The following is a 52,670-nucleotide window of genomic DNA, read 5'->3' as shown; positions in this document are numbered from 1 at the left end:
TGTCGCTACGCGGGCTTTGCTGTCTTTAGATCCGATCCTGACGCCGTAGAACTGCGATCCGCTGAGCCCATAAGCGGCCGGCGCGTCATTGGCGCCAATTAGCGCAACGCCGTGGCGACCGTAAGCCGACCCACCGATCCATTGATTATAGTCTGGGTCGTCATCTCCGGACTTGCTGTGAACGACATAGCCGGCCTTCGAGAAATAGCCGAAGACAGTCACATCATCGAAAAGATTTTGCCTAGTGTCGTTGACCAATACGCCAACGTCGAAATCATCAGCAAGCGAAGCGGCAACCTCAGCGATATCGTTGTAGTTTCCGCTTGCGTCAAAGACATTCATGTCTTGCACGATGGCGAGACGGCGAATTGTGTTTTGCACCGACGAGACCGCAAGGCACGGCGTCACCGTCGCGTAATCGTCAGTGCGGTTCGTGAGTGAAAAGCTGGTTGGCGTGCCGCCGTTCTTGAAGATGAAAACGAGGCCGGGGATGTCATCTTTAAAGCCTGGGCGCAGGCTGTCGCCATCATCGCTCGTTCCGAACCAGATATGAGGAGCACCGACCGCACCCTCGATCGTCACCGGAGTGCCGGTGATTTCCACATTTCCGACGATGCCGTAAACGCCGCAGTCGCGCACAGGCACATCAAAGGTCTGCGCGTATTCAACCGCATCGAAAAAAGCCTGCCTGTTGTCGGACGCGTAAGTACGAGTCCCGCCCAGCATGCCGAGAGTAACAGCGGGCACGTCAATCTGCCACCACGCTCCATCAGCACTCTGCTTGTGCCAAGGTTTTGCAGGCGACGGCGTCGAGATGCGGATCTTGTCGTGCTTGTCGATTCCGATGCCGACCACTGCGCGCTGCAGCACAAGCGGGATGTTTGCTGCTTCAAATGCGCTCTCGCTGTCGAACAGGTATCCTGCGTTCGCTGCAGCCAATGCGGCTTCAGCTGCTGCCTCAGCTGCTGCAACACTTTCGCTTTCAGACGCCTTGTTCTCGAGCTCACCAGCACCGTTCCAACCTATCAGCTTATTTCCGTCTGGCGCCGGCAATGCGGGGCCGCTCGACCCGTAGCTTGCCAACACGGCGCGCCCCATATCTCGGCGAAGCTCCTGAACCTCAGACTCGACAGTATCGAGCGCAAGGTTCAGGTCTCTGACTGGCAGAGGGCCGCCATTGTTGAACCGGTTTGTTCGATGAGGTTCACGCGCCCCTACGACCTGGACGTGACCGGTGATGCCGACGGCAAACACCGCCTTGGCATCGGTCGAGACGCCCTCTGTGTAGGTCGCGGTAACCGCGAAGTCGTCACGCTCTACGCCATCGACGAAGACCTTGATATCGTCGTTGTCGAAGACCGGAAACTGTGCCGGAAACTCCGTCGTGGCGACGACGGGGTTATAGAAGCTGATGCGATCGTCAGGAGAGGTGATAGACATGCGCAGGATAATCCCCGCGCATGCCAAACCCTGCAAAGCACAGGGCTAGAAGCGGGCGACCGAGTTTATGAAGACTTCGAAGGCATCACCATCGGCCCCGAAATTGCGGCGACAGAGATTGTCCCGCTCAATGATGGCCTGGATGCAATCGGCCCTGATCTTGAAGGCTGAGACGCTCTTGTCTTGGTACGAGAGGAGAGCGTGTAATGCATCGGTCTCCCGTCGTCTTGCGCGGCGCCAGCACCTCTCACCTGCCGGGGCCGCCTCTACCTCGTTGCGGGCGTCTTCATATTCTTTGAACAGCGCCTCGACGTGCTCCATTTCCGACCGATCGTCAGATGCTGCACGCGCAACTTCTGGCGGCACAGCCGCCGCCAGAGACCCACTCAACACATTGCCGAGAAAACCTCGTCTGCCTGATACGAATAGAGGAGCATCGTCCACTTTCCGACTGTCCTTGATGATGTTTCGCGACCCTGTTTCACGCGCGCTTCGCCGGCCTATTGTTCAGAAATAGTTATAGCGGCCAGACGATCCATTTTTTCTTTAAGTGCCATGACGATCTCTGCATTCTGAGATCGCATGTTTTCTTGTGCCTGACGTGCAACCCAAGCTTTCACGTCTTCTGGCATGCGGAGTCCGAACGGCGGCTTTTTCGCCTTCACCTGCGTTCCCCCTTTAGCAACCATATAGTTACATAATGTAGCTAATTACACTTTGTAGTCATTGATGGCAACTGCATTTTGACTACAGAGTGCAGTCATGAAAACAGGCGGTGAAAAGATCGGAAATATTGCCCCATTCGGGCTCAGGATGTTGCCGCCACTACGGGCTCAACTCACGGCAGCAGCAGAGGAATCCGGTCGATCACTGAATGCAGAGATAGTGTCCCGTCTTGAAGCATCTTTCAAACACAGCGCTGTGGATGAGCGCATAGAAAGGCTGCTGGAAGCCTTCGAAAAACAACAGAAGGTCATCGATAAGCTGCTCGGTGAGCGCAAGCGCTAAGGCAGTCGCGGCCCGCGATCGGGTGCTACATCGCCCGGGCGCCACCAGAAGGCTTGCCCGAAGTCCTTCTTCATCCGCTGCTCGTATCGCGCGAACGACTGCCGGTAATTCGGATCGATCATGGCCTGGATTTGATCGAAGAGGAGACGGTCCGTTGCGATCTTCGAAAACCACAGCGACGAGCCGGGTGTCCACGCCTTGATATGCTGCGCCAGCATCTTACCGGTCATCTTCCCATCGCCAATGAGAGCCTGCGAGAGGTCGCCAGTTGCCGAGATGATGGTACCGGGCGCAGGACCGAGGATGTATTCCTTCAGCCCGTCGCCGCCGCGCGTGGAAGACGAATAGACGAGATCGCCGAGCATGCCGCCGCCACCGCCGCGGATGAAAGCCTGCGTCCAGAATTCCGGCGTGCTCATATCCTGCGGGTCGCGGCCTGCGACGAGGGACTGCATCTGTGAAGTGACCGCCCCGGCGATCGTCATCAGACCGACGAGCTTGGTGCCGGCAGCGATCTTGCCCCAGGCACCATCCTGAATCGCCGCGCGCATCATGTGCGTCATCATGAAGGTCATCGGGAAGGATTTGAACTGGGTGGCAGAGCGCGCGATTTCTCCCATGAACGTGCCGCGCTGCAGCCCCGCCGACATGGCGCCGCGAATGCGCGCGTCGGGCTCGATGACGGCAAAGCGACGCTCGTCGAGAATGGCAGACATCAGCCGATCGGCGAGCTCCTGATCCTCGACGCCGTTCACGTCGAAGAACTTGGCGCCATCTGCCTCGATCTGCGGGGTGGCGCGCAACTTGTCCCACTGCCTGGGCGTGAACCCATAGCGTTTTAGGAAGCCGCCGAATGCCGGATCAAGATCGCCAAAGGTGCGATCGGCCTGCCGGGCAATGAAGCCATTGAACTCCATCGCCCAGGCGCGTTTCAGCCCTTCGGTCCAAGCATTGATACCGGTGAGCCGCATCGTGGTATCAGCGACGCGGCCGGTGAAGCCTTGCCCCACCACCTCGTCAGCGAAGCGCCTCGAGCCCAAAGCGTGATCCATGATCGAGGCGGCAGTCAAATTGACCTGGCGCGCGATCGCCTCAGCTTCCTTGTCGTTGGCGAGATCGCGGACGAGACGGCCAAGAACGGCAGTTGCCGGAATGCCGTTGTGGTTTGCGGCCAGTGAAGCCGTGAAACTATCGCCGGGCAGGGCCGCGATCGTCGCCGACCCAAGGCGCGCCGCCGTCTGCAGGTTACGCAAGCCGCCACCGATTCCCGCGATCAGCTCGCTTTGCGCGACCCCGAGCTTTCCGGTCACCGCGTCATATGTCCGCTGCACCGCGGCCGGGCTGTTCATCGTCAGCGAGCGCTTGAGCTTGGCGCCGATCGCCTTGTTTCGAACCGCGTCATCCTCGCGGGCGACATCGAGGAGCCGGCGGAAATTGTCCTCGTAGTTTGGCCCGAGGATCTCGACGGTGGCGATCTCTCGCCCCATCCCGCCAAGGTGCCCCATCATCGTGTTGTAGAGCCCGCCGTCGCCGATCCCGTATTTCTGCATCAGGCGGATATAGGCGTCAGGGTTTTGGAACCGGAAGACGCGGAGCTGATTGGAGAAACCGCCGGCGCCGCTATTCGCCTTGCCGAGCGTGATATCCTTGTAGGCATTGGCGATGATACCGCCGACGGCAGCGCGCGGTGCCTCGCCCTGGCCCTGCTTGTCCATGACCTTCAGGTTTCCGGCCTCGAACTCGGTCATCAGGTCATGAACGAACTGCTGCTCCGAGAATTGCTTGACGCGGCTGCTGTCCCAGTTCTGCGGCAGGCGCCAGTCCTCAAGCACGGAGAGGGGTTTGCCGGCGCACTTCACCCTGGCAACGGCATATTCCGTCGTCTTTTTCCATCCTTCTGCGGCCGACCTTGCCGCATCGTCGCCGGTGTCCTCGCCGAACAGCTCGCGCACGACATTCCAGATGGATTCCGTGTCCTGTCTCAGACCGGCCAGCCGCGAGGCATATGGCTTCATCGCGCCATCCATCATGCCGAGGAGCCGCTTCGTCACGTTCTCGCTGTGGCCGTCGATGTGGATCGCGGTTCCCATGGCCGCGCCGCCTTCGAGATTGTCGCGGACGAGCATGCTCTGAAGGCCGACGGTCTTGCCGGAAGGGTGCTTCTCCATGCGGTCAATAGCGGACGCGTAGGCGATGGCCTGCTTCGCTGCCATCAGTTTGCGTTCCTGTGCCGCCTGCGCCATCACACGCGCCGCCTCAAGCGCGCTGGCGGCTTCCGCCGACGTTGGACCCATCGTTGGATACAAACGCCCCTGCAGTCCCTCGTGAAGGGCGAGAGCGTCATCGGCCTGCTTCTGAGTGATCTGCTTTGCAGCGACGAGTTTCGTCAGGCAGTTGGCAATGCTCATTGTGTCTGATCCCGTCCGATCGTGCAGGCTTCGATTTCAGCAGCGGCGGCAATCTCCTCGTCCGCCTCGTCGAGGATGTCGTCTAGCGAGCGCTCACCTAGACCGTCGCCCAAGTCGACCTTGATACCGGAACGCTCCGCACGCAAGCGTTGCGCGTCCATGATGGCCGCTTCCGCCGTCAACGGATCATCATCCAGCTTCTCCACCGCCTCAGGCGTCAGACGCTCCTCAGCGACCCGCAGCAGGTCATTGCGGCCGACGCGCTCAAGCGAGGACTTCAGGATATCGCCGGCGCCGAGCGCTTCGCCGAAGAGGCGCGGCCCGGCATCGTTCTTCATCGCCTCTTCCGCATAGTCGCGGAGGAATTCGGCGAGGCGTGCGCGGCCGACGGGGCGGCGGAGATCCATGTCGGAGAACATCGCTCGCGCCATGATCTTCGACAATTCGTCCGGACCGCCGAACATCTCAGCCTGATTGACCAGATCCTTGACCGTGCGGCCCTCGTCGCGTGCCTTCATGACCAGGCGGACCGCATTCAGCAGATCGTCGGTGATGTCCATTCCGGCGGGAATTTCACCGCGCGAGACGGCATCGCGCATCTTCGACCATGGCGCCGAGGAATCGGCAAGCGCACCGGCAATGCTCTTGATGTTGTTGTCGGTGTCCTCGAGCGCGCGGCCGAGCAAGACCGGCTCGCCATAGGCCCGGCCCATCAGCGCGGCGGTGATCCGTCGCTCACCGTCTTGCGACAGGAACCCATCCTTGTCGATCAGCGATCCTTGTTCCGAGCGCGGCAGCTTCGACATGAAACCGCGGGCGAAGGGCTGATTGCCGGCGGCTCGAATGTCCGACCCTTCGAGCATGTCGAGCAATGGACCATCAAGAAGCCTTGCATCGGAAAGCGCCTGTTCGGCTGCACCGAGGCGCATAGCCGTGGAGCGGTTCGCAGCGGTGACAAAGCCGACGCGGGCGGCATCTTCAAGATCCGTAACGCGCCGGGCGATGAGAACGGGATTATTCATCCCTTCGACATCGAAATTCTGGGAGCGTAGGAAGTTGCGGTAATTGTCGGCCGGCACGCCGCCCTGATTGTAGGCGCGGCGCAGCGCGAGCACCCGGCCATTGCCGCTTTCCACCAGCCCATCGGGACCGACGATCGGTGCACCGGACTCGGCCTGTGGCGAGAATCCGAGACGCTCGGGCTGCAGATTGGCGGCGATACCGGAAATCTGATCCTGCGACAGGGCGCGGGAACGATCGCGCGGCTGCAGTTCCGGCGGGAACGCGGGGTTCGGAGTGAGATCGTCGCCGTGAGAGGTGATGAGAGTTGACGCTTCCACCACCTCATAGCTGACACCGATGCTATTGCCGTCGGCATCATAGACACGGCCAGGGCGCGCGTTTGCCTGTGCGAAGGCTTCCGGCGGCAGCTCGACGGGACGGCTTGCCGTCAGATCGTCGATGGCCTTGGCAAGCGCTGCGCGGTGAGCGGACTCGCCCTGCACAGACTTGGAAAACCGGCTCTCTGGAATAGCCGCCTCGCGGGTCAGCACGTTTGCGGTGTCGCGCACGTGGCGGGGCCATTCGCCTGTCTTAGCGCGGTGCCACAGGTTGGCAAGCCCCTTGATACCGCCGCCGAGCACAGCACCACCGACGCCGGCTGCGCCAATCTCGAACAGAGCATCCCCGGCCGAGAACGTCGGATCAAGCCGCTGCTTCCGATCGATCGTCGCACCTTGAATGATGGATTCCGACGCCACGCCGATACCGGCCTCAGTCAATGCGGTGCGGAGAATGCCGGCGGATGCAGACGCTCCGAACCCGGCTGCAAGCAGGTTGATCGGATCCGTCATCGCCCCGCCGGCTGTACCGAGGAAGCCACCAATCGCCGAGGACCATCCTGTCGACCGCCTCTGCAAATCCTCTGAAGCGCCGCGCGCCTCGAGCGCTTTCGCATCGGCACGCGCGCGAAACTCTTCGGGTGTCGGAAAGGTCAGTTCGCTTTCGGGGTGGCTTCCCTTCCACGCGTCGAATTGCTTCTTCGCGACCTCCATCGCGTTGAAGTTCATGCTGTCGATCCAGCCGGGAAGGCGCTGCCCGCTTTCCTTGAAGAACCGGACCTGAAAATCGTTCTGCGCCGCAAGCGCGTTGCGGTGATCGGCGTTGGAATTCGAGAATTCCCGCATCGCGGTCCAGTCTGATTTCAGGCGCTCGACAAAGCCGGGATCAACGCCTTCGAACGGGCTGCGCGCCGCGACCTGCAGCGCGGACCGGATCTGCTGATCGTCAACAAGCATCGCCATCAGCGGTTCCTCAGATCCAGCACGAAGACCGACGGTTCAGTGTACGACCCCGGCGAAGGCTGGCGCATGACATAGGTGGGGTAGTCGGCATTCCCGAATTCGAGGATATATCGGCCGTCCGCAATCGCCCGTAGCCGGCCCTCATTCCTGAGATCGCTGGCGCGGACCGCCTGGCCGGAACTGGTGACCGCGCCCGCGAGATCCTGATCGGTGAGCGCGGTAAGCGTCTTGTCGAAATCGTCCTGTGTCTGGCCGTAGCGCGGCGCGATCACAGAATACCCGTTCATGTCGACAAGGCCGCCGGTCACTTCGGTGATTGCCTGCTGCATGCGCTCGTCGCTGAGCTGTCCGCTGGTGTCGCCGCTCTGATTGGAGAGATCAGCATAGCGAGCAGTGGCGGCTTCGAGGAGGGACTGCCGCGAGGCTTCCAGAGACGGAGCAAACGCCCTCGTCGGAAGAATGTCGTCGATTGCGGACAGATTAGCATCTGTCTTCGAAGGCGCGAGGCGCGGATTTTCCCGCAGCAGAGCAGTGCCGCGAAGGACACCTTCGGCGACTTCGGGGTTCTCCATCACCAGCGCGCCGGCCGCAGCCGTGGCCTTGCCATCGCCACTGGCAGCGATCTTGCTGAGCGTTGCCTGATAGGTGTCAGGGCTCAGACCTTGAGCCATGGCGCCGAGGAGCTGCACGGACTGCTGCGGCGTTGCCCCCGCGAGCGCTCGCTGCACCTGCGCCTGTATCTCTGGACGAAGCGCCGAGATGTTGCCTACCTCACCACGCGCGCGGAGCACGTCGACGCCGTTCTGATAGGCTTGGAACGACTGCGCCCAGGTATCGGGCTGCGACAGATCGAGCGGCGGGAGAGGGGGAACGATCCGGCGGTTCATGGCGTATCCGAGCGGATCGTCCTTGAGCGCCTGCGCGCGTGCCTTCTCGGCCTCTTCCATGCCCGTGATGATCTGCTGCTGCGCGATCGTCGCGCCGTCGGCGGCGTCCGAGCGAAGTGCGGATATCAGGTTTTCGACCTGTGCCGGCGCCATGCCGGCGATCGCCTCCGTTGCCGCCTGGCTGCTGAAATAGTCGGCAACCTGTTTCCGGAAATCCTGATCGTCGACGATGGCAAGTTGGCGCGTCAGAAGGTCGATGTCGCTCACGGCCGGCGTCAGGCCTTTGTCGTAGCCCGACTTGATGTCGTCGAAGAGAGCCTTGGAGTCGCGCGTCATCTCAGCACGGTATTCCTTGACCAGCTCGGGATCGACGGCGCCGGATTCGGCTGCGATCAGCTCACCGGACAGGCCCTCGAACTCAGCCGCCTTTGCCGCCATGGCGAGACGGTTATTCCAGCCATGTCCGCCCCGCGGATTACCTGGCGACCAGCCAGCCGGGCGTTCATAGCCGATCATGGCGGCGGTCGCTTCATCGACAGTGCGAGCAGCCTTCAACCGTTCGTAGGCAGCGCCCTCCGTCGTTTCCAGCTCGTGAAGAACGAAATCGAGCTGAGTAGAGAAGTCGTCGGGAGACGCGCCTCTCTTTGCAGCGAAAGCCTTGAGCGCTTTTGCGCGAGGACCGTTCCACTGGCCGAGGCCGATTGAGTCCGAACCGTCGGTTCCGTCGCCCGGATTGAGCGCCGACGTGTTCAAGCTCGACTCCTGCACGAGGTTGCCGATGATACCCGCCGCCATGACCGGGCTGCCCCCCCGGGCAATGTAGTGTTTCATCGCCTGCTGCATGCGGCCGGAAAGTTGAGGAGCGACAGAAACCGGACGGGACCGGCCAGGAGACGGGCGGTTGGCATTGCCAATCGCAGTTTCCGCCATCGCGACCTGCTGTTCGTTATCAGAGAGCTTGAAGGTCTGCAGCGTCCTTGCCATTGCCCGGGCGGAGTAGAGCTCCATTGCGCCGGCCATGTCCCCGCCGCGCGCCAGTTCCGCCGCGGTCAGATCGATATCGTCGTTATCGAGACCGACACCTTCTTTGAGGCGCTTCTGTATCGTCTTCGATCGATCCTGCGTCGGCTTCAGGTTGGCCTTTGCCTGGGCGGCGAAGCCGTTGATCCGCTCGTTGGCGAGCCCCGCATACTGGCGACGTTCGGCCGGCGTCAGGGCAAGCTTTTCGTCGGTGAGTATGGACCGCGAAATCTTCCTCGCTTCAGCGATTCCGCCGGTTGCAAGCGCGCGATCGACGGTGCTCAGCATGGACTCGGAGAGGTGCCGAGACTCCATGCGCTGAACAGCGATCTTGGCCTCTTTCTCGCCAACTACGAAATCAGGGTTGGTCGCGAGCTGATCCCATAGCGTATGAAGCTGCGATTGCTTCTGCTTATAGGCATCAGTTGACACGCCGCCGGCGCGCGCCAGCGCCGACATGTCGTCATCGAGGAGCTGGATTTCAGCTTTGATGTTGCCCTCGAATTCCTTCAGGTCCGCCGTTCGCTTCTGCTCGGACACTCCGAGAGCAAAGCGCGGCCCCTCGGTGTCGAGCATCGTCGTAACAGCGCCGCGGAAATCCTTCGGCACGGCGGTTAAGGTCTGGTCGCGGAACGCCTTCCACGAAGCGTTGAATGTGTCGACGTTGCCCTTCGCCTCGTTCTGCAGGGCGGTACCGCGAGCGCGGATGTCACCCGCCAGGCGGGCGGCATATCCCTGCTGCGCGGCGGCATTGTAGGCCCGGCCACGCGCCGAAATGTTCGACTGCAGATCGACCTTCAAATTCCCGTCGGCATCGCGATAGACCGCGTTCGCGCCGTCGTTGGAAGCGTCTGCCACATCCTTGCGCTCGAATACTTCTCCGGCCGCATCGAGCGCGTTGGCGATCTGCTGAAACGGGTTCGCGACTTCGGCAGGAGAGACCGAAGAGACGGGGCCGCGCGTGATAGCGCCGCGCGGCTGAATTTCAGGAAGTTTTGCCATCGATCAGCCTCCGAGAGCGTATGTGCTGCCGGAAAAACCACCGGACGAAGCAAACTTCGAAAGTCCGGTTGCCACACCGCCGAACAGCGCCATTCTTGCCGACGATCGGCGGAAGCGGGCATCATCCTCGTCCTGCCTCGCCTGCATGCGCTTCGAACCGACCTCGATCTTCCGGTCTCGATCGCTCGTTTTCTGCTGCTTTGCCTCGATCGCCATTTGCGTCGGCGAGTTGGCGCCGACCCCGGCGGAAGCGCGGATCGCCCGGATGTTTGAGATCGTCGAGTTCAGCTCGTCGCGATAGCTCGCATCAATCTGATCAGCCTGCACGCGGCCGACCTGCGCGGCGCGCTGCGATTGTGCCGCCGCTTGGTTGCCCGCCTGATATTGGCCGTAGGCGCTGACGAGACCGCCAGCGAGGCCGAGAACTGGTGCGATCGCTTGCATTAGACCGTCAACCTCGTTGTCAGTTCGATAAGCTTGAATTTGCAGGGGAACGTGGTGCCAAGATCAACGTCAGGATCGTAAGACCGACCGGTCTCGCGATACCGATATGTTGCGTCGCGCTCGGGAACCGGCTGTTCCATGTCCTCGCCACCGCGGTAGCTGCCGAAGATCCGGTTGCCGCAGCGAAACTCCTGCGTATCGCGCACCGTGATCAGCATCTTGGCAATCTTCCGCCGCTGCTCAGCCTGGCCGACCGGCTGACCGCCATCGAAATTGATGAACAGCGGGTGGAACGTCCAGTCAAACCGGAGACCGGCGATCACTTCGCCATACTGCGAGAAGCCGGAAATGATTCCTGTTTCAGGCACCGCGATTTCCCCGAAATAGAAACCGCCGGCGTATATATGGACCTCTTGACCTGCATAGAACTGCGTCACGTAGCCTTCGAGCGTCAGTTGGGAACCGTCATTCAGCGTGAGCGCGGAACCGTCATTGAGCTCGAGGAAGTCGGTCACGTCGCCGCCGTCAAACACGGTCGCGCAGTCGAACAGCAGGTCATAGTCAAGTTCTTCCGCAACGCCGGTCATCACGCCATTGATCGTGTACCGTGTCATGAAGACGACGCGGCCATATGTGCCGGTGATGCTCCGCACCTCGCCTTCACCATCCCATTTCAGCCAGCCGATATATTCGCTGTCGGAATTGAACTGGCCGACGACAACGGTTCCGTCAGCGTTCACCGCATAGATCTGCCGGGCCGGGAAGACGCTCGTCGCCGAGCTGACCGCGATCGACTTCACGCCCGAGAAAAGGTGGCGATGCAGGCGGTTCGCTTCCGTCGCGATGTATGGCCGCGCGGTCTGGCCTGTGGCGCTGATCGCATAAACCCCATTCAACGACTTATCGACGAAGATCACGCCTTCCGTCACCTGAATAGGCCTGATGTTGGCGATCTCGCTCGAGAAGATGATGCGGAACTCGACAGAGCCCGGCTGCAGCGGCGTGCCGACAGAAACCGGGATGTAATAGACGCCCTTGTCCGTGATGGCGAATTCGTCATAGCCGCCGACGATGTAATAGACCTGGCACTCTGCATCGATCGTCTCGAACATCGCGTCGTCGGGATCGCCGCCGACCTCGAAATCACGATTGTCGCCTGTCGCCGACCAGCAGACCGCATTCTTGAGTTGCGCGAAATTCGTGAAGATGAGCCGCTGGCGATCCTTCGAGACCGAGCGCGGCCACCCCCGATATGAGGAAATAAACTGCTCGTCCCATTGGACCGTCGCGCCCGGAGTCGTGGTCGAAAACGAACTGATCGTCGTCGTCGCCGTCGGGCCTACGAGCTTTTCTCCGTTCTGCGGAGTCGTGAGTTTTGTGATGGCAACCGCTGTCACCGATCCGGCGGCAACAGCAATCACTTCCGCCTTCACATTCGTGGTGTCTGTCTCGACGGTCTGGCCGACGGAAAAGCCATCGCTGCTCGGAACGTTGAAAATGAAAGTCGACGGCAGCTTTTCCAGAACCGTCGCCGTTCCGACCTTGGCATTCGTGACGCCGGTAATGCGAAGCTGCCGGCCGGCATAGCGGAAGATCGAGCCTACGTGCTGCGAGTTCAGGATGTCCTGCGAGAACGTGACCGTGATATTGCCGGTGAGCGCCGACGGCTTCAGCGTGATCCCGGAAGTCGCCGTGAACCGGAAGAACGGCGTCCGCACCGCGCCATCAATGCCGGTCGAAAAGCTGTAGTTGGCGATCGACCAGGCGCCCGTCGACGGTGACACGGAAATCACCTGCGTCTGTCCCGACCAGCACACGAAAATCTCGTTCTCGTCTGCTTCCCACACGAGCGAATCCAGATCTGCAGCAGCCCACGGCGCCGACAGGGAAGCAACGAGCGCGCCGTCCTCGGTCCGGACGCGAACGCCGCCGGCGACGAAAACGACGCGATAGGAGATATCGTCGAACGGCTTGAATTCGCCGATCACGCCATCCGCCTCGAAGAGGAATCGACGCCCCGGGCGTTGCGTCAGCCCGCCCGTATGCCTCGAAACCATGTTGCGGGCATAGCGCACCGCAGCGCGCAGCGCGTCGGTATCGTCACGCCTGATCGCGTCGGGGTCGATCTCTCCAGCGGAAAAATCACGCTGACGGATGACGATTTCCTCGAGGCTCATATCCGGCGAGTCCTTCGAGCTGCGGCGATCTTCGATTTGTAGATGTTGCGGGCCGGGTTCTGTTGGTCGATGTGCGGCCGCGCTTCCTCGAGCAGCAATTCAGCGCTCTGCTCACGCCGCGTCGCCTCCGAAAACTCCTCGTTCAGACCGCGCAGACAACCAGCTTCGACGTACCGTGTTAGCACCTCCTCAGCCATTGGGTGCCAATCCTGATCCGGCGGCATCTTCACGACGGCGGCATAGATCTCCGAATCGTAATTGCAGGAGAGCACGGTCCCGATGATCTCGTAATCGGTGAGGTTACGCGTATCCTTGAAGACCTCCTTCACATGCAGCGTGTTTTGCGGCAGGCGGAAGCCGTTCTTCGAGTAGCGCCGAGACTTGTTGTCGGCATCCGGGACGCGGACAAGCAATTCCGTCGTCATCGCAAATGGCCAGGAATGCCGCGCCGCGAGGAACCTGATCCACCGGTCGAATGCATCATTCGCCACACGGTATTCATCCGACGGATCGTTGAGCACGTTCACCGGATCATTGCCGGTGGCGATGAGGGCGTGATTGATGATCGTGAGCTTGTCCATGGCCGGGAGAGTGACGAAATCCGGATAGGCCAGCAAAGCACACAGAAAAACCGGGAGCGTTGCCACCCCCGGTTTCCTCAGCCAGCCGGTCGCGATGGTGAGCGACTGACCTCAGCCCTTCTTGTCTTCGCCCTTCGCCTTTTCGGCTGCTGCTTTTTCGGCGGCGGCTTTGTCCGCATCCGCCTTGGCCTTGGCGTCAGCAGCAGCCTTTTCGGCTGCTGCTTTGTCTTCCTTCGGCCAGGGCTTCGCGGCCCACTCGTTCGGGCACCGCTGCAACGCGGAGCGCGCGTCGATCGCAGCCATTTCGGCCGCGCCGTGTTCCTTGTGGTAGATCGTCTGCTTGTCGGGCATCGTTCTCGTTTCCAGTTGCGCCTAAAGGTGGACGAGAGCGCTTAGTAGCGCTCTGCGATCCAAGCCTTGAACGTGATAGACGGCGTGGTGCCGGCGACATCGACGTACAGCCGAACCCAGCTATACACGGTGTCGTGCTGTTCCGTCGTGAACGGGATTTCATACCGTCCGATCACGGAATCGATGGCGCCGCCCGGGCGAACTTCCGTTGCGCCGAGCGTGAGTTGCGCAAGGTTTTCGACCGTCGTGAACGCATCGTCGCCACTCGCGGCGCCCTGCAGGCACAGGTGATAGAGCTCGTCATTGCTAACGATGTCGATGGCCGAGACATCGACGATCAGAACGCCTTCAAAGCGACCCGGGCCGAGCTTCTTCTCGGCAGCGGCGCCGCCAACCTGGGATTGACCGTCTGCGGTGACAGCCGCAGCACCGTCGGCAAGGATCAGTTCGAGATCCTGATTGTAAACCCTCTGACCCATCGGTCATTCTCCTTCTCAAAACGAAAGGGCGAAGGCCCGCCGAAGCGGGCCCGATTGCCTTAGGCGACGATCGCGCCGTCAGCGACGGAGTCGAGGCGGGTGACGCAGAAGTCACCCTCGTCGACGAGACCGACATCCCACGAAACGTTGGTGCCGTAGTTCACCGCGTCTTCGAGGAGGCCCATGTCGCGGGCTTCGATGCTCTTGAGCTGAATGCCCTTGAGACCGCCATCCATGAAGGACACGACGAAGATCGAGGTGGTGACAGCAGAACCGCCGCCGGAAGCAACCTCGTTGAACGGCAGCAGCAGGGAGTGCCTGTCCTTCGGATAGCCGGTGAGGATCGGCAGGTCCGCATAGGAGAGGACCGGCTTTCCGACACCGTCGCGGGTCTGAAGGATGTGGCCCGTCAGCGAGGTGTTGCGCATCGCTGCGATGAACCGGCGCTTCATGGCTCGCGACATGATGAGGTGCGTTGGGTTCGCGGTGTTGTCGATCGCCTCGTCGAGCGCGGCGAGCGAAAGAGCGGCGCCACCGGACGCGCCAGAATTGTGGATCAACCGGCCGGCGGAGTCCTTGGCGCGCGCCTTGAGCCCGTTGAATTCCTTCGGGTTCGAGGTGTTGTCGCCGTCGATGAAGGTGTCGGTGAAGAGCTGCGATTGGCGCTTCATCTGCATCGCTTCTTCCTTCGCGCGGCGGCTTTCGCCATGGCGGAGAAGAATGGCCTTGTCGACCTTCAGGATCGTGTCGATCGGGAAGCTCGTTTCCTGGAAGGGCGCGATCTTGCCCTTCGAGGAGCCAGCGGCCTCGTTGATCGCACGGAAGCCGGCGGTTCCGATGTCGGTCTCGCGGTAGCCCTCATAGGCAGCACCGGAGAAGCCATCGAAAGGCAGGGCCTGAACGATGTCGGAGTGCTCAGCAAAGGTTTCGATCAGCGGGCGCTCGATGCTGGTCTTTTCGAGACCCTTGGCATATTCAGGGAGCGTCATAATTTCGGGCATTTCGGGACTCCTTCAGGCCGTCACTTTTTGGAGTGCTCACGGGCGTAATTGATCCGCTGAGTCGGGGACATCTTCGCCCACTCGTCATCGGAAATTTCGGTTCTTCCAGCATCGCGACCGGCACCGGGGTTGCCCGGTACATCTCCCCTGTTGAGACGCATCAGCGCCTCAAAGGCTTGCACGCTCTTTGCCGTGTACATCAGCGGGGTCAGAGCGGCGGCAAGTTCCCCGCCAACCTTGGCGCCAAGCCAAGTCGTGACGGCATTGATGCGGTCCTGCGCCTTGCTGCCAAGCTGCGTCCGCTGCTCTTCTACAGCCTCGGAAAGCTTGGTCTGCTCAGCGATATCCGCCTGCGCGCCGAGCGCGATCAGGCCCTCGAATTGAGCCTGGCTGAACTTGTTGGCGTGGGCGTACTCGCGAGCCGCGGCAACGCGAGGGTCGCTCTCGTCGATGAAGGTTTCCTGACCTTCCGCCAGCTTGAAGCCTTCCGGCAGCTTGAAATCCTGCGGAAGTTTCACCTCGTACTTGTCGGCGCTATCCGGCACCTGCGCGAGGTTGGCGTCATGCTCCGCCTTGAAGGCGACGAGGGCGTTGAAATCGTCGGCTTTGAAGCCCGTTTCGGCATCCCACCAGTCTTCCGGGATATAGTCGGGACGGGCAGGCGGTTCGTTGCCGCCGTCGCCACCGTCAGCGCCCTGGCCGTTATCGCCGGCGCCGTCTCCGCCCGCACCTTCGCCACCGCCCTGACCGCCATCGGAACCGCCGCCAGATCCACCGCCGTCGCCGCCTTCCGGCGCCAGCGTGATCCTCGGTCCGATTCCTGAGAAAACGAAAGCGCCCGGGCTACGACCGGCCAGCGGGGCCGCGCCGTAACCGGCTCTGGCTTTTTCCTGGCTGATTTCCTCGTTTGGGCGCATGTGTCCTGTCGCTGTCCTGTCCATCGCGTTTTTCACTCTCTGCCATCGCAATCAGATTGGCAGCGAATTTGCGGCGCTCGTTATGAGCGTGCAAAGCACAGGTATCGACAGGGCCGATTTCGTCGACGATGGATTCGAGACAGGCAAAGAACGGAATGCTTTCGGGCTGGCGCGCAAACCAGCGCAGCGCGTGCCTCACCTCTTCGTCGGAAAGCTTCATTGCGGGCCACCTGTCGGGACAACGCCGGCATCCTGTGCCGCGCCGAGAACGGTCTGCAGGAGGTCGCTCGTCTGCTGCTGATTGCGCAGAACGACGACATCATCCTTTGCGAGTTTCTGGATATTCTCGATCGTGGCGCGCTCGTCGATAGCCGCGGCAGAGGTTTCCGGGAAGTAGCTTTTCGCGATTCCGAGCACCTGCACGCCGGTCTGAAGCTTCTGATTATCAGCCGCCTGCGTCGCCGGGTTGTTCGGGATCAGCGGAATGGACTGGCCGTCGAGGCTGACGTCCTGGATCTTGCCGTCCTTCTTCAGCAGCCATTCGAAGCGCCGGTATATCTCATAGGGCCCTTCGCGCCAGAACTTCTTGCCGGGCGTGCCGATGCGGCGCTGCGCCATGACCATCTCGTCGACCCACTGCGTCGCCGTCGGCGGCGTGTCGCCCTTCTGCTCCGGATAGTCGGCGAAGAACTTGCGCCGAATCCGACGCTCGAGATCGGTCGCGGTGTAGAAACCGAGATCAGGATCACCCTCGAAATAGAGCTTGGCGATATCGCGGCCGGAACCCGGCCGCGCCGGGTAGGCCTTGCCGGCCTCGATCCCGCCCTCGAAATCGAGCACGCCGTCATCGGGGTAGGTGATCGGAGGCGCGATCGCCACGTCGACACGATCCTGCGTCGCCGCGGTGATCACATCGAGGACGCGGAATTCCTGCAGCGACTTGATCGCCGGGCCGTACCCCCAGGAGAATTCCTTGTCCGGCGAGAACCGGGCGACGATCAGCGGCAAGCAGCCTTCGCCATCGAGCATCGACTGATGCACCGCCGTCTTGTCGACGAGAAGCACGTGCTTCCACTTGTCGTTTTCGGGATCGCTCCAATCGCGCCAGAAGCACCACACCACCTCGAGCTTCGTCATCGGAGACGAGGCAATTTTGCGCGTCACCTTTTCCGGCAGCGGGACATTGCCGATCACCGATCGAAGCTTCGAAGCACGGACGTGCCGAACGCGGAAGCGATCGCCGATCGAGCCGTCGCACTCGACGTTGATTTCGAGCTCGCGCACCGGGACGTGCTGCACGGAGATCGGCCGGGTGTTGTGCGGCTTGTCGATCCAGAAGCCGACCGTCCCGACCGAGGCATCAGGATCTAGAGCATCGCCCAACTCCGCCTCGAAGTTCGAAGCGCGGATAGCTGAGAAGATTTTCCCATCCCGCTCCTTCGCCTCGTTCTTCAGGTCCGCGACATCGGTCGGTTCGAGATCGACGACAGCCGACTCATCGAGCGTGGACTCCACCCAATTCGTGCCTTGAGGGAAAAACGCGGAAATAACCTCCGTCGCAAAATCCTCTGAAACTTCCGATCCAATCCCGGTCGCAAGGTCTTCCTGCTCGCTTTCGCGATCCCTGTTGCGCTTCGTCGAAGTCGTCGATTTCACGTCCCAGCACAGGCGCGGCCGGGTGAAAAAATATGCCTCCTGAAGATCCTTCTCCGCCTCGTTCTTCTGGGCGCGGGCGTCGGCTAGGCGCTGAAGCGCGTCTTTCGAGACAGCCTCGGAAGGAAACTGCGGCGCAATAGCCTGCTTCTTCGGATCTTTCGCCAAGTCTTATACCCTCAGCGCGTGAGCATGGAGCCGCGCGCGCCGGAAAGCGCGCGTCGGGCACCGAAATACCGGAGAGCCTGATCGGTCTCGGTACCGAGCCTGTCCTGAATGGCGTTGATCTTTTCCTGCTGTGCCGCCTGCTGCTGGCGCTGCAGCTCGGGATCAGCCTTCTGGCTCGGGGTCTTGACCTTCATTTCCGGCACCTTTCGGCTCGATAATTTCGCCACCTTGGGCGAGACATTGCCGAAAAAGGGCATCAGGTCGCAAAGCACACCCCCGCAGGCCGACGATATGGGCGACGGCCGGGACGCACCACCAGCCAGGCCGAAGATTGATCTCACCATCGCGCCCGATCGGGCGCGCCACGCGCACAACGGTGCCCTGGCTGCTGAAATGACCGATCGCGATGTCCGCCTCATGGTTGGCGACGACGTAAACGCGGGACCGGTCAAGGTTGAAGTCGTAGAAGACCCACGAATTCGCGCGAGGAACGACCCCGAACACGGAAACATGTTTGAACCGGCCGCGCGCGAGCCAGCGGATCCACCATTTCGGCGAATCCTCATGGAAAACGAGGAACCAATCCTTCGGCTCGCACTCGGAAAGCCGCAATCCGCCAAATGCCCGCTCAGAACCCACCGCGCCGCCTCGATTTCTTCTTGACCTTGATGTCGACGGGCTTTCCCCCGCCCTTGTGCTGCCCGCCGGTGACCACGCGGCCTTCACCAGCGCCGAGAACCATGTACTGGCAGGCGTCGGCGACGTCGGAATATCGATCCTTCTCAGGTTCTTCCTTGTGCCGGGACGTGCCCTTGATGCGGGCGAAGTGATAGCCACCGGCGCAGGCGACTTTCAGCGTCCGGCAGTTCGTGCCGCACACCAGAAACCGCGGATAGCCGTTCACCATCGTGATCATCGCGTATTCTACCGCGTTGATGCGGGTCTCGATGTGGTTGTTCTTGACCGGTGCGGGCCGGACCGGCATGCCGTGGCTACGATAGATGTCGTAAGCCGTCGTTTCGTCCGCCTGGGTGCCGTCCTCGCCCTTAGGATCACCGAAAAATTCGACCTGATAGGCATCTTGATCGCCGTGATTGTTCGCTGGCGTCCAGTAGCGAAGGCGCCTATCCAGCAACTGCTTCACCAGGGGTGCGAAAATCGACGCGCCCACACCGCGCGCCGTCAGTTCCGCGAAGATCCGCCAGCGATTGTTGACGAGCTGCCCCACGACGCATGCGGGATTTCGGCCGAAATCGAGGCCCACATAGACCGGCCAGCCGGGAATAGGCTCAAGAGGCGCGTCGGAAACGTGGATGTCCGAATTGAATTGCTGCCAGACGGGCTTGCCGTCGACGTAAACCGTGATCTTGTTGAGGACGCGACTGTCGATCCACTGCTTCGTCTTGCCCTTGATCTTTTCCGCGTAATAGCCGGGCTTCAGCCACCGCGTGTTTTCCGCCAGCGGGTTCATCTTGTACCCGATCAACGTGCCGGAAGCGTCCTTGATCTCGAGCATGGCCGGCGGTTGCACGTGATAGCCCCAGTTGTCTGGCTTCCGAAAGGCAAGCCGCTCCTCTTCCGTCCAATCGTCGGGAAGGGGCACCTCGCCCATCATCAGCGGAATGAAATGATCCTCGCGGGGCGCGTTCATGTCGGCAATCACGCCGTCCCACGTCGCGCCGCCGTCCTTCACCGCCGGATATCGGCCGGTTCGGCTTTCCGCCTCGTCGAGAATCGCCTTATCGATGAACTCGAGCTCGTTGAACCATATGCCGGTGAATTCGAACGACCGCAGCTTGCGAATGTCGTCTTCGCTATCGAGCGCCAGGAAGATCACTTCCATCTCGACGTCGCCGAGCCGGATGATGTGCTTATACGGCCGATCCCAATAGAACCGCCCGTACATCTCTTCGGGGAACCAATCGAGCCAGGACTTGACCGTCGTGTTCTTCAGATCAGGGAAGGTGTTGCGGCAGACCGCCCAACGCGTCTTCCTGACGCCATCGCCGTTCGGCCGCTGCTCGCACGAAATCATCCACATCTTCATGATGCAGGCCGTCGACGTGCCCGACCCGATCGAACCGCGGATCACCGAAACGTGCTTCCGGCAGCGCAGGAAATCCCGCAACACCGCCCCGTCAGGCTTGTAGATCTTCCGCCCCTGAGCATCGAGCTCGATCTTCGGCAGCTGCAGCGGGCGATCCGGTTCCTCGATCTGCAGCATCAGGCCACCAGCGCCCAGATTAGCCACGCGACGAGTGAGGCAATCAGCGAGAGCGCCATCATGAACGCGAACGCAAGGGCCTGACCGATCATGCCGTAATCGCCGTAAGGCTCGCTTTTACCCACTCGGACGAGGCTGAAGCCGAAAGACAGCAGCGTGACCGCTAAGGGAAGAAGCCACCATCCGAATGTCACCGTCAGTTCCATCGCTCGAACTCCTCAGAGGTTAAAAAAATTCCGACTGCCAATCTCCCAAAAGGGGAAATCGTGTGGGTGAGGGTGGACTGGGAGCAGAGCCACGATTTTTCCCCCCACCCCCTCCCAAGCGCGATTTCAGGGGAACAAAGGGGGTACGGGGGCCGCGTTCCCTAGTCCTCAAGGGGAACGTCCTCCGAAACTGCTAACTCTTCCAATGAGATAGCCTCTTCATGCGCCAGATGCTCTATCTGTTGTGCACCTGCAGCCTCGTTGAACTCGCCCGGCCTCAGGTCGATGACATAGCCAGGCGTCACGTTCACCGTGTTGGTGACCTGCACATTGACCTGTGTGGCGCCTACCGCATGGCTCGGCCTGTCCATACCGTCCAGATACTTAGCCGCCTCGAACTGGATGCGCTCGGTCTTGGCGTCGAGCAGATCGGCCATCTTACGCAAGGCACGTGGCCTCGCGCCCGTTCTCAACACCTCCATCTCCTCATTGAGATAAGCGAGCACTTGGGGATTTCGGAGAGCGAGGCGGGCTGTCTCGTCAGTGACGCCAGCGGCTTCAGCGGCTCGCTTGCGGTCCATACCCTCGTGGACCATGAAGTCGATGAGGGCGCGCTGCTTGTCGGTGAGACGGGGTTCTTTCTTCTCTTTCCGGAGGGCGGCGGCGGCCTTCTGTCCGGCGTGCCGGTAATCGGCTGTGGTCTTGGAAGGCATGCCCATCGCTTGCTCGTCTTGCTCTCTGTGTTCGCTCCGATCTTGTCCCGACCGAAGGGAGGAGAGGGCGGGAGCAAGGGGAGAAGGGGGAACCGCCGCGCGATATAAGCACCTGTGGAGAAAAGGACGCAAAGCACAGGTTTTTTATGCTGTATTGTCAATGGCTTAAAATTAGCATGATTTCCTTTAAACATTTCGTGGGGTGGTTAATACCCATAGTGTCTCATCGTGCATCATCCTGATAGGGTGGTTAATATCCCTAGTATGCCGCTTATCGGATATTAAACACCCCATGCTGTTGACAGATTGGGTGGCCTGTGGTTGTATCTGTCTGCCGGTTGCCAGCCGGTTTCACCAACTCACAGACAAGGACAATCACGATGAAAGCCCGCATTATTCAGATCGTCGACGGCCAATGGTTCACGCACGAGGTCGACGCCGAGAACCTCATCCCCTTCATGGAAATCCGCGGCTATGCCTTCACCCGGCTGAACGACAACCAGCATCAGCGCGAGGAGCTGCGCGGTCAGCCGAAATTCGCCGGCATAAACGGGCCGATGTGGGATGGTGACGCCATCCGCTACGAGTGCCCCGAAGCCTACGCACAGTTGAGCGTTTAAGGAGGTCGGGACCATGAAGAACGCTTTCATCATCACCGGCGACACCTACACGCACCGCCGCGTGCTGCGCACCAATGGCGCAATCTTCGACTACAGCGAAAAGGCCTACATCATCGCAGCCAACAAGGCGGAAGCGGTGACTGCCTATGCGCTCGAGCAGGGCTTGATCGTCGAGCCTTACGAGGCCCGCGAAGAGCAAATAACTGAGGCGGCAGGGGAGCGCCTGCGCGAGATCCGGCAGGCCCGCAAGGACAGGTACCGCGAGCGCCTGCTGAAACAGGCAGAGGCAGCGGATAAGCGCGCGCATAAGGCGCATGGCCGCATCGGCGATCACGAACGCGACTTCCTGCGCCTGGGCGAGCCGGTGAAGATCGGGCACCACTCCGAGCGCCGCCACCGCGCGTTGATCGACCGCTTTAACAAGGCGTTCGAAACAGAAATGACCGAGCGCACCGAGGCGAATAAGCTCCGCCAGAAAGCTAAATGGCTCGAGCCGGCGCGCGTGAAGGGCGATGCAGAGCGCCAGCGCGAAGAGGAGCGGCAGGCCCGCTCTAACATCGAGGTTGGCGACACTGTGAAGTCTTGCCTGTATGGCGTCGGCATTGTGACGAAGGTCAATACGAAGACCTTCGCAATCAACTTCACCGATCGCGGCTTCTGCCAGACCGTCGGCAAGCATCATGTCGATCTGGTCACGAAGGGAACCGGCAAGGCCGAGGTGCAGCACAAGTTCAAGGCAGGCGACAAGGTGATTGCCACGCGCCTGCTGATGAAGGTCGAGGGCGTCGTGAAGCGCCGCACCTCTTCCGGCTACAGCGTCGAGTACACCTCGTTTGGACGCGTGCAGCGCGACACGTTCCCGGAATATGCGCTCGAGGCGGTGACCGCCTGACACGAAAAAGGCGCGGGAGTTTTGCCAGCACCCGCGCCCCACCCCGAAGGGCTATCCTCACAGAAAGGATGCCCGCTTTTATCACGCCCCTGAGCTGTCGAGCAATCCAGATGGACACGGTAACCCGAAATATGCATGTTGCCGAGGACGCCAGCACCCAGGATCAGCAACGCATGGAACGACCGCCCGCCGACGCACCGGAGCACTTGAAGTGCAAATGGTGGCGCGAAGAGGTGATGGAGCTATCCCGGGAGCAACTGGCGCCGCTGATCGGCTTCAGCGCGGCGGCAATCAAGGACTTCGAGCGCCCGAACAAGGAAATCGATCCGATGGCGCGCCGGCGTTATACGATGGCCTGCGCCGCTGCCTCGATCGGTGTCGAATTCGATTGGCTGTCGACATCACTGGTGATCACGCGGCCGGTCAAGATCACGATGAAGGCTGATTGACGATCAGTCGTACCAGTCGGCATCAATGCCGAACTTCTCTTGCAGCTTACCAAGATAGCCATGTCGCTCTTGATGGTGGCCTATCCTTGAGACCGATTCCTCGATCATTCGCTCTAAATTGCGACTGCGTTGCGTTCTCGCCTTCCAACCAGGCGATACGGAAACAAGGCACGCCAGGTCAGGGTCAAGGCCGTATCTCCGCTCATAGTTAGCGCGCTGACTGATTTCGCGCATCTTCCAAGCCGGAATTCCTTGCTTCCGAATCCACCTTATCGCTTTTGAGATCGCACCGGCAGGCGGCGCAGGCGCAGGCATCAGAGCGGCGCCGGCCACCTCACCACCCATAGGGAACCCAGCCTGACGCAGGACAGGATCAGCAGCCTGCTTTGCCAGTGCTGGACCGGCGGCGGCAGCACCACCGAGGAAACCGAGAAAACCGCGCCGCTTCATGCTTGTTCTCCTACTGCCTGTTTCCTCTTCCGCGGCCTGCGTGGCAACTCGACGAGGACCAGGCCGAGCCTAAGCCCGCCGAGCCAGAGCGGGAATGTGTCGGGCCCCATGCCGCGCCCGTATTGCTTCCGCCAGTTTTCCAGCTTGTTCGCATAGCCCTCTTGCATGCCCGACAGAGCGTCGAGCTCGATGCAGGATAGGCCGAGATCCTTGCGGCGCTCTATCATCGCGGCAACCAGATCGTCATAGCTCTGGACCAGCCCGGAAACGATCGGCATGCCGAAGGCGATTTCGCCTTGCGGTTCAGCCTCGACGCCGCATTGCTCAACATCCCAAGCGTCGACCTGCGACAGCAGGAAATGACGCTTGCCTACGATCATGCGCGGAGCCGGGAAACCGCGCTTTTTGATCCAGCGATCGAGAGTGGAGCGCGAGATGTCGTAACGGTCCATGACATCGCGGGCCGAGACGTAAATTTCTGATCGCTTAAGCTGTGCCAAATGTCTCATCGTGCGTCATTCCCGCATCATCTCGTCTCACGTCACCACGGAATATCGTCGTCGTCCGGAGGCGGCTGCGCGGCGCTGGCGGAGCCGGGCGGTCCGTAAACCGCGCCGAGGATGGCCCTGTAGACCGAGCCCGTCGGCATTTCACGTCGACGGGAGAGCATGTCAGCATGCGACAACACCTTGAACAGCAGCGCGCGGCCTTCCGACGCCATCTCTCGCTCAGCGTCGGCAACGCGCTCGTGCAGCAGCTTTGCAGGCGCAGCGACAGGCCGCTTGTCCTCGAGCTGCATGCGCTCTTGCGCCAGGGCGATTTGTTTCTGAACGAATTCCATTTCCTCACGGATCGCCGTCGATAGTTCGGCTGGCGACGGAGCGAATGATTTCGAGAGCTGCGCCAGCTCTCCGCGGATCGCCTTCACCACCACCGTCTCGATCGCGTGCTTCGTGCACTTGTGGCAGGCGATCAGGTACGATTCCTCGAGCTCCCCGGGGCTCGCCTTGCGGGGCGGCAATGCCCGGAAGAGCTTGCCGAGAGCGGTCGAGATCTCCGCCGTGGTAGCTTCCCTCAATCGTCCGTCCGTCATCGTCGAAATCCCTCAGTTGCCTTGCACGCTCGTTGAACAAATCCGCCAGATCAGGCTCACGAGGCGGCGGCTGGCCTCGCGGCACCATCGCCGGCGCATCGCCCCATCGTTCCTGATTGAGCCAGGTCGCGGGATTGCACCACGGCCGGTCATCGGTTTTGGCGACGTACCGGCGCAGTCCCGCCATGATGGTTTCGAGGTCGGCTTTCGACCGGGCCTTGATGAACGCCTCAAGCGCTTTCGGCTTGCCGACCTTGTTCGGATAGATCGGCCAAAAATGGCTTTCGAATTCAGCCTTGAAATTGGGCTTGGGAGCGGGCGCGCGTTCCTCTGAACGAAGTGAAGAGGAATCTATTCTGGTATCTGGCTTCTGGTTAGCATTGCCCTCGCTATGCGTCGGCAATGCGTTTGCATCATTGGAATTGTTGTTTTCATTATCTTTTTTATTCCAGCGCGCACGAGCTGCCTTTGATCCTACCTCTGACTTTTCCGAGAGGTAGACTTGCTCTTTTTCGACACGATCGTTCCAAAGACCCCCGCCGACACGCGTGATTTTCCCCTCGTCAACGAGGGTATCGAGCGCCTTCTTGAAAGCCGAGTTCGAGGCACCGCAGAGTCGCGCTAGGCGCGCATGATCCTCCGGGATCGGTTCGCAGCGCTCGTACATGGTGGCGACGAGCGTGATGTAGACGCCAGTCTCGACAGCGCTCATGCCACGCGTTCCAGCGAGCCAATCGGACGGAAAGAAGCGGATCCACGGCATCTTGCTCAAGATCACACCTCTTCCAGCCGGCGGCTCTTGTGAGCCTTATATTTCTTCTTCCGGTAGGCCTGCATCGTCGGCGCCAGGACGGTAACCAAGCTGCCCTGGGTGACGACGTATATCGCCTCACGCGTGATCACCTTCGTCTTCTGAGAGCGCGAGCGCATGGCGCGCATTACGGGCTCCGTCAGCATCGAGAGGCGAACCGCATCCACCGGCAGGCCAGCACGCTCGCAGCAGTGCGCGGCCTTGATGTTCTCTCCGAGCGCCTCCTTGCCCTCAGCCATTCATCCACCGGCAGGCCTAGCACGCGCTCGAGGTAACGGATAACGGCGTGGTAGGAGACGCGCTCAAGCATTGGCGACCTCACGCCCAATGAAGCGCGGACCGCCGACGTGTTGAGCGTGGAAGCGGTACCAGGCGCAATTGTCCTTGCTGGTATGCGGAGAGCCGGGAATCCACTTGAGGCGCCCGACGCTGATGATGTGGCTGCACTGATCGAGATACAGTGCGGCCTGCTTGGTGTGAGCCCAATCGGCATCGAATAGGAGCCATGTCGGCGCCATCGCCTGAAAGCGCTCAATCATCATGTGCAGGATGTCGCGCCGCCACGGCACGTTGCTGATGATCACGTCGAAGACGGCTTCCTCGTCGAAAGGGTGGACGAGAGCATCGAGGCCGGTAGTGATGTCGCCTTCATAGGCGCAGATGAATCCATGCCGCTGCAGCTCGCCGACGAGATAGCCTTCACCAGCGCAGGGCTCGGCAAAGGACTTCACTCCGCGCAGGTGTGGGATCAGCTTGTCGACGGCGCGCGGATCGATGGTCTGATAGGCATCGCGCTCGAGGCGAACGAATGAGGAGCGTTTTCCCATCACGCCACCCGTTTGATCGGCATCGGCGCAACCTTGCGCTCGCTCTTCGTGCCTTCGCCCCGAGCCGCACGGCGGTGATACTCGCAGTAGGAGGATTCGCCCGAGACAGGGTGGCAGCAGAACCGGGTCTGTTCCTTCTCGCCTTCTACAGGCCAGCGGCATTCGTGCCGGCCATCCCAATCGGCATCCATGATGCGCTTTAGGACCGGAGATGGACGCGCGACGCTTTCAATATCTCTTGGCAGATCGCGCGGCGGAACGACGGGTGTTGCCTTCGCCTTGACCGGTACCGCCGCAGCCTTCCGCACCGGCATCTTGATAGCGCGAGGCTTTGCCGAGGCCCGCGGCTTAGCCATCGTAGGGAGTCGCAACCGATGAATCTTGCCGATCACCCCGTTGCGGCTAACACCGCCCATCATTGCAGCGATCTGCGAGGCGCTATGACCAGCCGCGTGAAGCTTCTTCAGTTGCTCGATGCGTTCTTCTGTCCATTCGCTCATTCGAAAACCTCGACATGCCAGCCACCCCCGTCCTTCTTCTTGCGAGGGACGGCAGCGATAAAACGGAAGGGATAGAGTTCAGCGGCGACCTTGATCTTCACCCTGGCATCGTCCTGCCAGAATCCTTTGACCTCGTGCATTTCCATGAGGCCGGTCGCGAGCATCACGGCGAAGTCAGGGGTGTAGAATGTGTTGTCGGCGAGGCGCAGCTTGACGCCCTCGAACCGATACCAGAGGACATCGCCGGCAATCCGCATGTCCTCAAGCATCGCCTCGTATTGCTGTTCGGTCTTGTTGCGTTCGCCAGTTTTCAGACGGCCGAGAGCAAGGCGACCCGAAGCCGCCTTGCCCTCCACGCTGTTGCGGGAGAAGCCCGCCATCAGGCTTCATCCTCAGCGGCCGGGACCATGCCGAGCGCCTGCAGATAGGTGTCGAGGATGGCCTCTTGCTCCATCCGCTCATCGCCGTCCATTTTGCGGATGCTGATGACTTGCTTCAGAATCTTCGTATCGAAGCCCATCGCTTTCGCTTCGCCGTACACATCCTTGATGTCGTCGGCGATCGTCTTCTTCTCTTCCTCAAGCCTTTCGATGCGCTCGATGAAGGCCCTCAGTTGATCCCGCGAGACCTGTTGTGCGTCTGTCATTTCCATCGCTCCTACGGTTGAACCGCCGGGCAGTGGATCGGATGAAAGGAAGGGCGCCCGGCGTTGCTTCGATTGCGTGCTGGCAATCGAGATCGGTTTGAGCCGGCGCATAGCCGCAGTCCTCGCAGACCAGGCCGGCGTTCAGAAACAGGCCGCAGTCACAGACCGGGCGAAATGACGTGAAAGCGTTCAATGCTTGCGGCCCTCGCCGAACTGCGCATCGAGCGCAGCGAACATCAGGCCGATCAGCAGTGCGAGGACGAGCATGGTCAGGAGGAGGCCGATCATCGCGAAGCCCCCCGATTGCGACGGCCGAACGTCAGAACCCACAGGGCAGCGTCCTTGGTCCAGACAGAGAGAGTATGAAGCCCGCTGGAAAGCCAAAGCAGGCGATCGGCTACGAATCCGCGCATCACTTCATTCCTTCCTTGAGGTGGTCGAGCTGCTGGCGAAGGAATTCTTGCTTCTGCTCGAGCTCGGCGATCAGCACGCCGCGCTCGAATTCCTTCCACCAGCGCGTGCCGGAACCTTCCATGATCTGCTGCAGCAGTACGAAGCCGGCGTCGGAGCGGAGAAGGTTGACCAGGGCGTCGGCGCCCGGCTCGGTGCGCCCCTCAAGCCAGAGCTTAGCGGCGCGCTCGGAGATGTGGGCGCGGCTGGCGAGATTGGTGGCTGTCTTCGACGGCCAGAGGCGGCGCGCCATCTCACAAACAGCGTCAACAAGGGGAATCCTGTTGCACCGCTTCGAGAATCCAGAGTCCGCGAAAAAGGAGGATTGTGCACTCATCAAGCCACCTCGACGGAAGGGGCTTCGAAGAGATCCGGACGGATCATCCACTTCGGAACCTGACCATTGGTGGCGTTGTGAATCGCGACGGCCAGTTTTGGATCAGGCTCGTTGTCGCGGTTCAACGTTCTCGAAATCGTCTGCTGGGAAAAGCAGCCGATTGCTTCAACAAGTTTGGCCTGCGAGCCGAAAAACTCGACGGCCCTAATCATTCCGGGGTGCTGATCGCTCTTTTGCATGACTACTCGCATAACTCAAAATCGAGTAACTTGCAATCGAGTTGGATTGAGTACCCGCAATCGGGTAATTAAAAGTGATGGAAAATACGTTTGGACAAATGGTGCGGGAAGAACGCGAGCGGCGCGGGCTGAGCCAAGTGCAGCTTGCGGAGATGGCGCACACGACTCAGCAGTCGATCGATCGGATCGAGCGCGATGCTGTGTCCCGGTCGCGGTCCGCGCCAGAAGTCGCCGCTGTTCTCGGCATTCCATTCCCGCTCAGCGCCGGCTCGCAACAGGCTGCGGCAGCCCAGGCAACGAAGGTTGTTCCGAAGGCTGATCTCGTCGGCGGTGTCGACCTTCCTATCTACGCGTCCGTCAGGGGAGGCGCGGTTGATGACTCCCTGCTCGTTTCACCGGAGCCTATCGACTACGTGAAGAGACCGGAGCCGCTTGCCCGAGCCAAAAACGGATATGGACTCTATGTCGTCGGCGACTCGATGGAGCCGGCATTCCGGCAGGGCGATCTTGCCTTGATCCACCCGAACATCCCGCCGACGGCCGGCGACGAGGTGGTTGTCTGCTCGATCGACGTCAACGGCGACCACTATGCGGTGCTGAAACAGCTGACGAAGGTCACCGCCGAGAAGTGGCACCTTAAGCAATACAATCCGCCGCACGGCGAGCCCGCCGAATTCACCCTTGATCGCAAGGAATGGCCTGTGTGCCATCTGGTGGTTGGCAGCTATCGGAAAAGATAACTCGATAACGAGTTGACATTAACACTCGAAATCGAGTAGCGTTCTCCCATCACAGGAGAGCGCTATGTCTATTTCCAAACGTGCCCCAGACCGCGCCGCGCTGCTGAAAAGCATCGCAGCCCGCACCAACGACTTCATTCTCCTCGCCACGATCATCACCCTTGGCATGTTTGCGATGCTCAGCCTCGCGGCGGTCAAGGAATACGAGCGCCAGCTTGCGATCGAGGCGCGCGTCTGATGGAAGCCGTCGCTCGCAAAATCTACACGCTCGACGAAGACCTGGCGCCAATCATCAAGGGCCAGATCGAGCTTCAGAACGTCGAAGACGTGGATCCGATCGGCTTCCTCAACAACCTCGCGGCTTGCGGTCACAGCATGCGCCCGCAGTGGGGTTGGACGAAGATCGATGGCCGCTTGGTCTGGACCCAGTATTTCCTCACGCACGCCGGCATGGGCGCGAACCTCGACGGCGGCGGCTATGCCGTCATCTACCGCTCATACCCAGAGAAGACGGCACGCGTCGTCAAGTTCGCCATCTGCAAGCATGAGATCCAGGCAGGCGCCGGCGCTGACCCGCGTCGTGGATGGCATCCCGGCTCCTGCAAGCATTGCGGTCTCGACATGACCGTAGACAGCGGGGATTGAGCCGATGCCGATCTTCTTCTTCTACGTCATGTGGTGGGCGCCGCTGATCACGCTGCAGGTCGCTCTTGATGAGATGGAGGCCGCACGATGACGATGCTCATCAACTCCGAAACCGTCGATCGGCCCGGCCTCTACCACATGAGCGAGGTCGCCTACCATGCAGACCCTTGCCCTGATCCGAGCCTCAGCCGGTCGATCGCGCTGAAGCTGATCGAGGAAAGCCCGCTGCATGCTTTCGCCGCACATCCGCGGCTGACGAAGCAGAAGGCGAAGGAAGAGAAGAACGACCGGGCGCGCGAGATCGGTTCGGCCGCGCACGCGATGCTGCTCAATCAGCCGACGGAAATCGCTGTCCTGCCTTACGACGACTACAAGAAGAAGGCGGCGCAGCAGGAGCGTGCGGAAGCGCAGGAGCGTGGCGCGATCCCGGTACCGCAGACCGACTATGAGACCGTGGTTGCCATGGTCGAGAAGGCCCGCCGCGTCCTGGGCGAGAACGAGCACGAGGCCGTGCGCTCGCTTGCCAGCGTGGAGCCGATCCACCAGCCGTTCAACGAAGTGACAGCCTGCGTGAAAGATCCTTGCGGCGGCTGGACTCGCATCCGCATGGACCGGATTCACGTCACGAAGCCGCGCCTGACCATCATCGACTACAAGACGACGGAAATGAGCGTTTCGCCAGAGAAGGTGAAGACCGCGCTCTACAACAACAACTATCATTTTCAGGACATGTTCTATCGCCGCGTCATGCGGCAGATCTTCCCCGAGATCGATCGCCACGAAATGGCGCTGGACTTCCTGTTCATCATGCAGGAGCAGCAGCCGCCGTTCGAAATCACCGTCGCCCGCGTCGACAAGGCCGCGCAGACGATCGGCTCCAAGATGGTCAGCGCCGCCTTCCTGCTGTGGCGGAAGTGCATGGCCGAGAACGATTGGCCCGGCTACCCGACCGGCATCGTGACCCCGGAATTTCCCGCCTACCTCGACACCCGTTGGTGCGCCCGCGAGATCGATGACCCGCGCCTGCAGGGTCTCGGCTTCGATCCGATGCCTGCCTTCGAGAACATTCCTTACAAACCGATCCAGATTGTGGAGCCCGTCTAATGGACGTTACGAAAACCGAGACCGCGCTTGTCGCCCTGGTCGAAGCAAACCCGACTCTCGTGCTTATCGACGATAAAAAATTCGAGGACTTCTATGAGCATGTGAAGGCCGAAGCGAGGGCAATGCCGGTCGACCTCTCCACCGAGAAGGGGCGCAAGGCCATCGCCTCGATGGCGTTCAAGATCGCGCGCACCAAGACTGCGATCGATGACGCCGGCAAGAAGCTGAACGAGGAAGCCCGGGCGAAGATCAACGCCGTGGACGCGTCCCGCCGCAAGATCCGCGAGCGCTTCGACGCGCTCAAGGACGAGGTGCGCGCGCCGCTGGACAAATGGGAAGCCGAGCAGGCCAAGAAGCAGGAGCGGGCAGAAGAGCAGATGGCCCGCCTGATGGACATCGATCTAAGGGCGAATTTCGGCCCGTCGGCGCGCCTTCGCACAGAGATTGCCGACATCAAAAACGAAACCTTTGATCCGGCTATTTACGGAGAGGAAAGCGCGGGGGCCCTGACCCGCAAGCAAGCCGCGACCCTCGACCTTCTGAACCGATGGGCTGAGACTTTCGAGAAGCAAGAAGCCGAGGCCGCCGAGCTCGCCCGCCTTCGCGCTGAGAAGGAAGAGCGCGAGCGCCAGGACGCTGAGCGGAAAGCCGCCGAGGAACGTGCGGAGGCAGAGCGCCGCGCCGCCGAAGAGCGCAAAGCCCGCGAAGAGGAAGAGAAGCGTCAGGCCGAAGAGGCACGGAAGCGCGAAGAGGAGCGCCGCAAGGCCGAGCAGGAACGCATCGAGCGAGAAGCGCGCGAGCGTGCCGAGGCAGAGGCCCGCGCTCGTGTTGAAGCCGCTGAGCGTGCAGCGCGTGAGGCAGAGGAAGCCGCCGCCCGCAAGATTGAAGAGGAACGGCAGGCCCGCGAGCGCGAGAAGGCCGAGCAGGAACGCATCGAGCGAGAAGCGCGCGAGCGTGCCGAGGCAGAGGCCCGCGCTCGTGTTGAAGCCGCTGAGCGTGCAGCGCGTGAGGCAGAGGAAGCCGCCGCCCGCAAGATTGAAGAGGAACGGCAGGCCCGCGAGCGCGAGAAGGCCGAGCAGGAACGTGTTGAGCGGGAACTGCGCGAGGCTGATGCCAAACGTCAGGCTGACCGCGAGCACCGCGCCAAGATCATGGGCGCTGCTAAGGCCGCAATCATGGAAGTCGGCATCGAGGAGCAGCAGGCGAAGGACATCGTTCTCGCCATCGCCGCCGGCAACGTGCCGCACGTCTCGATTAAGTTCTGAGGGTCGACCATGGCCGAGAATTCTGCAATTTCGTGGACGCGCCACACTTGGAATCCATGGATGGGCTGCACCAAGGTCTCGCCAGCGTGTGACGGCTGCTATGCCGAAGCGCTGATGGATAAGCGCTACGGCAAAGTGCAGTGGGGCCCGCACGGCGAGCGCGTCCGGACCGGCGCCCATACGTGGAACGATCCTATCCGCTGGAATCGTCAGGCTGAGAAGGACGGCGATCGGCCGTTCGTCTTCTGCGCCAGCCTCGCCGATATCTTCGACAATCAGGTGCCGCCGGAGTGGCGAGCCGAGGCCTTTGACGTGATGCGCCGCACGCCGCGCCTGGTCTATCTCCTGCTGACGAAGCGTCCGCAAAACATCGTCAAGCTGGCAGAGGCGGCAGGCGGTTTGCCGAGCAATGCGGCGATCGGCACCACAGTCGAGGATCAGCCGCGGTTCGACATCAACGTGCCAGCGCTGCGCAAAGCTAAGCGCTTGGTCGATCCGCTGTTCGCTTTCCTTTCCTGTGAACCTTTGCTCGGACCGACTATCGGGAGTCTGCACGACATCGATTGGGTCATCACCGGCGGCGAGACCGACCAGGGCGGACACAAGGCGCGGCCGACACACCCCGATTGGTTCCGCAGCATGCGCGATCAGTGCGCCGCGGCCGGCATTCCCTTCCACCACAAGCAAAACGGCGAGTGGATCGCAAAGGGCTGGGAGCATGCGGAAAGCAAATTGCACCTGACCCGCAGCGGTAAGATCGTCAGCAAAGACGAATGTGATGACAATCGCGATTTCCCGGGCGTCGGTCTGATCGAGATCGAAAAGGTCGGGAAGAAAGCATCTGGGCGCTTCCTCGACGGCATCGAGCACAACGCATTTCCCGAGGTAGCAGCAGTATGACCGAATTCACCGACGCCGTACGCGACGACACCAGCCTCCTGATCGCCATCGCTGGCGCATCAGGCAGCGGCAAGACCTATTCCGCCTTGAAAATGGCGACCGGACTCGCCCAGGGCGAGCCGATCTATGCGATCGACACCGAGGCGAAGCGCATGCTGCACTACGCCGACCAGTTCCGCTTCAAGCACATGGACATGAAGCCGCCGTTCACCCCGGAAGCCTACATCGAGGCGATCCAGAAGGCGGAACGGGCAGGGGCGAAGGTCATCATCATCGACTCCACGTCGGATGAATACGAAGGCGTCGGCGGGCTGCAGGAAATGCACGACGAGGAGGTGGCTCGCCTTGCCCGCAAGCCATACGACCGCCTCGAGGGATGGGAGATCGACAAGTTCAACGCCCCGGCGTGGAAGGTGCCGAAGACCCGCCACAAAACCCGGCTGATGTCGCCGCTGCGCCAGGTGCGCGCCTACATCATCTTCTGCCTACGCGCCGAGGAGAAGATCAAGTTCGTCAAAGTTTTCGACGAGAGATCGAACCGCGAGAAGACCGCGATCGAGAGCGCCGGATGGGTGCCGATCTGCGAAAAGCGCTTCATGTACGAGATGACGATGAGCTTCACCGTCACGCCCGACAATCCCGGCGTTCCGCTCATCGAGGACGGCCAAGCCGTTCACGGCAAGATCCAGAGCCAGCACCTTCCGTTCTTCCCAGCCGGCAAGCGGGTGGACGAGGAGTGCGGCCGAAAGCTCCGCGCCTGGGCGCGCGGCGAAACCACATCACAAGATCGGCCTGCCTCCTCCTCCCGGCAGGTTGATACGGGGGCCGGTCCGCTCTCCTCCTCCCAAGAACCGGCCCCCACACACGACAAGACGCTTCTGACTGAATATCACCAGAAGCTTTCCGGCGAGATCGACCGGGACGGCCTCATTGCCGCGCACGAGGGCTTCAAGCCGCGGCTCACGGATGCGGCGACGGTCGACACCGCGAAACGCATCCTCGGCGCTCACACTGCCCGCCTGCGCGGCGACGCCGATGCCGACGCCACCAACATCTATGTGCAAGGCCTGATCGACGGAGAGTGAGCAGTGAACCGCTCGGAGATCATCGCGTTTCTGGAATCGCAGGCGCCGAACGCCAAGGCGAAGGACATCCTCGTCCGCCTGAAGCGCGACGACCTTCACGAGCAGCTCAGGCGCGATGCGATCCGGAACATGGATCAGCCAACCATCATCGCCGAGCTGCGGAAGCTCGCTAGGAGACTGATCACATGAATGCGCAACTCCACATCGCCGGATCGTTTCAGGATATGCGCCGCGCCATCGACGAGGCCGACCGGGAATTAATCGAGAACTCGGACAAGCGCAGGCACAGCAAATCGCTACAGCGCCTCGGCCGCGTGCTGATGTCGGAACTGGCAGCGATCATCGCTACCGACGGCGCGTATGACGGCTACCTCTACGAGGCCGACGGAATCGCGACCGACATAGCGCACTGCTACAGCGACCTGATCGAGCAGCAGGAAGCCGCAGAGCCGAACCATGCGCCCGATCAGGACGGAAACGGCACCCACAATCACAGACAGCAATTCGGAGGTGGGCTCTGATGATCACGTCATCGAACATGCGCGCCATCATGTCGGCGATCTGCAGCGTCGATCGCCACCAGATCGAAGCCGCCGGCCCGATCTCTGATAAGCGCTGGCGCGATTTCCAGGCGGACCCTCACGGCACCTTCATGAAGCTGAACGATCGCCAGCAGGACGCGGTGACCGCCGCTATCAACCGTAGGATTTCGGAGTCCCGCCCATGACCCCCACCCATCTCTCCATGTCGCACGAGGGGAAAGAGATCCTGTTGGAGATCAAAGTGGCGACGGTTGATTGGGACGGCACTGAGATGCCCGATGGTGCCGAGCCAATCAACGTGACCTGCGGGCAGTTGCGCGCGATTGCCGCCTATGTCGCTGCGGTCGAGAAAGAACGCGACGAACTGAGGGCCGAAGCGGAAATGCTTCAAGATATTCTCGACAGCAGGCCCGCCATCAACGCCGGCCTACCAGAGACTTATATCCGCTGGTCGCAATCGATCTATTCCGGCGATGTAATCCGCGCATCTCTCAAGGGGGATGCGTGATGGCCTTCAGCGCAAAACTTATGGTGACGCTCGAAGAGAAAGACGCCGAGATCGAACGGCTGACGCAGGCAGTAGCTTTGGCACGATCAACCGCGCGCGAAGAACTCTTCCCGGAGATGTCCTCTCGCATCAAGGCTGAACGTGAGCAAGCCCGCCGCGCCGCGCTTTTGGAAGCGCTCACCGAAGCAGAGATGATCGGCAATAGGTATCTCGATAGCGAACCAGACAGAGGTCACGGAGCGCTAGACGTTGCTCATGCTCTCATCGCGAAGTTGGAGGCCGACCAATGCTAACCCTCCCCCTTCTCCTTGCTCTTCCTCGGATACTTGGGGAGACGTCCAAATGAAGCTGATCGGTAGGCTACGTTGCCGGATCGGCTGGCATCGGCGCCTTGATGTCATCCAGTCTTTCGGCTCGGCTCAACACATCGGCTGCCCCGACTGCGGAAAGCGCTTCGGCATACACCACGGCATTCGCTCCGTCGTCCCGTGGGATGCGGATCTGCATTCCATGTACGAAATGATGGGCTACGACGTGAATGGCCCTCTGTCGCGTTGGGAGCGGTATCGCGCCGTCAAGGTGCGCCAATGAACTCAGTCTGGCTCATCATAAAGCGGCTTCCGCCTTCCCCCGACCGGCTTTTCCTTGGGCGGTCTCTCTTTCGGGAGGACTTCGTCGATCTCATCGGCAAGGACGGTTATCGGGTCCGGAAGGCTGCGGAATTTCATGCTGACCCGTCCATCCGGCCACACCCGTGTGACGCGCCAGGTGAGGCGGACGAGAGACCCTTTTTCAATTCCCTTTCCCATCGAACGTATTTGGCGCGTGCTGCGCAGGAGGCAAGATCGTGAGCGAGATCAAGGCGCTTGAGTGGAAGTGTTCGCCTGAGTGGAAGCCAGGTGAGTTCGTGACAGAGTGGTTCGTCTTCAGCGTAGCCGGTCACTACCGGCTCTGGCATGACGATACAGTGACCCCCGCCATCTGGCATGTCAGCTACCCGGTAGGATCGGAGCAGCCATACGAAGGGACCGAACACCCAAACATCGAAGCCGCCAAAGCAGCCGCCCAATCCGCTTTCGACGCGCGTATCAGGTCTGCGATCGAGAGGAAGGCGGAGCCGGTTGCGTCGAGGCCGATGCTCGGCGACATGCCATCATATGGACGAGCTAGTTTCAGTGATCTGGTCAAGGCCGTGGCGCTGGCGATCTATGACCGAGAAGACGTCCCCATAGACGTTGATCTAGGTGAGTTCATCGGCCACCAGATGGTCCCGCGCATCAACTTCAACTCTCTAAACCGCATCGTTTCGGCTTTCTCCACCCCTCCCGCAGCGCCGGTAAGGGATGAGGTAGTGTCGCAAGCTGTCTGCCGCCTGTTGCAGCAGCTAGGCGCCATCCCAACCAAGAACATCAGCCAACATGACCGCGACGTTCGAACGCTGATTGACGCCCTCTCCGCCTCTCCCTCTCCGGTTACGGAGGAAGAGAGTGAACCGTGCGCCGTCTGCGGCAATGAGGAACGAGGGCAAGGTGGATATTTATCCTGCGAATGCCCCGCTCCCTCTCCGGTGGGAGAAAGCCGGGATGCGCTGATAGAGCGGCTGGAAGATGAATTGGCATGCGCCGCAAGTCTACTTGAAGCGTTGTCCGAGTGCCTTCCCGAAGACGACGTTAGCGGGGTCATGATGCGTGTCATGGCCGCCCGCAACCGCCTCGCCCTCGCAGCCAAGGAGCAGCAGCCATGACCACACTAGCCGACGTGCTTTTGTGGATCGCTCTGCGCATTTGGAAGACCGATCTGAATTTTCGGCAGTACCCTTTCGGGCCGCCAGACGGCGGGATCAAGTATGGATTCGCGATGTGGGCTTATAGCATGAGCCTTGAGATCGAGCGCCGAAAAGCATCCAAGGAGCAGCCATGACCGACCGCACCGCCTCCCCAACGACCGTTGCTTTCCGCGCTCTTCCCGCCGACATCCAAGCCTTATCGTTTGATGCAGTCGGACACCTGCCCCGGCCGATGAGCCATATGGAAATGCTGCTGGCCGTGGGGCAAGCCGTTTTGGCAGAACGGGAGCGTGACAAGTGGCGCCCGATCGATAGCGCGCCGAAGGACCGAACGCCGGTCATCATCGCCGTGCCGACCAAAGACCGGGACGACTACATCGTGGGCGAAGCCTACTTCCATCCCGAGGATAACGATTGGTGGTGGGCGAACAACGCCCCAGGCGATTACCACGGCGGCCCGATCAGCGACATCAACCACCATGGCCCCACCCATTGGCGACCGCTTCCTGAGCCGCCCACGCTCCGCGCCGATCCAGAGCAAGGAGAAGCCGAGTGACCAAGGCCAGCGCGCTCTTCCTCACAGACGCGCAGCTCGCGGATCGCATGGGTGTCAGCACGGAATTGCTGAAGGGTGCGCTTCCTGCGCTGCAGAAGTCGGGTTTCCCGGCACCTGATCCACTCTTTCAAAACCGGCGATATTGGCCCGCCTGTCAGGCTTTCCTTGATCGGCGCTACGGACTCGCGGCATCATCGCCCGAGGCCAATCCCGGCCTCGATGGAGAAGAGAAATGGCAATAAAAGCACCGGGCCTGAAGGTCCGAAGGCGCGCCGATGGTGTCGCCTACTATTGGGTGGCGAAATCCTCGTCGCCCAAAGCCAAAGAGTACAAGCACAAGACCGTGCGCCTGGAAGGCACGCCCGAGGAGATCGAGGCGCGTTGCCGCGGCCTGCAGGCCGAATTCAGGGAATGGCTGTCAGGCAACGGCGTCGACGGAAAGCGCGGCTATGACGGCACTCTTAAATCGGTGATTCGGCTCTATCAGCAGACGCCGGAAAGTCCTTATCACGAGATCCGCAGCAACACCCGGGCGATGTACGACGAGAGTCTTGGCCTGCTGGAAAAGACCGTCGGCGCCCGTCGGCTCGAGAAGCTGACCGGCCTCGACTTCAAACGCTGGTATGCGAATTTCAAGCAGCCGGCCGAGGACACCGAGAAGCAGGCCGAGCGCCGCGCCAAGTTGGCGGAGCAGGGCATCATCCTGCCGCCGAACGGTGAGCGTGTCCGTCGAGCCTACAAGGCTATGCAGCTCCTGCGCATCGTCATCGGGTTTGGTGTCGTGCTCAACATCACCGAATGCTTCCGGCTTTCGGCGATCCTGAAGCAGATCGAATTCACGTCGCCGAAGGCACGCACCGCGGCGATCACGTTCGAGCAGGCACAGGCGGTTTGCAACAAGGCAATCGAAAAGGGTCTCTTGTCGATCGCACTCGCCCAGGCGCTTCAGTTCGAGCTCACCTTGCGCCAGATCGACGTTATCGGCCGATGGGAGAAGGTGACCGACGCAAAGGCCGGCGGCATCGTCGATCGCGGCCAGCGCTGGCGTGATGGCCTGCTGTGGTCCGACATCGACGAGAACGGCATCCTGATCAAGACGACGAGCAAGGTGGATGATGTCGTCGCCGAGCACGACACGATGGCCTATCCGTTCCTGCGGCAGATCATCGACATGGTGCCGCCAGAGAAGCGCGTCGGTCCGATGATCAAATGCGAGTCGACCGGCATGCCTTACCGGTATCGCTTCTTCTCGAAGAAGTGGCGGGAGATCGCGAACGAAGCTGGCGTTCCCGCCGACGTGTGGAACCGCGACAGCCGAGCCGGCGGTGTGACTGAAGGCTCTGATGCAGGCGCCGACCTCGAGCACCTGCGGCATCACGCCAACCATAAAAACGCTCAGACGACGCAGCGCTACAACAGAAAAACGCTTGAAAAGACGCAGAAAGTCGCCGAGCTGCGCGTTGCGCATCGCGGCCAGAAGAACGTTCCTGCAACATAATTGGGGAACGCCCGGGGAATGCCGGGGAACGGATGTTTCACTAAGTTATTGAATTGATTGGTGATCCCGACGCGATTCGAACGCGTGACCCTCAGATTAGGAATTTGGGTCATGTGTTTGAAATCGTGTCGGGACGTTCCCCGGTTCCCCTCAATCTCCGGATATGATGGGGAACGTCAGGCCGCTATCGAGCGGATCACCAGAGCGTCGCAGGCCAGCGTCCCACCAGCATAGTTATTCGCGGTGTGGAAATTGCGGAATCGGACCTGCACCGTATCGACCGCCGAGACGCGCACCGACGTAATGCCGAGATCGGCCGGCAATGCATCCCGCATGTTGAAGACGACGTGATCGCCGACGGCTGCACCAGCAACGGTGATGGCCGCCGATCCTTCCGTCGCGGCGTTGATGGCCGGGATGACGATCGTCGACTCGTACCGCAGATAGTGCGTGATCTTGGAGCCGGCCGGTCGCAGCTTCAACCCTAGCATCTTCTTGTCTGGCGTGCTCGGAGTGCTCGCATCCCAAACGTACAGAATATCCTCATCGGCCAGCGCGTCTATTTCCGTGAGAGATGGGACCTTTGTCATGGTGACCTCACAGGCGCGGTTGCATAGGAATGGAAGCTCCCTGACGGGGCTTGTCAATGATGGAATCCATCTTGCTATCGAGGACTTCGACCTTCGTGCTCAGGCCGGAAAAGTCCTTGCGGATCACCTCGACGGCAGAATTGAAGTCCTTTCGCAGCGCTTCCTGATTGGCCAGGATCGCATCTGCCAACCGGTCGACACGATCGCTCAGAGAGGCCGTCTTCGCCTCCTGCGCGCCCATTCGGAAAGGCAGATCCTGCATCTGCTTCACCTGGGCGTTCAGGTCCGCAAAGTTCTTGTCGGTCATTTGGCTACGAACACCGGCATATCGTTCCTGCTCGGTGAGCTGGCTTTTGATGTTGGCGTTGTCCTGTGCCATGTACCAAAACAGCGAGCCTACCGCGATGATCGTTGGCACGTTGACATTTGACCAATTGATAGCCATCGATCTTGCCTCTTTCGCCGCAGGCCTAGCGTCCACATCTGCCATTTCGCTCGAGCTACTTCCAGCAATTCTGACGTCTGCCAAAGGCATCGGTCGACACGACCCATCGGGCCAATTGTTCTTCCCTATCGACTAAGCTGACGGGGTTTGAAGCGCGTAGGCGATCCGACGGCAATCGGCGTCTACCAGCGCTTCGTCGATCGACTCGCCCGGAGCCTCGCGCTTCTGACCAATATCGTCGATCCGGACGTCTTCGTGCTTGGCGGCGGCATGTCCAATGTCGACGAGATCTATGGCGAATTGCCGGGTCTGATCACCAGATATATCTTCGGCGACAGTTTCGAAACGCCGATACTGAAGGCCGTGCACGGTGACAGTTCCGGCGTGCGCGGCGCTGCCTGGCTCTGGAAGGAGTAAGCTCGGGCGCGGCGATGAATTTCGCCCGCTTCCATCCGTCCGATTGCAACAGAACCTGCGGAGGTATCATGAATATCGACAATGACCTGCGCCGTATCGCGCTCCAGGAACAAGAGCTGCAATTCGACCGCTTCGACCTCGACGCTGCCTGGCGGCTCGGCTCGACGCTTCGCCGCATGGCCGCCGAACGTAATTTGGGCGTGGTCGTCGACATCACGCTTTTTCTATGCCGGTCTTCTATGCGCGCTCGAGGGCGCGACGCCGGACAACCCGAACTGGGTGCGGCGCAAACGCAACACGGTGTTCCGCCTTCAGAAGCAGCTATGCCACAGGCTTGAACCTGCTCAAGCAGCAGACAACCTGCAGGCGAAGCTCGGCCTGCCCGATGCGATTACGCGGCCCACGGCGGCAGCTTTCGATCGTCGTCAGGGCACCGGCTGCGTCGGCGCCGTCACGGTCTCCGGCCTGCCGCAGCGGGACGATCACAATCTGGTCGTCGAGGCGCTTTGCGACGTCCTCGGCGCTAAGTATGATGCGCTGAAGCTAGAGGATTGAGAGTACGGGCAGGGCATGGATATTCTCTTGCAGGCACGGGAGTTCGAGCGCTGGCTCGGTGAGGCGGCCCTGCCGCTTTGGCGGCGCAAGGGCTATGACGCTGTCGGCGGCGGCTTCGTCGAAACGATCGACCTGCGGGGCGAGCCGACCCGCGCCAATCGCCGCTCGCGCGTGCAGCCGCGGCAGGTCTATTGCTTCGCCGAAGCGGGGCGGCGCGGCTGGTCCGGCGACTGGCGGACCGTCGCCGAAGGCGGGCTCCGGTACTTCGATCGGGTATACCGTCAGCCGAACGGATTTTACGGGGCGCTTGCAGATGCCGACGGTAAGATCATCGATGCCGGCTTCGACATGTATAACCAGGCCTTCGCACTGCTTGCCTTCGCTTTTCTGGGCGAAGTCGTGCCGGAACGAAAGTCGGAGATGGCCGAGCGCAGCAACGGCATGAGGCTAAGCCTCGAGGCCCATTGCAAGCATCCGATCGCCGGCTTCGAGGAGGACAATCCGCCGCGGTTGCCGCTCTGCTCCAATCCGCATATGCACCTCTTCGAGGCCTGCCTCGCCAGTGAAGTGGTCGAGGGCTTCGACCGAGTCGCCTGGGCCAATCTCGCCGACGAGATCGCGCATCTGGCGATGGAGCATTTCGTCGATAGCGAAACCGGCGCGTTGCGTGAGTTCTTCGACCATGACTGGGCGCCCTTTCCCGGCGAAAAGGGCCGGGTCGTCGAACCGGGCCACCAATTCGAATGGGCGTGGCTGCTACTTCGCTGGGCGGAGCGGCGCGGCAAGTCGCAAGCGATCGTCACGGCGCGTCGGCTCTTCGAGATCGGCGAGACGCACGGCATCTGCCCGAAACGCGACGTCGCCATCATGACGCTCTTGGATGACTTTTCCGTAGCCGATCCGGTGGCGCGGCTCTGGCCACAGACGGAATGGCTGAAAGCGGCGATCCGATTTGCAGCCTTGAGCGAGGGCGCAGCGCGCGCGCGTTACCTCGCCTCGGCTTCACGTGCAGCCGCGGCACTGGAGCGATTTCTCGAAGCCCCCGTCCGCGGCCTCTGGCGGGACAAGCAAAGGGCGGACGGCATCTTTGTCGACGAGCCCGCGCCGGCCAGCAGCTTCTATCACATCCTCTGCGCGATCTACGAACTCTGGGATTGCCTGAAGCGAATGTGAGATTAATCGTACGCGGCTGTATCTGCCAGCCTTTCCGCTTCAGAAAACAGTACAAGCCGCCCGCCGCGCTCACGGCGGGCTTTTTCTTGAACTCAAATCGTGATCTCTTCGTATGTTGACATAAATATATCTTTATGTGAGTTAGTTAATGTCGTTTTCAGAACGGGAGATTTCCCATGCCCGCCGCCGCCTTCCTTTTCGGAGATGTCTCACCCAAGCCTGACGGATCGGAAATCTTCCGGGTGCTGCGGCAGGCCACCGCGGGGCGCATCCTGATCATGGACGGCGCCATGGGAACGGAGATCCAGCAGCTCGGTCTCGCCGAGGATCACTTCCGCGGCGACCGATTTGGCGGCTGCAGCTGTCACCAGCAAGGAAACAACGATCTCCTGACGCTGACGCAGCCGAAGGCGATCGAGGACATCCATTATCGCTACGCCATTGCCGGCGCCGACATTCTCGAAACGAATACCTTTTCCTCGACCCGCATCGCCCAGGCCGATTACGGCATGGAGGACATGGTCTATGAACTGAACCGCGACGGCGCGCGGCTCGCCCGGCGGGCCGCGAAGCGCGCCGAGGCGGAGGACGGGAGGCGGCGCTTCGTCGCCGGCGCGCTCGGGCCGACGAACCGCACCGCCTCCATCTCGCCGGACGTCAACAATCCCGGCTATCGCGCCGTCACCTTCGACGATCTGAGGCTTGCCTATGCCGAACAGGTCCATGGGCTCATCGACGGCGGTGCCGACATCATCCTGATCGAGACGGTTTTCGACACGCTGAACGCCAAGGCGGCGATCTTTGCGACGCAGGAGATTTTCGCCGAAAAGGGTGTCCGTCTCCCGATCATGATCTCCGGCACCATCACCGACCTCTCCGGCCGCACCCTCTCCGGCCAAACGTCGGAGGCCTTCTGGTATTCCGTGCGCCATGCGGAGCCTTTTACGATCGGGCTCAACTGCGCGCTGGGCGCCAATGCCATGCGCGCCCATATCGACGAGCTTTCGTCTGTTGCCGATACGCTTATCTGCGCCTATCCGAATGCCGGCTTGCCGAACGAGTTCGGCCGCTATGACGAGAGCCCCGAGGCGATGGCGGCGCAGATCGAGGGTTTTGCGCGCGACGGGCTCGTCAATATCGTCGGCGGTTGCTGCGGCTCGACGCCCGACCACATCCGCGCCATTGCCGAGGCCGTCGAAAAATATCCGCCGCGCGAGATTCCGCAGATCGAACGGCGCATGCGCCTTTCCGGCCTCGAGCCGTTCACATTCACCGACGAGATTCCCTTCGTCAATGTCGGCGAGCGCACCAATGTCACCGGTTCGGCGAAGTTCCGCAAGCTGATCACCGCCGGCGACTATGCCGCCGCCCTCGACGTCGCACGCGATCAGGTGGCGAACGGCGCCCAGATCATCGACGTCAACATGGACGAGGGCCTGATCGACTCGAAGCAGGTCATGGTCGAGTTCCTGAACCTCGTCGCTTCAGAGCCGGATATCGCCCGCGTGCCGGTGATGATCGATTCCTCGAAATGGGAGGTGATCGAGGCCGGCCTCCAATGCGTCCAGGGCAAGGCGCTGGTGAACTCGATCTCGCTGAAAGAAGGCGAGGAGGCGTTCCTTGATCACGCGCGGCTCGTGCGCGCCTATGGCGCCGCCGTCGTGGTCATGGCTTTCGACGAGAAGGGCCAGGCCGACACGAAGGCCCGCAAGGTCGAGATCTGCACGCGCGCCTATCGGCTGCTGACCGAAAATGTGGGCTTCCCTCCGGAAGACATCATCTTCGATCCGAACATCTTCGCTGTCGCCACCGGTATCGAAGAGCACAACAATTACGGAGTCGATTTCATCGAGGCAGCGCATGAAATCATCGCCTCGCTGCCGCATGTGCACGTCTCGGGCGGGGTTTCGAACCTTTCCTTCTCTTTCCGCGGCAACGAACCGGTGCGCGAGGCGATGCACGCGGTCTTCCTCTATCATGCCATCCAGGCGGGCATGGACATGGGCATCGTCAATGCAGGCCAGCTTGCCGTCTACGACGCAATCGACCCCGATTTGCGCGAGGCCTGCGAGGACGTGGTCCTCAATCGGCGGGCGGATGCGACCGAACGCCTGCTCGAGGTCGCCAAAGGCTATCGCGGACAGGGCGGCGCGCAGGGCAGGGAAAAGGACCTCGCCTGGCGGCAATGGTCGGTCGAGAAACGTCTGGAACACGCGCTCGTCAATGGCATTACCGAATTCATCGAAGCGGACACGGAAGAGGCGCGGCGTGCCGCCGAACGCCCGCTCCATGTCATCGAAGGGCCGCTGATGGCGGGCATGAACGTCGTCGGCGATCTCTTCGGCGCCGGGAAAATGTTCCTGCCACAGGTGGTGAAATCGGCGCGGGTGATGAAGCAGGCTGTCGCCGTGCTGCTCCCCTACATGGAGGTGGAGAAGGCCGCCAATGGGGGCGACGCGCGCGAAAGCGCCGGCAAGATCCTGATGGCGACCGTCAAGGGCGACGTGCACGACATCGGCAAGAACATCGTGGGGGTCGTGCTTGCCTGCAACAATTACGAGATCATCGACCTCGGCGTCATGGTGCCCTCCGCAAGGATCCTCGAAGTGGCCAGGGAGCAGAAGGTCGACGCCATCGGGCTTTCCGGCCTCATCACGCCGTCACTCGACGAGATGGTGCACGTCGCCTCCGAACTGGAGCGGGAAGGTTTCGACATTCCGCTGCTTATCGGCGGGGCGACGACCAGCCGTGTTCATACGGCGGTAAAGATCAACCCGCGCTACACGCTCGGCCAGACCGTTTACGTGACCGACGCCAGCCGCGCCGTGGGTGTCGTCTCGAGCCTGATGTCGCCGGAAGCGCGGGAGGCCTACCAGGAGACCGTCCGCGCCGAATATCTGAAGGTTGCCGAGGCGCATGCCCGCAACGAGGCGGAAAAACGCCGCCTGCCGCTCTCAAAGGCCCGCGCCAACGCGCATAGGCTCGACTGGGACGCCTATCGGCCGAAGACGCCCTCTTTCCTCGGAACCCGCGTCTTCGAGAGCTGGGATCTGGCGGAACTCGCGCGCTATATCGACTGGACGCCCTTCTTCCAAGCCTGGGAGCTGAAGGGTGTCTACCCCCGCATCCTCGCAGACGAGAAGCAAGGTGCTGCCGCCCGCCAGCTCTTCGACGATGCCCAGGCGATGGTCGCAAAGATCGTTGCCGAAAAGTGGTTCGCGCCGAAGGCGGTGGTCGGCTTTTGGCCGGCCGGCAGCATCGGCGACGACATTCGGCTTTTCACCGATGAGAACCGCCGGAGCGAACTTGCAACGCTCTTCACGCTGCGCCAGCAGCTTGCGAAACGCGATGGCCGGCCGAATGTCGCGCTCTCCGATTTCGTCGCCCCGGCCGAGAGCGGCAGGGGCGATTATGTCGGCGGCTTCGTGGTGACCGCCGGCATCGAGGAGGTGGCGCTTGCCGAGCGCTTCGAGCGGGCCAATGACGACTATTCCTCGATCATGGTGAAGGCACTTGCCGATCGCTTTGCCGAGGCCTTTGCGGAGCGCATGCATGAATACGTCCGCAAGGAGCTTTGGGCCTACGCGCCGGAGGAAGCCTTCACGCCCGAGGAACTGATCGCGGAACCCTATCGGGGCATCCGCCCGGCGCCCGGCTACCCGGCCCAGCCGGACCATACGGAGAAGGAAACGTTGTTCCGGCTGCTCGATGCCGAGGCGGCGATCGGCGTGAAGCTGACGGAGAGCTTTGCGATGTGGCCGGGCTCCTCGGTGTCCGGACTCTATATCGGCCATCCGGACGCCTATTATTTCGGCGTGGCCAAGATCGAGCGGGACCAGGTCGAGGACTATGCCCAACGCAAGCGCATGGGTGTTCACGAGGCCGAGCGCTGGCTGTCGCCGATCCTGAACTATGTGCCCATGCCGGAGACGCAGGCGGCGGAGTAGGGCGGCGGCATTCTACAGCGCCGCGCGTCTTTTCAGACGCGCAAGTGTCGCTGTAGCACTTTGAATTGCTGCATGTCTTTATCCTTAAACCGAGGATTTAAGGAGACATGCAGCGGTTCGCCGCCAGGATCATCTCGGCCGCCTTCTCCGCGATCATGATTGTCGGCGAGTTGGTATTGCCGGAGGTGATGGTCGGCATGATCGAGGCGTCGGCGATGCGAAGGCCGTCGAGGCCACGAAGGCGCAATTGCGGATCGACGACGCTTTCGGGGTCCGCGCCCATCCGGCAGGTGCCGACGGGGTGGAAGATCGTCGTGCCGATATCGCCCGCCGCGCGCTTCAGTTCCTCATCCGTATCGTAGGCCGGACCCGGTTTGAACTCGACAGGATCGTAGCGGGCGAAGGAGGGCTGCGCGACGATGCGGCGGGTGAGCCGGATCGCCTTCACTGCCACGCCGCGGTCGGCCTCGGTCGTCAGATAGCGCGGGCAGATCTCCGGTGCCGCGGCGAAATCCGGCCCCTTCAGATGCACCGATCCGCGGCTTTCCGGCCTCAAATTGCAGACGCTGGCGGTGATCGCCGGGAACGGATGCACCGGCTCGCCGAACTTTTCCAGCGTGACCGGCTGCACGTGATATTCGAGGTCCGGCGTCTCTTTTTCCGGACCGGAGCGGGTAAAGAGGCCAAGTTGGCTCGGTGCCATCGCCATGGGCCCGGAGCGGCGGACAAGGTATTCGAGCCCGATCGCAGCCTTGCCGAGGAGGGAGCTCGCCTTTTCGTTCAGCGTCGGTACGCCGGTGACCCTATAGGCGAGACGGAGCTGCAGGTGGTCTTGCAGGTTCTCGCCGACGCCGGGCAATTCGTGGCGGACCTCGAGGCCGTTCTGCCGCAAGATCTCCGGCTGGCCGATGCCCGAGAGCTCCAGTATATGCGGCGAGCCGATGGCGCCGGCCGAAAGCACGGTCTCGCGACGGGCCTGCGCGCGCTTGGTGACACCGTCGTGCTGGAACTCGACGCCGGCGACACGGCCCTCTTCCAGGATCAGTCTGCGGACATGCGCCTTGGTCAGGATCGTCAGGTTGCGGCGGTGCCTGGCCGGCTTCAGGAAGGCCTTGGCCGTGTTCCAGCGGATACCGGAGCGCTGGTTGACGTCGAAATAGCTCGAGCCCTCATTGGTGCCGCGGTTGAAGTCCTCCGTTTCCGGAATGCCTGCCTCGGCTGCCGCCTTCTGGAAGGCGTCGAGTACAGCCCAGCGGACGCGCGCCTTCTCGACCCGCCATTCGCCCCCGGCGCCATGCATATCGTCTGCACCGCGATAGTGGTCCTCGGATTTCTTGAAGAGCGGCAGCACCTCCTCCCAGCTCCAGCCGGTGCAGCCGAGCTGGCGCCAGTGATCATAGTCGCGCGCCTGACCGCGCATGTAGATCATGCCGTTGATCGAGGAGCAGCCGCCGAGCACCTTGCCGCGCGGATAGCCGAGGGACCGGCCGTTCAGCCCTTCCTCCGGCGCGGTGGTGAAGCACCAGTCCGTGCGGGGATTGTTGATGCAATAGAGATAGCCGACGGGAATGTGGATCCAATGATAATTGTCGCGGCCGCCGGCCTCGAGCAGCAGCACGCGATGCGCCGGATTCGCCGAAAGGCGGTTTGCGAGAACGCAGCCGGCGCTTCCCGCTCCGACGATGATGAAGTCGAAGGTATCCATGGGCTTCCTTAGGCCTAAATTCGGCCCGGCTGGAACCGGGCAACTCCGTCAGTGCGAGTGGCGATGCTCGAAGCCGAGCCGCCGGCCGAGGCGCGAATTGTAGAACTCGCCGACAATGCCCCGGCGGAAGACGAGCACGCAGACCATGAAGACGATCCCGGTGATGATCGTCACCGGAAATTCGGACGTCGCCAGGTAGTTCTGCAGGGTGACGACGAGGCCTGCACCGAAGAGCGGCCCGATCAGCGTGCCGATGCCGCCAAGCAGCGTCATCAGAATGACCTCGCCCGACATCTGCCAGCCCACATCGGTCAGCGTCGCAAACTGGAAAACGAGCGCTTTGAGGCCGCCGGCAAGGCCGGTAAGCGCCGCGGACATAACGAAGGCCGCAAGCTTGTAGTTCCTGACCGAATAGCCGAGCGAGATCGCGCGCGTCTCGTTCTCGCGGATCGATTTCAGGATCATGCCGAAGGGTGAATTGATGATCCGCCAGATGACGCCGACCCCGATGACGAATACGGCCAGCACGAAATAATACATGTTCGTCGATTGCGAGAGATCGATGAAGCCGAAGAGGTGGCCGCGCGGTACCGACTGGATGCCGTCCTCGCCATGGGTGAACTCGGCCTGGAGACAGAAGAAATAGAACATCTGTGCCAGCGCCAGCGTGATCATGGCGAAATAGATGCCCTGGCGGCGAATGGCAAGGAAGCCGATCACGGCGCCGAGCAAGGCTGCGCCGACCACGCCGGCGAGGATGCCGATTTCGGGTGGCAGACCCCATTCCTTTACTGCGTGCGCGGTGAAATAGGCGGCGCCGCCGAAGAAGGCGGCATGGCCAAAGGACAGGAGACCCGTATAGCCGAGCAGCAGATTGAAGGCGCATGCGAAGAGAGCGAAGCAGAGGAGCTTCATCAGGAAGACCGGATAGAAGAAAAGCGGCCCCAACAGGAGGAAGATGAGACCCGCGCCAAGAAACACCGTCTGGACGATGACAGGCGAGCGTTCCTTCTGCTTTTCGAGATCGAGTGTCAGCGTCATTTCAAGCATCCCGGCCGAAGAGGCCTGCTGGCCGCGTCAGGAGAACGATGGCCATGATCACGAATATCACGATGTTGGAGGCCTCCGGATAGAAGACTTTCGTCAGGCCCTCGGCGACGCCGAGCAGATAGCCGGTCACGATCGCGCCCATGATCGAGCCCATGCCGCCGACGACGACGACGGCGAAGACCACGATGATGATGTTCGACCCCATCAGCGGCGAGACTTGGTAGATCGGCGCGGCAAGCACGCCGGCGAGCGCCGCAAGGGCCGCGCCTAGGCCATAGGTGAGCGTCAGCAGGAAGGGCACGTTGATGCCGAAGGACTGCACCAGCACCGGGTTCTCCGTCGCGGCGCGCAGATAGGAGCCTAGCTTCGTCTTCTCGATGATGAGCCAGGTGCCGAGGCAGATGACAAGCGAGAAGACGATCACCCAGCCGCGATAGACAGGGAGGAACATAAAGCCGAGATTCGTGCCGCCAGTCAGCAAAGCCGGCGTCGCATAGGGCTGGCCGGAGGCGCCGTAGAGATAGCGGAACGCTCCCTCGACTGTCAGGGCCAGTCCGAAGGTGAAGAGCAGACCGTAGAGTGGGTCGAGCGCATAGAGCCGCCGCAGCATGGTGCGCTCGATGGCCGCGCCGACGAGGCCGACGGCCAGCGGCGCCAGAATGAGGGCCGGCCAGTAGCCGACGCCGAGATGCGCAAGCAGCAGCCAGGCGATGAAGGCGCCGAGCATGTATTGCGCGCCATGGGCAAAGTTGATGACGCGCAACAGGCCGAAGATGATGGCGAGGCCGAGGCTCAGGAGCGCATAGAAGGAACCGTTGATGAGCCCGATCAGGAGCTGCCCGAGAAAGGCCTGGAGCGGGATGCCGAAGATCATGGTCATGGCCTATACTCCGAGCACGTCATGCAACATGTCCATGCGCCCGCCGAGCTCCGAGACAGGGAATTCGCCCGCCATGCGGCCATGGTCCATGAGATAGAAACGGTCGGCGACCTTGCTCGCGAAACGGAAATTCTGCTCGACGAGAAGCACTGTCATGCCGCGTTCCTTCAGTTTTTTCAGAACGTCGCCAATGCGCTGGATGATCACCGGCGCGAGCCCCTCGGTCGGCTCGTCGAGCAGCATCATTCGAACGCCGGTGCGAAGAATCCGGGCGATAGCCAGCATCTGCTGCTCGCCGCCCGAAAGCTTGGTCCCCTGGCTGTTGCGGCGCTCGTGCAGATTGGGGAAGAGTTCGAATATCTCGTCGACCGTCATCCCGCCTGTCGCGACCGACGGCGGCAGAAGCAGGTTTTCATAAACCGACAAGGTCGAGAAGATGCCGCGCTCCTCGGGAACGAAGCCGAGGCCGCGATGGGCGACCCTATGAAGCGGTACCCGGATCAGGTCCTCGCCGGCAAAACTGATCTCGCCTTTGCGTTCGCGGACGATGCCCATGATCGCCCTAAGCGTCGTCGTCTTGCCGACGCCGTTTCGGCCGAGCAGCGTCACCATCTCGCCTTCACCGACCACCATGTCGACGCCATGCAGGACATGGCTCTCGCCATACCAGGCGTTAAGGCCCGAGACTTCGAGAAGCGGTTTCATCTCAGGTCTCCTCCGTGCCCATATAGGCCGTTCGCACGCGCGGGTCCTCAGCGACCGTCGCATAGTCGCCCTCCGCCAGGATCTCGCCGCGCTGCAGGACAGTGACGTGATGGCAGAGGGTCTCGACGACGGAGAGATTGTGCTCGACCATCAGCACCGCCCGCTCGCGCGCCACCCCGCGGACAATCTCAGCCACCATGCCGACGTCCTCGTGACCCATTCCGGCCATCGGCTCATCGAGCAGCAGCACCTTCGGCTCGAGTGCGAGGGTTGTGGCGATCTCGAGCACGCGCTTGCGGCCGTATGAGAGATCGGCGGCGAGGGCATTGCGTTCCTTTTCAAGGCCGACGGAACGGATCAGCTGATCGGCCTTGGCGTTCAGGGCATCGAGCGCCGAAAGCGGTTTCCAGAATTGGGTAGCGAGCCGGTTCGGCCGCTGTAGTGCCACGCGGACATTGTCCAGCACAGTCAGGTGGGGAAACACCGCCGAGATCTGGAAGGAGCGCACAAGCCCCATGCGCGCGACCTTGTCCGGCGCCGTATTGGTGATGTCCTTGCCGAGCAGTTTGATGGTGCCGTGGGTCGGCTGGAGAAACTTGGTCAAGAGGTTGAAAACGGTCGTCTTGCCGGCCCCGTTCGGGCCGATCAGCGCATGTACGCGGGCATGGTGGACGTCGAGGTCGACGTTGTTGACGGCGGTGAAGCCGCCGAAGTCGCGGCGGAGACCGCGGGCGGAAAGAACCACCCGCGGTGCCCCATTCTCTGCAGGCATGGCGACGCTCATTGCTCGCCGCCGATCACGACTTCACGAGTTCGCAGCCGCTCTCGGCCGGATCGATGAAGGCCTCCTTGCCGGGAATGGTCGCGAGGACATTGAAGTAGTCCCACGGCTCCTTACTTTCTTCCGGCTTCTTTACCTCGAGGAGGTACATGTCGTGGATCATCCGGCCGTTCGCTGCGACGGTGCCGTTTTGAGCAAAGACGTCGTTGACGGGCATTTCGTGCAACGCCTTGGAGACCGCGTCGGCATCATCGCTGCCGGCCTTTTCGATCGCCTTCAGATATTGCAGAACGGCGGAATAGGTGCCGGCATGGACCATGTTCGGCATCTTGCCGGTGCGCTCCATGAAGCGCTTGCCGAACTTGGCGCTTTCCTCGTCCCGGTTCCAGTAGAAGCCTTCGGTGAGCGTCAGGCCCTGCGCGGCTTCAAGGCCGAGACCGTGCACCTCGGCAAGCGTGAACAGAAGGGCCGCGAGGCGTTGTCCGCTCTGGACGATCCCGAACTCGGCCGCCTGCTTGATGGCGTTGGAGGTGTCAAGGCCGGCATTGGCAAGGCCGATCACCTTGGCGCCCGACGACTGAGCCTGCAGGAGGAACGATGAGAAGTCGGTGGTCGCGAGCGGATGGCGAACCGCTCCGACGACGGTGCCGCCATTTTCCTTGACGAAGTTGGCGGTGTTCTCCTCGAGCGAGTAGCCGAAGGCATAGTCCGCGGTCAGGAAAAACCAGCTGTCGCCGCCCTGTTTGACGAGTGCACCACCCGTGCCCACTGCGAGCGAATAGGTGTCATAGGCCCAGTGGAAACCATAGGGGCTGCACTGCTTTCCGGTGAGCTCCGTCGTTGCGGCGCCGGTGACGATGTCGATCTTCTTCTTCTCTTTTGAGATCGCCTGAACGGCAAGCGCAACCGAAGAGGTGGTAAGCTCCATGATGCTGTCGACCTGCTCGGTGTCATACCATTGCCGGGCGATGTTCGAGGCAATATCAGGCTTGTTCTGGTGGTCGGCGGTGACGACCTCGACCGGGACGTCCAGGACCTTGCCCCCGAAATCCTCGACCGCCATCAGCGCCGCTTCATAGGAGAACTTGCCGCCGAAGTCGGCGTAAACGCCGGATTGGTCATTGAGAATGCCGATCTTGACCTTGCCGTCGGAGGCATCGGCGAAAGCCGCCGTGCTGCCGGCAAGCAACATTGCAAGGGTGGTGACCAGTGTCTTGCGCATCATTTCTCCTCCCAAAGAACATCAGAGCTGTTTGCGTCGAGTTGTTTTGAATCGCAGTCTCTTTGAAATCGCGGTCCCCCCGAGACGCATAAGAACGTTTCAGGCAGCAATTCGTTTCATTCGCTCTGTTCAGATTTGGCCAGACATGCTCCTCCTATGTCCGGCTCTTCTTTTACCATCGGGAAAATTTCGCTTGGACGCAAGCGCGTCAAATCTTAAATTGCAAACAGGATCTGTTCATTTCTGAACAGATGGGAGGCGGCATGAATGCAAAT

General features: G+C 61.4%; 66 protein-coding genes and 1 pseudogene (2 of these 67 only partly in view). 29 read left to right on the top strand and 38 right to left on the bottom strand.

Going from position 1 to position 52,670, the window contains the following annotated elements; all coding sequences use genetic code 11:
• The 3 genes in view from SJ05684_RS14670 to SJ05684_RS14660 are tightly spaced (at most 56 nt apart) and all read right to left on the bottom strand, a layout consistent with a single transcriptional unit that may run on beyond the window.
• Positions 1-1,440, bottom strand: partial view of a hypothetical protein gene (locus SJ05684_RS14670; RefSeq protein WP_034853164.1) — the 5' portion only. It extends 933 nt beyond the left edge of the window; the window shows 1,440 of its 2,373 coding nt (coding positions 1-1,440); the start codon lies at positions 1,438-1,440; its stop codon lies beyond the left edge, outside the window.
• 45 nt (positions 1,441-1,485) lie between these two features.
• Entirely contained in the window at positions 1,486-1,884 is a 399-nt protein-coding gene (locus SJ05684_RS14665) for a hypothetical protein (RefSeq protein ID WP_157211959.1), read from the bottom strand.
• Between the two features lie 56 nt (positions 1,885-1,940).
• Positions 1,941-2,105 (bottom strand): Arc family DNA-binding protein, encoded by a 165-nt coding sequence (locus tag SJ05684_RS14660; RefSeq protein WP_244426609.1) that lies wholly within the window; start codon positions 2,103-2,105, stop codon positions 1,941-1,943.
• A gap of 97 nt (positions 2,106-2,202) precedes the next feature.
• On the opposite strand from SJ05684_RS14660, the gene SJ05684_RS14655 reads away from it, so the two are divergent.
• Positions 2,203-2,448: an Arc family DNA-binding protein gene (locus SJ05684_RS14655; RefSeq protein ID WP_083846090.1), complete on the top strand. Its 246-nt coding sequence runs from the start codon at positions 2,203-2,205 to the stop codon at positions 2,446-2,448.
• Here SJ05684_RS14655 and SJ05684_RS14650 read toward each other — a convergent pair.
• Genes SJ05684_RS14650 through SJ05684_RS14595 form a run of 13 tightly spaced genes read right to left on the bottom strand, consistent with a single transcriptional unit; the run spans position 2,445 to position 18,033 of the window.
• Positions 2,445-4,856: a hypothetical protein gene (locus SJ05684_RS14650; protein ID WP_034853168.1), complete on the bottom strand. Its 2,412-nt coding sequence runs from the start codon at positions 4,854-4,856 to the stop codon at positions 2,445-2,447. The genes SJ05684_RS14655 and SJ05684_RS14650 overlap by 4 nt on opposite strands.
• Positions 4,853-7,159, bottom strand: a complete 2,307-nt coding sequence (locus SJ05684_RS14645) for a hypothetical protein (RefSeq protein WP_034853169.1) — start codon at positions 7,157-7,159, stop codon at positions 4,853-4,855. The genes SJ05684_RS14650 and SJ05684_RS14645 overlap by 4 nt, the downstream gene beginning before the upstream one ends.
• Positions 7,159-10,068: a phage tail tip lysozyme gene (locus SJ05684_RS14640; protein WP_095694280.1), complete on the bottom strand. Its 2,910-nt coding sequence runs from the start codon at positions 10,066-10,068 to the stop codon at positions 7,159-7,161. The genes SJ05684_RS14645 and SJ05684_RS14640 overlap by 1 nt, the downstream gene beginning before the upstream one ends.
• A 3-nt stretch (positions 10,069-10,071) precedes the next feature.
• Complete coding sequence (locus SJ05684_RS14635; RefSeq protein WP_034853173.1) at positions 10,072-10,512, bottom strand: hypothetical protein; 441 nt, start codon at positions 10,510-10,512, stop codon at positions 10,072-10,074.
• Positions 10,512-12,689: a phage tail protein gene (locus SJ05684_RS14630; protein WP_034853174.1), complete on the bottom strand. Its 2,178-nt coding sequence runs from the start codon at positions 12,687-12,689 to the stop codon at positions 10,512-10,514. Before SJ05684_RS14630 ends, SJ05684_RS14635 begins: the two co-directional genes overlap by 1 nt.
• Entirely contained in the window at positions 12,686-13,336 is a 651-nt protein-coding gene (locus SJ05684_RS14625; protein WP_244938006.1) for a hypothetical protein, read from the bottom strand. The genes SJ05684_RS14630 and SJ05684_RS14625 overlap by 4 nt, the downstream gene beginning before the upstream one ends.
• Before the next feature lie 45 nt (positions 13,337-13,381).
• On the bottom strand, positions 13,382-13,621 hold the full coding sequence (locus tag SJ05684_RS14620; protein ID WP_034853188.1) for a hypothetical protein: 240 nt from the start codon (positions 13,619-13,621) through the stop codon (positions 13,382-13,384).
• Between the two features lie 41 nt (positions 13,622-13,662).
• Complete coding sequence (locus tag SJ05684_RS14615) at positions 13,663-14,100, bottom strand: hypothetical protein (RefSeq protein WP_034853190.1); 438 nt, start codon at positions 14,098-14,100, stop codon at positions 13,663-13,665.
• Positions 14,101-14,159: 59 nt separating this feature from the next.
• Positions 14,160-15,101, bottom strand: coding sequence for a major capsid protein (locus SJ05684_RS14610; protein WP_034853192.1), 942 nt, complete (start codon positions 15,099-15,101; stop codon positions 14,160-14,162).
• Between the two features lie 20 nt (positions 15,102-15,121).
• Positions 15,122-16,018, bottom strand: coding sequence for a hypothetical protein (locus tag SJ05684_RS14605; protein ID WP_034853193.1), 897 nt, complete (start codon positions 16,016-16,018; stop codon positions 15,122-15,124).
• A complete protein-coding gene (locus SJ05684_RS29675; protein ID WP_157747892.1) occupies positions 15,945-16,238 on the bottom strand; it encodes a hypothetical protein in 294 nt (97 codons plus the stop codon). The genes SJ05684_RS14605 and SJ05684_RS29675 overlap by 74 nt, the downstream gene beginning before the upstream one ends.
• Positions 16,235-17,839 carry a portal protein gene (locus SJ05684_RS14600; RefSeq protein ID WP_034853194.1) on the bottom strand — a complete coding sequence of 535 codons (1,605 nt, stop codon included), beginning with the start codon at positions 17,837-17,839 and terminating at the stop codon, positions 16,235-16,237. Before SJ05684_RS14600 ends, SJ05684_RS29675 begins: the two co-directional genes overlap by 4 nt.
• An 11-nt stretch (positions 17,840-17,850) precedes the next feature.
• The gene (locus tag SJ05684_RS14595) at positions 17,851-18,033 is read right to left on the bottom strand and encodes a hypothetical protein (RefSeq protein ID WP_034853195.1); all 183 of its coding nucleotides are present in this window, start codon (positions 18,031-18,033) and stop codon (positions 17,851-17,853) included.
• On the opposite strand from SJ05684_RS14595, the gene SJ05684_RS29670 reads away from it, so the two are divergent.
• Positions 18,023-18,502: a hypothetical protein gene (locus SJ05684_RS29670; RefSeq protein WP_157211960.1), complete on the top strand. Its 480-nt coding sequence runs from the start codon at positions 18,023-18,025 to the stop codon at positions 18,500-18,502. The genes SJ05684_RS14595 and SJ05684_RS29670 overlap by 11 nt on opposite strands.
• Here the strand turns inward: SJ05684_RS29670 and SJ05684_RS14585 are convergent.
• The 3 genes from SJ05684_RS14585 to SJ05684_RS14575 form a co-directional block, all read right to left on the bottom strand.
• Positions 18,468-20,063: a hypothetical protein gene (locus SJ05684_RS14585; protein WP_034853197.1), complete on the bottom strand. Its 1,596-nt coding sequence runs from the start codon at positions 20,061-20,063 to the stop codon at positions 18,468-18,470. The genes SJ05684_RS29670 and SJ05684_RS14585 overlap by 35 nt on opposite strands.
• Positions 20,063-20,269 carry a hypothetical protein gene (locus SJ05684_RS14580; protein ID WP_034853199.1) on the bottom strand — a complete coding sequence of 69 codons (207 nt, stop codon included), beginning with the start codon at positions 20,267-20,269 and terminating at the stop codon, positions 20,063-20,065. The genes SJ05684_RS14585 and SJ05684_RS14580 overlap by 1 nt, the downstream gene beginning before the upstream one ends.
• A gap of 161 nt (positions 20,270-20,430) precedes the next feature.
• Positions 20,431-20,988 (bottom strand): hypothetical protein, encoded by a 558-nt coding sequence (locus SJ05684_RS14575; protein ID WP_034853205.1) that lies wholly within the window; start codon positions 20,986-20,988, stop codon positions 20,431-20,433.
• A gap of 374 nt (positions 20,989-21,362) precedes the next feature.
• On the opposite strand from SJ05684_RS14575, the gene SJ05684_RS14570 reads away from it, so the two are divergent.
• The 3 genes from SJ05684_RS14570 (at position 21,363) to SJ05684_RS14560 (ending at position 22,943) form a co-directional block, all read left to right on the top strand.
• Entirely contained in the window at positions 21,363-21,602 is a 240-nt protein-coding gene (locus SJ05684_RS14570; RefSeq protein WP_034853207.1) for a hypothetical protein, read from the top strand.
• Between the two features lie 13 nt (positions 21,603-21,615).
• Entirely contained in the window at positions 21,616-22,494 is an 879-nt protein-coding gene (locus tag SJ05684_RS30235) for a DUF3560 domain-containing protein (protein WP_050979944.1), read from the top strand.
• 173 nt (positions 22,495-22,667) lie between these two features.
• Positions 22,668-22,943, top strand: a complete 276-nt coding sequence (locus SJ05684_RS14560; protein WP_244426610.1) for a hypothetical protein — start codon at positions 22,668-22,670, stop codon at positions 22,941-22,943.
• A gap of 3 nt (positions 22,944-22,946) precedes the next feature.
• Here SJ05684_RS14560 and SJ05684_RS14555 read toward each other — a convergent pair whose 3' ends face one another.
• The 11 genes from SJ05684_RS14555 to SJ05684_RS14505 all read right to left on the bottom strand — a co-directional run bounded on the left by SJ05684_RS14555 (position 22,947) and on the right by SJ05684_RS14505 (position 28,296).
• A complete protein-coding gene (locus SJ05684_RS14555; RefSeq protein WP_034853211.1) occupies positions 22,947-23,393 on the bottom strand; it encodes a hypothetical protein in 447 nt (148 codons plus the stop codon).
• Positions 23,390-23,902: a helix-turn-helix transcriptional regulator gene (locus SJ05684_RS14550; RefSeq protein WP_034853213.1), complete on the bottom strand. Its 513-nt coding sequence runs from the start codon at positions 23,900-23,902 to the stop codon at positions 23,390-23,392. Before SJ05684_RS14550 ends, SJ05684_RS14555 begins: the two co-directional genes overlap by 4 nt.
• A 32-nt stretch (positions 23,903-23,934) precedes the next feature.
• Complete coding sequence (locus SJ05684_RS14545; protein ID WP_034853214.1) at positions 23,935-24,234, bottom strand: hypothetical protein; 300 nt, start codon at positions 24,232-24,234, stop codon at positions 23,935-23,937.
• A 4-nt stretch (positions 24,235-24,238) separates the two neighbouring features.
• Complete coding sequence (locus SJ05684_RS14540; protein ID WP_244426611.1) at positions 24,239-25,249, bottom strand: YdaU family protein; 1,011 nt, start codon at positions 25,247-25,249, stop codon at positions 24,239-24,241.
• Positions 25,250-25,260: 11 nt separating this feature from the next.
• A complete protein-coding gene (locus SJ05684_RS14535; RefSeq protein WP_034853216.1) occupies positions 25,261-25,536 on the bottom strand; it encodes a hypothetical protein in 276 nt (91 codons plus the stop codon).
• 63 nt (positions 25,537-25,599) lie between these two features.
• Positions 25,600-26,124 carry a hypothetical protein gene (locus SJ05684_RS14530; protein WP_034853218.1) on the bottom strand — a complete coding sequence of 175 codons (525 nt, stop codon included), beginning with the start codon at positions 26,122-26,124 and terminating at the stop codon, positions 25,600-25,602.
• On the bottom strand, positions 26,124-26,624 hold the full coding sequence (locus SJ05684_RS14525) for a GcrA family cell cycle regulator (protein ID WP_050979946.1): 501 nt from the start codon (positions 26,622-26,624) through the stop codon (positions 26,124-26,126). Before SJ05684_RS14525 ends, SJ05684_RS14530 begins: the two co-directional genes overlap by 1 nt.
• Positions 26,621-27,004, bottom strand: a complete 384-nt coding sequence (locus SJ05684_RS14520; RefSeq protein WP_050979947.1) for a hypothetical protein — start codon at positions 27,002-27,004, stop codon at positions 26,621-26,623. The genes SJ05684_RS14525 and SJ05684_RS14520 overlap by 4 nt, the downstream gene beginning before the upstream one ends.
• Positions 27,004-27,270, bottom strand: coding sequence for a DUF2312 domain-containing protein (locus SJ05684_RS14515; protein WP_034853272.1), 267 nt, complete (start codon positions 27,268-27,270; stop codon positions 27,004-27,006). Before SJ05684_RS14515 ends, SJ05684_RS14520 begins: the two co-directional genes overlap by 1 nt.
• 412 nt (positions 27,271-27,682) lie before the next feature.
• Positions 27,683-27,973 carry a hypothetical protein gene (locus SJ05684_RS14510; RefSeq protein WP_034853219.1) on the bottom strand — a complete coding sequence of 97 codons (291 nt, stop codon included), beginning with the start codon at positions 27,971-27,973 and terminating at the stop codon, positions 27,683-27,685.
• Between the two features lie 83 nt (positions 27,974-28,056).
• A complete protein-coding gene (locus tag SJ05684_RS14505; RefSeq protein ID WP_157211963.1) occupies positions 28,057-28,296 on the bottom strand; it encodes a transcriptional regulator in 240 nt (79 codons plus the stop codon).
• Between the two features lie 77 nt (positions 28,297-28,373).
• Between SJ05684_RS14505 and SJ05684_RS14500 the strand changes: the two genes are divergently transcribed.
• The 18 genes from SJ05684_RS14500 to SJ05684_RS14415 all read left to right on the top strand — a co-directional run bounded on the left by SJ05684_RS14500 (position 28,374) and on the right by SJ05684_RS14415 (position 38,925).
• A complete protein-coding gene (locus SJ05684_RS14500; protein WP_083846093.1) occupies positions 28,374-29,036 on the top strand; it encodes a S24 family peptidase in 663 nt (220 codons plus the stop codon).
• Between the two features lie 64 nt (positions 29,037-29,100).
• Positions 29,101-29,274 (top strand): hypothetical protein, encoded by a 174-nt coding sequence (locus SJ05684_RS29660; protein WP_157211964.1) that lies wholly within the window; start codon positions 29,101-29,103, stop codon positions 29,272-29,274.
• A complete protein-coding gene (locus SJ05684_RS14495; protein ID WP_034853223.1) occupies positions 29,274-29,681 on the top strand; it encodes a hypothetical protein in 408 nt (135 codons plus the stop codon). The genes SJ05684_RS29660 and SJ05684_RS14495 overlap by 1 nt, the downstream gene beginning before the upstream one ends.
• 87 nt (positions 29,682-29,768) lie before the next feature.
• Positions 29,769-30,785, top strand: coding sequence for a PD-(D/E)XK nuclease family protein (locus SJ05684_RS14490; protein ID WP_034853224.1), 1,017 nt, complete (start codon positions 29,769-29,771; stop codon positions 30,783-30,785).
• Positions 30,785-32,050, top strand: a complete 1,266-nt coding sequence (locus tag SJ05684_RS14485) for a hypothetical protein (protein WP_095694279.1) — start codon at positions 30,785-30,787, stop codon at positions 32,048-32,050. Before SJ05684_RS14490 ends, SJ05684_RS14485 begins: the two co-directional genes overlap by 1 nt.
• A gap of 9 nt (positions 32,051-32,059) precedes the next feature.
• Positions 32,060-32,950: a phage Gp37/Gp68 family protein gene (locus tag SJ05684_RS14480; protein ID WP_034853225.1), complete on the top strand. Its 891-nt coding sequence runs from the start codon at positions 32,060-32,062 to the stop codon at positions 32,948-32,950.
• On the top strand, positions 32,947-34,035 hold the full coding sequence (locus SJ05684_RS14475; protein WP_034853226.1) for a DEAD/DEAH box helicase family protein: 1,089 nt from the start codon (positions 32,947-32,949) through the stop codon (positions 34,033-34,035). Before SJ05684_RS14480 ends, SJ05684_RS14475 begins: the two co-directional genes overlap by 4 nt.
• 3 nt (positions 34,036-34,038) lie before the next feature.
• Positions 34,039-34,224 (top strand): hypothetical protein, encoded by a 186-nt coding sequence (locus SJ05684_RS14470; RefSeq protein ID WP_034853228.1) that lies wholly within the window; start codon positions 34,039-34,041, stop codon positions 34,222-34,224.
• Positions 34,221-34,556 (top strand): hypothetical protein, encoded by a 336-nt coding sequence (locus SJ05684_RS14465; protein ID WP_034853230.1) that lies wholly within the window; start codon positions 34,221-34,223, stop codon positions 34,554-34,556. Before SJ05684_RS14470 ends, SJ05684_RS14465 begins: the two co-directional genes overlap by 4 nt.
• Positions 34,556-34,762, top strand: coding sequence for a hypothetical protein (locus SJ05684_RS14460; RefSeq protein ID WP_034853232.1), 207 nt, complete (start codon positions 34,556-34,558; stop codon positions 34,760-34,762). Before SJ05684_RS14465 ends, SJ05684_RS14460 begins: the two co-directional genes overlap by 1 nt.
• A complete protein-coding gene (locus SJ05684_RS14455) occupies positions 34,759-35,085 on the top strand; it encodes a hypothetical protein (RefSeq protein WP_095694278.1) in 327 nt (108 codons plus the stop codon). Before SJ05684_RS14460 ends, SJ05684_RS14455 begins: the two co-directional genes overlap by 4 nt.
• Positions 35,085-35,378 carry a hypothetical protein gene (locus SJ05684_RS14450; protein ID WP_034853235.1) on the top strand — a complete coding sequence of 98 codons (294 nt, stop codon included), beginning with the start codon at positions 35,085-35,087 and terminating at the stop codon, positions 35,376-35,378. Before SJ05684_RS14455 ends, SJ05684_RS14450 begins: the two co-directional genes overlap by 1 nt.
• A 49-nt stretch (positions 35,379-35,427) precedes the next feature.
• Positions 35,428-35,676, top strand: coding sequence for a hypothetical protein (locus SJ05684_RS14445; RefSeq protein WP_034853237.1), 249 nt, complete (start codon positions 35,428-35,430; stop codon positions 35,674-35,676).
• A 256-nt stretch (positions 35,677-35,932) separates the two neighbouring features.
• Positions 35,933-36,829, top strand: coding sequence for a hypothetical protein (locus tag SJ05684_RS14435; RefSeq protein WP_034853241.1), 897 nt, complete (start codon positions 35,933-35,935; stop codon positions 36,827-36,829).
• Entirely contained in the window at positions 36,826-37,005 is a 180-nt protein-coding gene (locus SJ05684_RS14430) for a hypothetical protein (protein WP_034853243.1), read from the top strand. The genes SJ05684_RS14435 and SJ05684_RS14430 overlap by 4 nt, the downstream gene beginning before the upstream one ends.
• On the top strand, positions 37,002-37,427 hold the full coding sequence (locus SJ05684_RS14425; RefSeq protein WP_050979950.1) for a DUF551 domain-containing protein: 426 nt from the start codon (positions 37,002-37,004) through the stop codon (positions 37,425-37,427). The genes SJ05684_RS14430 and SJ05684_RS14425 overlap by 4 nt, the downstream gene beginning before the upstream one ends.
• Entirely contained in the window at positions 37,424-37,669 is a 246-nt protein-coding gene (locus tag SJ05684_RS14420; protein WP_034853245.1) for a hypothetical protein, read from the top strand. Before SJ05684_RS14425 ends, SJ05684_RS14420 begins: the two co-directional genes overlap by 4 nt.
• Positions 37,660-38,925: a site-specific integrase gene (locus SJ05684_RS14415; RefSeq protein ID WP_034853246.1), complete on the top strand. Its 1,266-nt coding sequence runs from the start codon at positions 37,660-37,662 to the stop codon at positions 38,923-38,925. Before SJ05684_RS14420 ends, SJ05684_RS14415 begins: the two co-directional genes overlap by 10 nt.
• Positions 38,926-39,101: 176 nt before the next feature.
• Here SJ05684_RS14415 and SJ05684_RS14410 read toward each other — a convergent pair whose 3' ends face one another.
• Together SJ05684_RS14410 and SJ05684_RS14405 are read right to left on the bottom strand one after the other, a co-directional pair.
• Positions 39,102-39,515 carry a hypothetical protein gene (locus tag SJ05684_RS14410; protein ID WP_034853153.1) on the bottom strand — a complete coding sequence of 138 codons (414 nt, stop codon included), beginning with the start codon at positions 39,513-39,515 and terminating at the stop codon, positions 39,102-39,104.
• 7 nt (positions 39,516-39,522) lie between these two features.
• Positions 39,523-39,960 (bottom strand): hypothetical protein, encoded by a 438-nt coding sequence (locus tag SJ05684_RS14405; RefSeq protein WP_034853155.1) that lies wholly within the window; start codon positions 39,958-39,960, stop codon positions 39,523-39,525.
• 150 nt (positions 39,961-40,110) lie between these two features.
• Between SJ05684_RS14405 and SJ05684_RS14400 the strand changes: the two are divergent.
• The 5 genes and pseudogenes from SJ05684_RS14400 to metH all read left to right on the top strand — a co-directional run.
• Positions 40,111-40,377 (top strand): annotated as a pseudogene (locus SJ05684_RS14400) (ROK family protein); the annotation flags it as partial.
• 68 nt (positions 40,378-40,445) lie between these two features.
• Complete coding sequence (locus tag SJ05684_RS30410; RefSeq protein WP_244938005.1) at positions 40,446-40,715, top strand: heme-degrading domain-containing protein; 270 nt, start codon at positions 40,446-40,448, stop codon at positions 40,713-40,715.
• Positions 40,657-40,932: a heme-binding protein gene (locus SJ05684_RS30405; protein ID WP_244938004.1), complete on the top strand. Its 276-nt coding sequence runs from the start codon at positions 40,657-40,659 to the stop codon at positions 40,930-40,932. Before SJ05684_RS30410 ends, SJ05684_RS30405 begins: the two co-directional genes overlap by 59 nt.
• Positions 40,933-40,947: 15 nt before the next feature.
• The gene (pmi, locus tag SJ05684_RS14390; RefSeq protein WP_034853248.1) at positions 40,948-42,105 is read left to right on the top strand and encodes a mannose-6-phosphate isomerase Pmi; all 1,158 of its coding nucleotides are present in this window, start codon (positions 40,948-40,950) and stop codon (positions 42,103-42,105) included.
• 176 nt (positions 42,106-42,281) lie between these two features.
• Positions 42,282-46,052, top strand: coding sequence for a methionine synthase (gene metH, locus SJ05684_RS14385; RefSeq protein WP_095694277.1), 3,771 nt, complete (start codon positions 42,282-42,284; stop codon positions 46,050-46,052).
• Positions 46,053-46,149: 97 nt separating this feature from the next.
• Here metH and SJ05684_RS14380 read toward each other — a convergent pair whose 3' ends face one another.
• The 6 genes from SJ05684_RS14380 to SJ05684_RS14355 are packed head-to-tail and all read right to left on the bottom strand — an operon-like array spanning position 46,150 to position 52,395.
• Positions 46,150-47,757: a GMC family oxidoreductase gene (locus SJ05684_RS14380; RefSeq protein WP_034853252.1), complete on the bottom strand. Its 1,608-nt coding sequence runs from the start codon at positions 47,755-47,757 to the stop codon at positions 46,150-46,152.
• 48 nt (positions 47,758-47,805) lie between these two features.
• Positions 47,806-48,798, bottom strand: a complete 993-nt coding sequence (locus SJ05684_RS14375) for a branched-chain amino acid ABC transporter permease (protein WP_085939020.1) — start codon at positions 48,796-48,798, stop codon at positions 47,806-47,808.
• 1 nt (position 48,799) lies between these two features.
• Positions 48,800-49,687, bottom strand: coding sequence for a branched-chain amino acid ABC transporter permease (locus SJ05684_RS14370; protein WP_034853255.1), 888 nt, complete (start codon positions 49,685-49,687; stop codon positions 48,800-48,802).
• Positions 49,688-49,690: 3 nt separating this feature from the next.
• Positions 49,691-50,392 (bottom strand): ABC transporter ATP-binding protein, encoded by a 702-nt coding sequence (locus SJ05684_RS14365; RefSeq protein ID WP_034853257.1) that lies wholly within the window; start codon positions 50,390-50,392, stop codon positions 49,691-49,693.
• Between the two features lies 1 nt (position 50,393).
• Positions 50,394-51,176: an ABC transporter ATP-binding protein gene (locus tag SJ05684_RS14360; RefSeq protein ID WP_034853259.1), complete on the bottom strand. Its 783-nt coding sequence runs from the start codon at positions 51,174-51,176 to the stop codon at positions 50,394-50,396.
• A 13-nt stretch (positions 51,177-51,189) separates the two neighbouring features.
• Positions 51,190-52,395, bottom strand: a complete 1,206-nt coding sequence (locus tag SJ05684_RS14355) for an ABC transporter substrate-binding protein (RefSeq protein ID WP_034853281.1) — start codon at positions 52,393-52,395, stop codon at positions 51,190-51,192.
• Positions 52,396-52,658: 263 nt separating this feature from the next.
• Between SJ05684_RS14355 and SJ05684_RS14350 the strand changes: the two genes are divergently transcribed.
• Positions 52,659-52,670: the 5' portion of a LysR family transcriptional regulator gene (locus SJ05684_RS14350; protein ID WP_034853261.1), read on the top strand. 936 nt of this gene lie beyond the right edge of the window; the window shows 12 of its 948 coding nt (coding positions 1-12); the start codon lies at positions 52,659-52,661; its stop codon lies beyond the right edge, outside the window.

This window comes from Sinorhizobium sojae CCBAU 05684 (assembly GCF_002288525.1).
In the GTDB taxonomy this organism is placed as follows: domain Bacteria; phylum Pseudomonadota; class Alphaproteobacteria; order Rhizobiales; family Rhizobiaceae; genus Sinorhizobium; species Sinorhizobium sojae.
This window is presented reverse-complemented; position numbering and strand designations above follow the sequence as displayed.

Excerpts from the sequence above, each read along its gene's own strand:
- SJ05684_RS14635 (WP_034853173.1), bottom strand. The coding sequence starts at position 10,512 with ATGCAAGCGATCGCACCAGTTCTCGGCCTCGCTGGCGGTCTCGTCAGC.
- SJ05684_RS14475 (WP_034853226.1), top strand. The coding sequence starts at position 32,947 with ATGACCGAATTCACCGACGCCGTACGCGACGACACCAGCCTCCTGATC.
- metH (WP_095694277.1), top strand. The coding sequence starts at position 42,282 with ATGCCCGCCGCCGCCTTCCTTTTCGGAGATGTCTCACCCAAGCCTGAC.
- SJ05684_RS14455 (WP_095694278.1), top strand. The coding sequence starts at position 34,759 with ATGACCCCCACCCATCTCTCCATGTCGCACGAGGGGAAAGAGATCCTG.
- SJ05684_RS14585 (WP_034853197.1), bottom strand. The coding sequence starts at position 20,063 with ATGCTGCAGATCGAGGAACCGGATCGCCCGCTGCAGCTGCCGAAGATC.
- SJ05684_RS14445 (WP_034853237.1), top strand. The coding sequence starts at position 35,428 with ATGAAGCTGATCGGTAGGCTACGTTGCCGGATCGGCTGGCATCGGCGC.
- SJ05684_RS14360 (WP_034853259.1), bottom strand. The coding sequence starts at position 51,176 with ATGAGCGTCGCCATGCCTGCAGAGAATGGGGCACCGCGGGTGGTTCTT.
- SJ05684_RS14615 (WP_034853190.1), bottom strand. The coding sequence starts at position 14,100 with ATGGGTCAGAGGGTTTACAATCAGGATCTCGAACTGATCCTTGCCGAC.
- SJ05684_RS14355 (WP_034853281.1), bottom strand. The coding sequence starts at position 52,395 with ATGCGCAAGACACTGGTCACCACCCTTGCAATGTTGCTTGCCGGCAGC.
- SJ05684_RS30235 (WP_050979944.1), top strand. The coding sequence starts at position 21,616 with ATGAAGAACGCTTTCATCATCACCGGCGACACCTACACGCACCGCCGC.
- SJ05684_RS14490 (WP_034853224.1), top strand. The coding sequence starts at position 29,769 with ATGACGATGCTCATCAACTCCGAAACCGTCGATCGGCCCGGCCTCTAC.
- SJ05684_RS14645 (WP_034853169.1), bottom strand. The coding sequence starts at position 7,159 with ATGGCGATGCTTGTTGACGATCAGCAGATCCGGTCCGCGCTGCAGGTC.
- SJ05684_RS14640 (WP_095694280.1), bottom strand. The coding sequence starts at position 10,068 with ATGGCAAAACTTCCTGAAATTCAGCCGCGCGGCGCTATCACGCGCGGC.
- SJ05684_RS14655 (WP_083846090.1), top strand. The coding sequence starts at position 2,203 with ATGAAAACAGGCGGTGAAAAGATCGGAAATATTGCCCCATTCGGGCTC.
- SJ05684_RS14365 (WP_034853257.1), bottom strand. The coding sequence starts at position 50,392 with ATGAAACCGCTTCTCGAAGTCTCGGGCCTTAACGCCTGGTATGGCGAG.
- SJ05684_RS14540 (WP_244426611.1), bottom strand. The coding sequence starts at position 25,249 with ATGCCGTGGATCCGCTTCTTTCCGTCCGATTGGCTCGCTGGAACGCGT.
- SJ05684_RS14570 (WP_034853207.1), top strand. The coding sequence starts at position 21,363 with ATGAAAGCCCGCATTATTCAGATCGTCGACGGCCAATGGTTCACGCAC.
- SJ05684_RS14465 (WP_034853230.1), top strand. The coding sequence starts at position 34,221 with ATGAATGCGCAACTCCACATCGCCGGATCGTTTCAGGATATGCGCCGC.
- SJ05684_RS14525 (WP_050979946.1), bottom strand. The coding sequence starts at position 26,624 with ATGAGCGAATGGACAGAAGAACGCATCGAGCAACTGAAGAAGCTTCAC.
- SJ05684_RS14560 (WP_244426610.1), top strand. The coding sequence starts at position 22,668 with ATGGAACGACCGCCCGCCGACGCACCGGAGCACTTGAAGTGCAAATGG.
- SJ05684_RS14605 (WP_034853193.1), bottom strand. The coding sequence starts at position 16,018 with ATGCGCCCAAACGAGGAAATCAGCCAGGAAAAAGCCAGAGCCGGTTAC.
- SJ05684_RS14515 (WP_034853272.1), bottom strand. The coding sequence starts at position 27,270 with ATGACAGACGCACAACAGGTCTCGCGGGATCAACTGAGGGCCTTCATC.
- SJ05684_RS14550 (WP_034853213.1), bottom strand. The coding sequence starts at position 23,902 with ATGAGACATTTGGCACAGCTTAAGCGATCAGAAATTTACGTCTCGGCC.
- SJ05684_RS14545 (WP_034853214.1), bottom strand. The coding sequence starts at position 24,234 with ATGGAATTCGTTCAGAAACAAATCGCCCTGGCGCAAGAGCGCATGCAG.
- SJ05684_RS14500 (WP_083846093.1), top strand. The coding sequence starts at position 28,374 with ATGGAAAATACGTTTGGACAAATGGTGCGGGAAGAACGCGAGCGGCGC.
- SJ05684_RS14575 (WP_034853205.1), bottom strand. The coding sequence starts at position 20,988 with ATGGGCATGCCTTCCAAGACCACAGCCGATTACCGGCACGCCGGACAG.
- SJ05684_RS14595 (WP_034853195.1), bottom strand. The coding sequence starts at position 18,033 with ATGAAGGTCAAGACCCCGAGCCAGAAGGCTGATCCCGAGCTGCAGCGC.
- SJ05684_RS14610 (WP_034853192.1), bottom strand. The coding sequence starts at position 15,101 with ATGCCCGAAATTATGACGCTCCCTGAATATGCCAAGGGTCTCGAAAAG.
- SJ05684_RS14630 (WP_034853174.1), bottom strand. The coding sequence starts at position 12,689 with ATGAGCCTCGAGGAAATCGTCATCCGTCAGCGTGATTTTTCCGCTGGA.
- SJ05684_RS14620 (WP_034853188.1), bottom strand. The coding sequence starts at position 13,621 with ATGCCCGACAAGCAGACGATCTACCACAAGGAACACGGCGCGGCCGAA.
- SJ05684_RS14370 (WP_034853255.1), bottom strand. The coding sequence starts at position 49,687 with ATGACCATGATCTTCGGCATCCCGCTCCAGGCCTTTCTCGGGCAGCTC.
- SJ05684_RS14650 (WP_034853168.1), bottom strand. The coding sequence starts at position 4,856 with ATGAGCATTGCCAACTGCCTGACGAAACTCGTCGCTGCAAAGCAGATC.
- SJ05684_RS14375 (WP_085939020.1), bottom strand. The coding sequence starts at position 48,798 with ATGACGCTGACACTCGATCTCGAAAAGCAGAAGGAACGCTCGCCTGTC.
- SJ05684_RS14555 (WP_034853211.1), bottom strand. The coding sequence starts at position 23,393 with ATGAAGCGGCGCGGTTTTCTCGGTTTCCTCGGTGGTGCTGCCGCCGCC.
- SJ05684_RS14535 (WP_034853216.1), bottom strand. The coding sequence starts at position 25,536 with ATGGCTGAGGGCAAGGAGGCGCTCGGAGAGAACATCAAGGCCGCGCAC.
- SJ05684_RS14425 (WP_050979950.1), top strand. The coding sequence starts at position 37,002 with ATGACCGACCGCACCGCCTCCCCAACGACCGTTGCTTTCCGCGCTCTT.
- SJ05684_RS14505 (WP_157211963.1), bottom strand. The coding sequence starts at position 28,296 with ATGCAAAAGAGCGATCAGCACCCCGGAATGATTAGGGCCGTCGAGTTT.
- SJ05684_RS14520 (WP_050979947.1), bottom strand. The coding sequence starts at position 27,004 with ATGGCGGGCTTCTCCCGCAACAGCGTGGAGGGCAAGGCGGCTTCGGGT.
- SJ05684_RS29675 (WP_157747892.1), bottom strand. The coding sequence starts at position 16,238 with ATGAAGCTTTCCGACGAAGAGGTGAGGCACGCGCTGCGCTGGTTTGCG.
- SJ05684_RS14495 (WP_034853223.1), top strand. The coding sequence starts at position 29,274 with ATGGAAGCCGTCGCTCGCAAAATCTACACGCTCGACGAAGACCTGGCG.
- SJ05684_RS14480 (WP_034853225.1), top strand. The coding sequence starts at position 32,060 with ATGGCCGAGAATTCTGCAATTTCGTGGACGCGCCACACTTGGAATCCA.
- SJ05684_RS14415 (WP_034853246.1), top strand. The coding sequence starts at position 37,660 with ATGGCAATAAAAGCACCGGGCCTGAAGGTCCGAAGGCGCGCCGATGGT.
- SJ05684_RS14580 (WP_034853199.1), bottom strand. The coding sequence starts at position 20,269 with ATGGAACTGACGGTGACATTCGGATGGTGGCTTCTTCCCTTAGCGGTC.
- SJ05684_RS14485 (WP_095694279.1), top strand. The coding sequence starts at position 30,785 with ATGGACGTTACGAAAACCGAGACCGCGCTTGTCGCCCTGGTCGAAGCA.
- SJ05684_RS14410 (WP_034853153.1), bottom strand. The coding sequence starts at position 39,515 with ATGACAAAGGTCCCATCTCTCACGGAAATAGACGCGCTGGCCGATGAG.
- SJ05684_RS30410 (WP_244938005.1), top strand. The coding sequence starts at position 40,446 with ATGAATATCGACAATGACCTGCGCCGTATCGCGCTCCAGGAACAAGAG.
- SJ05684_RS14405 (WP_034853155.1), bottom strand. The coding sequence starts at position 39,960 with ATGGCTATCAATTGGTCAAATGTCAACGTGCCAACGATCATCGCGGTA.
- SJ05684_RS14510 (WP_034853219.1), bottom strand. The coding sequence starts at position 27,973 with ATGGCGCGCCGCCTCTGGCCGTCGAAGACAGCCACCAATCTCGCCAGC.
- SJ05684_RS14530 (WP_034853218.1), bottom strand. The coding sequence starts at position 26,124 with ATGGGAAAACGCTCCTCATTCGTTCGCCTCGAGCGCGATGCCTATCAG.
- SJ05684_RS14450 (WP_034853235.1), top strand. The coding sequence starts at position 35,085 with ATGGCCTTCAGCGCAAAACTTATGGTGACGCTCGAAGAGAAAGACGCC.
- SJ05684_RS14460 (WP_034853232.1), top strand. The coding sequence starts at position 34,556 with ATGATCACGTCATCGAACATGCGCGCCATCATGTCGGCGATCTGCAGC.
- pmi (WP_034853248.1), top strand. The coding sequence starts at position 40,948 with ATGGATATTCTCTTGCAGGCACGGGAGTTCGAGCGCTGGCTCGGTGAG.
- SJ05684_RS29660 (WP_157211964.1), top strand. The coding sequence starts at position 29,101 with ATGTCTATTTCCAAACGTGCCCCAGACCGCGCCGCGCTGCTGAAAAGC.
- SJ05684_RS14430 (WP_034853243.1), top strand. The coding sequence starts at position 36,826 with ATGACCACACTAGCCGACGTGCTTTTGTGGATCGCTCTGCGCATTTGG.
- SJ05684_RS14380 (WP_034853252.1), bottom strand. The coding sequence starts at position 47,757 with ATGGATACCTTCGACTTCATCATCGTCGGAGCGGGAAGCGCCGGCTGC.